The 57,671-nt window shown below is 55.4% G+C and carries 48 protein-coding genes and 1 pseudogene (1 of these 49 running past the window's edge); 23 read left to right on the top strand and 26 right to left on the bottom strand.

Features of this window, described 5'->3' with window-relative positions; translation table 11 throughout:
* From gsiB to H7A81_RS00695, 3 genes are all read right to left on the bottom strand, one after another.
* Positions 1 to 1,183 carry the 5' portion of a glutathione ABC transporter substrate-binding protein GsiB gene (gene gsiB / locus H7A81_RS00705; RefSeq protein ID WP_034820792.1) on the bottom strand. 353 nt of this gene lie to the left of the window's left edge, so only the first 1,183 of its 1,536 coding nucleotides appear in the window; the start codon lies at positions 1,181 to 1,183; the stop codon falls past the left edge of the window.
* Positions 1,184 to 1,247: 64 nt separating this feature from the next.
* Positions 1,248 to 3,098, bottom strand: coding sequence for a glutathione ABC transporter ATP-binding protein GsiA (gene gsiA / locus H7A81_RS00700; RefSeq protein WP_182056414.1), 1,851 nt, complete (start codon positions 3,096 to 3,098; stop codon positions 1,248 to 1,250).
* A 9-nt stretch (positions 3,099 to 3,107) separates the two neighbouring features.
* Complete coding sequence (locus H7A81_RS00695; RefSeq protein ID WP_058961959.1) at positions 3,108 to 4,073, bottom strand: isoaspartyl peptidase/L-asparaginase family protein; 966 nt, start codon at positions 4,071 to 4,073, stop codon at positions 3,108 to 3,110.
* Between the two features lie 228 nt (positions 4,074 to 4,301).
* Here H7A81_RS00695 and moeA point away from each other — a divergent pair, with 228 nt between their 5' ends.
* Both moeA and moeB read left to right on the top strand, forming a co-directional pair.
* Positions 4,302 to 5,537 (top strand): molybdopterin molybdotransferase MoeA, encoded by a 1,236-nt coding sequence (gene moeA / locus H7A81_RS00690; RefSeq protein ID WP_182056413.1) that lies wholly within the window; start codon positions 4,302 to 4,304, stop codon positions 5,535 to 5,537.
* Positions 5,537 to 6,292 carry a molybdopterin-synthase adenylyltransferase MoeB gene (moeB, locus tag H7A81_RS00685; RefSeq protein WP_182056411.1) on the top strand — a complete coding sequence of 252 codons (756 nt, stop codon included), beginning with the start codon at positions 5,537 to 5,539 and terminating at the stop codon, positions 6,290 to 6,292. The genes moeA and moeB overlap by 1 nt, the downstream gene beginning before the upstream one ends.
* Positions 6,293 to 6,324: 32 nt before the next feature.
* Here moeB and H7A81_RS00680 read toward each other — a convergent pair.
* Both H7A81_RS00680 and H7A81_RS00675 read right to left on the bottom strand, forming a co-directional pair.
* Positions 6,325 to 6,504, bottom strand: a pseudogene (locus tag H7A81_RS00680) (FAD-binding oxidoreductase); the annotation flags it as partial.
* Positions 6,505 to 6,536: 32 nt separating this feature from the next.
* Positions 6,537 to 7,454, bottom strand: coding sequence for a LysR substrate-binding domain-containing protein (locus tag H7A81_RS00675; RefSeq protein ID WP_034820825.1), 918 nt, complete (start codon positions 7,452 to 7,454; stop codon positions 6,537 to 6,539).
* Between the two features lie 221 nt (positions 7,455 to 7,675).
* Here H7A81_RS00675 and H7A81_RS00670 point away from each other — a divergent pair, with 221 nt between their 5' ends.
* The 4 genes from H7A81_RS00670 to H7A81_RS00655 are packed head-to-tail and all read left to right on the top strand — an operon-like array spanning position 7,676 to position 12,052.
* Entirely contained in the window at positions 7,676 to 9,040 is a 1,365-nt protein-coding gene (locus tag H7A81_RS00670) for an MFS transporter (protein ID WP_182056409.1), read from the top strand.
* Between the two features lie 12 nt (positions 9,041 to 9,052).
* Positions 9,053 to 9,553, top strand: a complete 501-nt coding sequence (gene fae, locus H7A81_RS00665) for a formaldehyde-activating enzyme (RefSeq protein ID WP_034820831.1) — start codon at positions 9,053 to 9,055, stop codon at positions 9,551 to 9,553.
* Positions 9,554 to 9,566: 13 nt separating this feature from the next.
* Positions 9,567 to 10,616: an aldo/keto reductase gene (locus tag H7A81_RS00660; RefSeq protein ID WP_182056407.1), complete on the top strand. Its 1,050-nt coding sequence runs from the start codon at positions 9,567 to 9,569 to the stop codon at positions 10,614 to 10,616.
* On the top strand, positions 10,613 to 12,052 hold the full coding sequence (locus H7A81_RS00655; RefSeq protein ID WP_182056406.1) for an NAD-dependent succinate-semialdehyde dehydrogenase: 1,440 nt from the start codon (positions 10,613 to 10,615) through the stop codon (positions 12,050 to 12,052). The genes H7A81_RS00660 and H7A81_RS00655 overlap by 4 nt, the downstream gene beginning before the upstream one ends.
* A 538-nt stretch (positions 12,053 to 12,590) precedes the next feature.
* Here H7A81_RS00655 and H7A81_RS00650 read toward each other — a convergent pair.
* The 8 genes from H7A81_RS00650 to mntR form a co-directional block, all read right to left on the bottom strand.
* Positions 12,591 to 14,183, bottom strand: coding sequence for an ABC-F family ATPase (locus tag H7A81_RS00650; protein ID WP_097119365.1), 1,593 nt, complete (start codon positions 14,181 to 14,183; stop codon positions 12,591 to 12,593).
* Positions 14,184 to 14,368: 185 nt separating this feature from the next.
* Positions 14,369 to 14,770, bottom strand: a complete 402-nt coding sequence (locus tag H7A81_RS00645) for an H-NS family nucleoid-associated regulatory protein (protein ID WP_034820857.1) — start codon at positions 14,768 to 14,770, stop codon at positions 14,369 to 14,371.
* 434 nt (positions 14,771 to 15,204) lie between these two features.
* The gene (locus H7A81_RS00640; protein WP_166933176.1) at positions 15,205 to 16,686 is read right to left on the bottom strand and encodes a sugar porter family MFS transporter; all 1,482 of its coding nucleotides are present in this window, start codon (positions 16,684 to 16,686) and stop codon (positions 15,205 to 15,207) included.
* A 268-nt stretch (positions 16,687 to 16,954) separates the two neighbouring features.
* Positions 16,955 to 18,472, bottom strand: a complete 1,518-nt coding sequence (locus H7A81_RS00635) for an efflux transporter outer membrane subunit (protein WP_182056404.1) — start codon at positions 18,470 to 18,472, stop codon at positions 16,955 to 16,957.
* Position 18,473: 1 nt separating this feature from the next.
* Entirely contained in the window at positions 18,474 to 20,042 is a 1,569-nt protein-coding gene (locus tag H7A81_RS00630) for a DHA2 family efflux MFS transporter permease subunit (protein ID WP_182056402.1), read from the bottom strand.
* On the bottom strand, positions 20,039 to 21,169 hold the full coding sequence (locus tag H7A81_RS00625) for an HlyD family secretion protein (RefSeq protein WP_058961954.1): 1,131 nt from the start codon (positions 21,167 to 21,169) through the stop codon (positions 20,039 to 20,041). The genes H7A81_RS00630 and H7A81_RS00625 overlap by 4 nt, the downstream gene beginning before the upstream one ends.
* Before the next feature lie 187 nt (positions 21,170 to 21,356).
* The gene (locus H7A81_RS00620) at positions 21,357 to 22,466 is read right to left on the bottom strand and encodes an SLC13 family permease (RefSeq protein ID WP_182056400.1); all 1,110 of its coding nucleotides are present in this window, start codon (positions 22,464 to 22,466) and stop codon (positions 21,357 to 21,359) included.
* A gap of 21 nt (positions 22,467 to 22,487) precedes the next feature.
* Positions 22,488 to 22,946, bottom strand: a complete 459-nt coding sequence (gene mntR, locus H7A81_RS00615; RefSeq protein ID WP_034820884.1) for a manganese-binding transcriptional regulator MntR — start codon at positions 22,944 to 22,946, stop codon at positions 22,488 to 22,490.
* Between the two features lie 265 nt (positions 22,947 to 23,211).
* Between mntR and H7A81_RS00610 the strand changes: the two genes are divergently transcribed.
* The 4 genes from H7A81_RS00610 to H7A81_RS00595 all read left to right on the top strand — a co-directional run bounded on the left by H7A81_RS00610 (position 23,212) and on the right by H7A81_RS00595 (position 27,498).
* Positions 23,212 to 23,406: a hypothetical protein gene (locus tag H7A81_RS00610; RefSeq protein WP_045814029.1), complete on the top strand. Its 195-nt coding sequence runs from the start codon at positions 23,212 to 23,214 to the stop codon at positions 23,404 to 23,406.
* A gap of 305 nt (positions 23,407 to 23,711) precedes the next feature.
* On the top strand, positions 23,712 to 24,440 hold the full coding sequence (locus H7A81_RS00605; RefSeq protein ID WP_182056398.1) for a gluconate 2-dehydrogenase subunit 3 family protein: 729 nt from the start codon (positions 23,712 to 23,714) through the stop codon (positions 24,438 to 24,440).
* Entirely contained in the window at positions 24,440 to 26,218 is a 1,779-nt protein-coding gene (locus H7A81_RS00600) for a GMC family oxidoreductase (RefSeq protein WP_097119369.1), read from the top strand. Before H7A81_RS00605 ends, H7A81_RS00600 begins: the two co-directional genes overlap by 1 nt.
* Positions 26,219 to 26,229: 11 nt before the next feature.
* On the top strand, positions 26,230 to 27,498 hold the full coding sequence (locus H7A81_RS00595; RefSeq protein ID WP_370529930.1) for a cytochrome c: 1,269 nt from the start codon (positions 26,230 to 26,232) through the stop codon (positions 27,496 to 27,498).
* Positions 27,499 to 27,558: 60 nt separating this feature from the next.
* Here the strand turns inward: H7A81_RS00595 and ompX are convergent, their stop codons facing one another.
* Complete coding sequence (ompX, locus tag H7A81_RS00590; protein WP_045834179.1) at positions 27,559 to 28,071, bottom strand: outer membrane protein OmpX; 513 nt, start codon at positions 28,069 to 28,071, stop codon at positions 27,559 to 27,561.
* 379 nt (positions 28,072 to 28,450) lie between these two features.
* On the opposite strand from ompX, the gene rhtA reads away from it, so the two are divergent.
* The 6 genes from rhtA (at position 28,451) to ybiO (ending at position 35,085) form a co-directional block, all read left to right on the top strand.
* Positions 28,451 to 29,359, top strand: a complete 909-nt coding sequence (gene rhtA, locus H7A81_RS00585; protein ID WP_182056394.1) for a threonine/homoserine exporter RhtA — start codon at positions 28,451 to 28,453, stop codon at positions 29,357 to 29,359.
* Between the two features lie 294 nt (positions 29,360 to 29,653).
* On the top strand, positions 29,654 to 30,157 hold the full coding sequence (gene dps / locus H7A81_RS00580) for a DNA starvation/stationary phase protection protein Dps (protein WP_034820903.1): 504 nt from the start codon (positions 29,654 to 29,656) through the stop codon (positions 30,155 to 30,157).
* 320 nt (positions 30,158 to 30,477) lie between these two features.
* Complete coding sequence (gene glnH / locus H7A81_RS00575) at positions 30,478 to 31,224, top strand: glutamine ABC transporter substrate-binding protein GlnH (protein WP_058961948.1); 747 nt, start codon at positions 30,478 to 30,480, stop codon at positions 31,222 to 31,224.
* Between the two features lie 85 nt (positions 31,225 to 31,309).
* Complete coding sequence (gene glnP / locus H7A81_RS00570) at positions 31,310 to 31,969, top strand: glutamine ABC transporter permease GlnP (RefSeq protein WP_038647949.1); 660 nt, start codon at positions 31,310 to 31,312, stop codon at positions 31,967 to 31,969.
* A complete protein-coding gene (gene glnQ, locus H7A81_RS00565; protein WP_182056392.1) occupies positions 31,966 to 32,688 on the top strand; it encodes a glutamine ABC transporter ATP-binding protein GlnQ in 723 nt (240 codons plus the stop codon). Before glnP ends, glnQ begins: the two co-directional genes overlap by 4 nt.
* Before the next feature lie 162 nt (positions 32,689 to 32,850).
* Positions 32,851 to 35,085 (top strand): mechanosensitive channel protein, encoded by a 2,235-nt coding sequence (ybiO, locus tag H7A81_RS00560; protein ID WP_255478856.1) that lies wholly within the window; start codon positions 32,851 to 32,853, stop codon positions 35,083 to 35,085.
* A gap of 277 nt (positions 35,086 to 35,362) precedes the next feature.
* Here the strand turns inward: ybiO and rlmF are convergent, their stop codons facing one another.
* Positions 35,363 to 36,289 (bottom strand): 23S rRNA (adenine(1618)-N(6))-methyltransferase RlmF, encoded by a 927-nt coding sequence (rlmF, locus tag H7A81_RS00555; protein WP_182056388.1) that lies wholly within the window; start codon positions 36,287 to 36,289, stop codon positions 35,363 to 35,365.
* A 234-nt stretch (positions 36,290 to 36,523) separates the two neighbouring features.
* On the opposite strand from rlmF, the gene H7A81_RS00550 reads away from it, so the two are divergent.
* Positions 36,524 to 37,153, top strand: coding sequence for a flavin reductase family protein (locus tag H7A81_RS00550; protein ID WP_034820918.1), 630 nt, complete (start codon positions 36,524 to 36,526; stop codon positions 37,151 to 37,153).
* An 805-nt stretch (positions 37,154 to 37,958) separates the two neighbouring features.
* Here the strand turns inward: H7A81_RS00550 and hutH (H7A81_RS00545) are convergent.
* The 7 genes from hutH (H7A81_RS00545) to hutI all read right to left on the bottom strand — a co-directional run bounded on the left by hutH (H7A81_RS00545) (position 37,959) and on the right by hutI (position 45,006).
* Positions 37,959 to 39,443 carry a histidine ammonia-lyase gene (gene hutH / locus H7A81_RS00545; protein ID WP_182056386.1) on the bottom strand — a complete coding sequence of 495 codons (1,485 nt, stop codon included), beginning with the start codon at positions 39,441 to 39,443 and terminating at the stop codon, positions 37,959 to 37,961.
* Entirely contained in the window at positions 39,440 to 40,240 is an 801-nt protein-coding gene (locus H7A81_RS00540; RefSeq protein ID WP_034820922.1) for an ABC transporter ATP-binding protein, read from the bottom strand. Before H7A81_RS00540 ends, hutH (H7A81_RS00545) begins: the two co-directional genes overlap by 4 nt.
* Before the next feature lies 1 nt (position 40,241).
* A complete protein-coding gene (locus tag H7A81_RS00535) occupies positions 40,242 to 40,970 on the bottom strand; it encodes an ABC transporter permease (protein WP_034820924.1) in 729 nt (242 codons plus the stop codon).
* A gap of 11 nt (positions 40,971 to 40,981) precedes the next feature.
* A complete protein-coding gene (locus H7A81_RS00530) occupies positions 40,982 to 41,701 on the bottom strand; it encodes an ABC transporter permease (RefSeq protein ID WP_182056384.1) in 720 nt (239 codons plus the stop codon).
* A 12-nt stretch (positions 41,702 to 41,713) separates the two neighbouring features.
* A complete protein-coding gene (locus H7A81_RS00525) occupies positions 41,714 to 42,565 on the bottom strand; it encodes a transporter substrate-binding domain-containing protein (RefSeq protein WP_058962211.1) in 852 nt (283 codons plus the stop codon).
* Between the two features lie 435 nt (positions 42,566 to 43,000).
* Positions 43,001 to 43,792: an N-formylglutamate deformylase gene (hutG, locus tag H7A81_RS00520; protein ID WP_182056383.1), complete on the bottom strand. Its 792-nt coding sequence runs from the start codon at positions 43,790 to 43,792 to the stop codon at positions 43,001 to 43,003.
* The gene (gene hutI, locus H7A81_RS00515) at positions 43,789 to 45,006 is read right to left on the bottom strand and encodes an imidazolonepropionase (RefSeq protein WP_182056381.1); all 1,218 of its coding nucleotides are present in this window, start codon (positions 45,004 to 45,006) and stop codon (positions 43,789 to 43,791) included. The genes hutG and hutI overlap by 4 nt, the downstream gene beginning before the upstream one ends.
* A gap of 85 nt (positions 45,007 to 45,091) precedes the next feature.
* Here hutI and H7A81_RS00510 point away from each other — a divergent pair, with 85 nt between their 5' ends.
* The gene (locus tag H7A81_RS00510) at positions 45,092 to 46,447 is read left to right on the top strand and encodes a formimidoylglutamate deiminase (protein WP_182056379.1); all 1,356 of its coding nucleotides are present in this window, start codon (positions 45,092 to 45,094) and stop codon (positions 46,445 to 46,447) included.
* Positions 46,444 to 46,983 carry a HutD family protein gene (locus H7A81_RS00505; RefSeq protein WP_166933151.1) on the top strand — a complete coding sequence of 180 codons (540 nt, stop codon included), beginning with the start codon at positions 46,444 to 46,446 and terminating at the stop codon, positions 46,981 to 46,983. Before H7A81_RS00510 ends, H7A81_RS00505 begins: the two co-directional genes overlap by 4 nt.
* Here H7A81_RS00505 and hutC read toward each other — a convergent pair.
* Positions 46,967 to 47,722: a histidine utilization repressor gene (gene hutC, locus H7A81_RS00500; protein ID WP_034820947.1), complete on the bottom strand. Its 756-nt coding sequence runs from the start codon at positions 47,720 to 47,722 to the stop codon at positions 46,967 to 46,969. The genes H7A81_RS00505 and hutC overlap by 17 nt on opposite strands.
* Before the next feature lie 319 nt (positions 47,723 to 48,041).
* Here hutC and hutH (H7A81_RS00495) point away from each other — a divergent pair, with 319 nt between their 5' ends.
* The 3 genes from hutH (H7A81_RS00495) (at position 48,042) to H7A81_RS00485 (ending at position 52,673) form a co-directional block, all read left to right on the top strand.
* The gene (gene hutH / locus H7A81_RS00495) at positions 48,042 to 49,595 is read left to right on the top strand and encodes a histidine ammonia-lyase (protein WP_166933149.1); all 1,554 of its coding nucleotides are present in this window, start codon (positions 48,042 to 48,044) and stop codon (positions 49,593 to 49,595) included.
* A gap of 10 nt (positions 49,596 to 49,605) precedes the next feature.
* Complete coding sequence (hutU, locus tag H7A81_RS00490; RefSeq protein WP_038647984.1) at positions 49,606 to 51,291, top strand: urocanate hydratase; 1,686 nt, start codon at positions 49,606 to 49,608, stop codon at positions 51,289 to 51,291.
* Positions 51,292 to 51,515: 224 nt separating this feature from the next.
* On the top strand, positions 51,516 to 52,673 hold the full coding sequence (locus H7A81_RS00485; RefSeq protein WP_182056377.1) for a M20 aminoacylase family protein: 1,158 nt from the start codon (positions 51,516 to 51,518) through the stop codon (positions 52,671 to 52,673).
* Between the two features lie 70 nt (positions 52,674 to 52,743).
* Here the strand turns inward: H7A81_RS00485 and ybiB are convergent, their stop codons facing one another.
* The 3 genes from ybiB to H7A81_RS00470 all read right to left on the bottom strand — a co-directional run bounded on the left by ybiB (position 52,744) and on the right by H7A81_RS00470 (position 56,913).
* Entirely contained in the window at positions 52,744 to 53,712 is a 969-nt protein-coding gene (gene ybiB, locus H7A81_RS00480) for a DNA-binding protein YbiB (RefSeq protein WP_182056376.1), read from the bottom strand.
* A gap of 72 nt (positions 53,713 to 53,784) precedes the next feature.
* Positions 53,785 to 55,962, bottom strand: coding sequence for an ATP-dependent DNA helicase DinG (dinG, locus tag H7A81_RS00475; RefSeq protein ID WP_182056374.1), 2,178 nt, complete (start codon positions 55,960 to 55,962; stop codon positions 53,785 to 53,787).
* 54 nt (positions 55,963 to 56,016) lie between these two features.
* On the bottom strand, positions 56,017 to 56,913 hold the full coding sequence (locus H7A81_RS00470; protein WP_160834675.1) for a LysR family transcriptional regulator: 897 nt from the start codon (positions 56,911 to 56,913) through the stop codon (positions 56,017 to 56,019).
* Positions 56,914 to 57,037: 124 nt separating this feature from the next.
* Here H7A81_RS00470 and H7A81_RS00465 point away from each other — a divergent pair.
* Positions 57,038 to 57,671, top strand: a 634-nt coding sequence (locus H7A81_RS00465; protein WP_182056372.1) for an arginase family protein, incomplete at its 3' end; no start/stop codon positions are given.

Below are 57,671 nucleotides of genomic sequence, written 5' to 3'. Positions count from 1 at the left end.
CTTTACTCTCGACTTCTGCGGCACGCTGACCCGCATCCATCGCCGTGACTTTCACCTTCACGCCGACCTGCGCCAGCTGCTGCTGAGTGAACTGCAACACTTTCTGCGCGGTGCTGTGGTTGTGAGATGACCACAAGGTGGTTTCGAAACCGTTCGGGAAGCCTGCTTCTTTCAACAGCTCACGCGCTTTGGCCGGGTCATATTTAATCGCCGGGTATTTCTGCGCGAAATCAATCGCCGGTGGCACGATGCCGGTGGCTGGCGTGGCATAACCAGCAAACGCCACTTTAACCAGCGCCTCACGGTTAATGGCGTATTCCAGCGCTTCACGCACTTTTGGATTATCAAACGGCTTCTGCGTCACGTTGAGGCTGATGTAACGCTGCATAATCGATGGCGTGGTGACCACATCGAGTTTGCTGTTGCCCTGCAGCAATTTAGCCTGCTCAAACGGTACCGGGAATGCAAAGGTCGCTTCGCCGGTCTGCAACATCGCCGCACGGGTGTTGTTGTCTACCACCGGGCGGAAAGTGATGCTGTCCAGCTTCGGATAGCCTTTCTTCCAGTAGCCATCCCACTTCTTCACTTTGACGAAGTCGGTCTGATTCCAGGTAACGAACTCATACGGACCGGTACCCACCGGATGGAAGCCAATGTCCTTACCGTATTTCTTCAGGGCGGTGGGCGAAATCATCACTGCCGCCGGGTGCGCCAGATTGTTGATGAAGGCCGAGAACGGCTGCTTCAGCGTAATCTTCACCGTGGTCGGATCCACCGCTTCGGTGCTGGCCACATACTTGAACAGGTTGTAACGCTTGAGATGATTATCCGGGTTGCTGGCACGGTCGATGTTGGCCTTGACCGCTTCCGCGTTGAAATCGGTGCCATCCTGGAACTTCACGCCCGAGCGCAGTTTGATAGTGTAAGTTAAGCCATCGCTGCTCGCCTGATAGCTTTCCGCCAGCACGTTTTGCAGCTTCATGTCCTTATCAAAGCCGAACAGTCCCTGATAGAACGCCTTAGCCACCGACTGCGACAATGTGTCATTGGCGTCGTACGGATCCATAGTGGTAAAGGTTGACGCCACAGCAATCACCGCGTCCTTCGCTGCCCACGCTGGCATTGCCAACGCTGAACTCAACAACCCGGCAGTGATAACCCCTTTTCGCATAATGTGGTGCATTGTTATCGTTCTCCTGTAATCCCTGTCATGCGCGACATCCGTGGATGACGCGGTTGCTTGCTGCTCAGGCACCGCTAATGGCGTGGCGGGCAACAAAATGCCCCGGTGCCACTTCCAGTAACGGTGCCACTTCTGGCTCATCACCCAATGGGCGGATCGGGCTGGGGATTTCATCCACCATTAACGCCCGCTCGCGATGACGGTGCGCCGGATCGGCGACCGGCACCGCGGCCATCAGTTTTTTCGTGTAAGGATGGCGCGGCTGCTCAAACACCGCCTGGCGCGGCCCCATTTCCACAATCTGTCCGAGATACATCACGGCCACGCGATGGCTGATGCGTTCTACCACCGCCATATCGTGAGAAATAAATAAGAAGGCGATGCCAAACTCGCGCTGCAAGTCGAGCATCAGATTGATAATTTGCGCCTGAATCGAGACATCCAGCGCCGAGACTGACTCATCAGCAATCACCACTTTAGGGTTCAGCGCCAATGCGCGAGCGATGCAGATGCGCTGGCGCTGGCCGCCTGAGAACTCGTGTGGATAGCGTTGCGCATGCTCCGGCAGCAAACCGACGCGCTCCAGCAGCCAGGCTACACGCTTCTCCGCCTGGCGCCGATCCATGGTTTTGTGCACCAGCAGCGGTTCCATAATCGAGAAACCCACCGTCAGGCGCGGATCGAGGGAGGCGTAAGGGTCCTGAAAAATGAACTGAATATCGCGGCGCAGCGAAGCCAGCGCGTTGCCCTGCAACGCATCAATACGCTGACCATTAAAAGTAATCGTGCCGCCCTGGCTGGCGACCAGGCGCAGCAGCGATCGACCGGTAGTGGATTTTCCGCAGCCGGATTCGCCGACCAGCGCCAGCGTCTCGCCAGCGTGCAGATCAAAGCTGACCTTCTCCACCGCATGCACACGACGTTTGACGCGATTCAATAACCCACCACGAATATCAAAGCGCGTCACCAGGTCGCGTACCTGCAAAATGGGTGGCTCATCGCTGCGCACCGTATCCTGCGGTATAGCAATCTCTTCACGGCCATTGGTGTGCAGTAAGGGGAATTTAGCGGGCAGCGGCTGGCCGCTCATCGCACCCAACTTCGGCACTGCCGCCAGCAAGGCGCGGGTGTAAGGCTGTTGCGGCGCATCAAACAGCTGCTGCACCGGCGCACGCTCAACCACATCGCCGCGATACATCACCTGTACGCGATCGGCCATCTCCGCCACCACGCCCATATCGTGAGTGATAAAAATCACCCCCATCTGCATCTCTTTTTGCAGCACGCGGATCAGCTGCAGAATTTGCGCCTGGATAGTCACGTCCAGCGCGGTGGTGGGCTCATCGGCAATCAGCAGTGCCGGTTTGCACGACAGCGCCATGGCAATCATCACGCGTTGACGCATGCCGCCGGAGAGTTGATGCGGAAAACGCGATAACACGTTGTGGGCTTCAGGTATGCGCACCAGATCCAGCATGCGCCGTGCTTCGGCCTGCGCCTGTTGATGGCTTTTGCTCTGATGTAAACGGATGGATTCGGCGATCTGCTCACCCACGGTAAACACCGGATTGAGTGAGGTCATCGGCTCCTGGAAAATCATCGCCATATCGGCGCCGCGCACTTTGCGCATTTGACTGGCGGAGGCACGCATCACATCCAGCACCTCGCCGTTACGTCGACGCAGTTGGATCTCGCCGCTGACATCGCCGCCCGCCTGCTGAATCAAACGCATCAGTGCCAGCGAGGTGACCGATTTGCCCGAACCGGATTCGCCCACCAGCGCCAGCGTTTCCCCACGATGCAAATCCAGTGACAGGTTACGCACCGCTTCGGTGATTCGCCCTTCATGCTCAAAACGTACGTTGAGGTCACGCACCGCCAGAACCTGCTCGGGTGCAAACTGCTGCTGCGTCATGCCTGCTCCTTAGCTATCGCGGTAAATCGCTACCTCGACTTCGCCACCCACATAAGCGAATCCCCGATACATCCCTTCACTGTTAAAGGGCAGCACCACATTGCCGTGCCTGTCGACGGCAATCAGCCCACCGCTGCCTTCCAGCTCCTGGACTTTGTCATGAATCACGTTGGCGGTGGCTTGCTGCAGGCTACGGCCGCCGTACTCCATCTGTGCAGAAACGTCATACGCTGCCAGAGTACGAATAAACACTTCACCGGTGCCGGTGCAGGAAACCGCCACGGTCTCATTATTAGCGTAGCAGCCCGCGCCGACGAGCGGGGAGTCGCCCACGCGGCCGACCTGCTTATTGGTCATGCCGCCGGTTGAAGTGGCGGCCGCCAGATTACCCTGAAGATCGAGCGCCACCGCACCCACGGTGCCGAATTTGCGATCGGGATCGAGCGGATCGTCGCTGTGGCTTTGCGCAGCGCCGTCATGATCGAGCACCATCTGCTGGCTGCTCAACGCACGCTGTAACTGCTCCCAGCGTTCAGGCGTGGAGAAGAAATCCGGCGCAACCTGTTCCAGCCCCTGTTCTGCGGCAAAGGCTTCTGCTCCCGCACCGATAAACAGCACGTGCGGGCTGTTTTCCATCACTTTACGCGCCGCCAGAATCGGGTTACGAATGTGATTCACGCCCGCCACCGCACCGACATCCAGAGTGCGGCCATCCATAATGCTGGCATCCAGTTCGTGAGTGCCTTGATGGGTAAACACCGCGCCTTTGCCTGCGTTAAACAGTGGGCACTCTTCCAGCAGCCGCACCGCCTCGGTCACCGCATCCAGCGCGCTGCCGCCCGTGGCCAGAATCTGCTGCCCTGCGGTAACGATTGCGTGCAATTGCTGACGATAGTGCTGCTCTTTTTCGGCGCTCATAGCGGCACGCGTGATTGCGCCCGCACCGCCGTGAATTGCGATAACTGCTTTAGCCATAACCGGTACCCTGTCAGGAAATCAGAACCAAAAACACTGATTTAGAATGGTTTTCATCTTTTTTAGGCAATTTTCGACTATAGAAAGGCACTCCCGGCTTGTAAAGCAGAAAGTGTATCTCCGGTCATAACCTTTTATTGTGGATTATGCTTTTTTAGTCACATGTGACTCGGCAGACAAATGTCACCATAATAGGCAGCAACTGAAATTCATCACGCAGAGACTGACATGGAACCTTTCACCGCAGGATTAATCTCCCTCGAAGACGCGCAGCAAAAAATGCTGCAACAGCTCACGCCCATTAGCGATTGCCTCAGCGTCTCGCTGTATGAGGCTGCAGGTCGCATCACCGCCAAACCGGTGACGTCTCCACTGGATGTGCCGCCGTTTGATAACTCCGCGATGGATGGTTATGCCGTGCGTCTCAGCGATATCGTGCCGGACCGCGAATTCCCGGTCGCAGGCAAAGCTTTTGCCGGCGCGCCGTTCAACGGCGATTGGCCCGCTGGCAGCGTGATTCGTATTATGACCGGTGCGCCGATTCCGGCAGGCTGCGATGCCGTGGTGATGCAGGAGCAAACCGAACAGCGTGCGGGCGGTATCGTCATCACTGCCGCCGTGACTCCCGGGCAAAATATCCGCCGTATTGGTGAAGACATTGAAGCTGGCAAACAGGTGCTGGAGGCGGGTGTTCGCCTCGGAGCCGCCGAGTTGCCGCTGCTGGCTTCACTGGGGATTGCCGAAGTCAGCGTGCTGCGCAAACTGCGCGTGGCGATTTTCTCTACCGGCGATGAATTGCAGGCGGTGGGCCAGCCCTTGGCTGACGGGCAAATCTACGACACGAACCGCTTCACCGTATCGCTGATGCTTAACAAACTGGGCTGCGAAGTGATCGATTTGGGCGTGATTGCGGACGATCCCGAGGCGCTGCGCAAGGCATTCAGTGAAGCCGATCGTCAGGCGGATGTCGTGATCAGCACCGGTGGCGTCTCCGTCGGCGAAGCGGATTTCACTAAAGCGATGCTGGAAGAGTTAGGCGTGATTACCTTCTGGAAGCTGGCGATGAAGCCGGGCAAACCGTTCGCCTTTGGCCGCTTAGCCAACAGCTGGTTCTGCGGCCTGCCCGGCAATCCGGTGTCTGCCGCCGTGACCTTCTATCAGTTGGTGCAGCCGTTACTGGCGACCCTTACGGGCCAGACCACGCGCATTATGCCGCTACGCCAACGCGCTCGTGCCACTCAGCGTTTGAAGAAATCGCCTGGACGCCTCGACTTCCAGCGCGGCATTCTCAATCGTGGTGAAGACGGCGTGCTGGAAGTGCGCAGCACCGGTGCCCAGGGTTCGCACGTGTTTAGCTCTTTCGCCCTTGCCGACTGTTTTATTGTGCTGGATCGCGATCGTGCGGATGTGGAAGCTGGCGAATGGGTTGAGGTTGAAGTTTTCAATAGCCTGCTGGAGGGCTAATGAGCGTCGAACTGAGCGATGAGGAGATGCTGCGTTACAACCGTCAGATCGTGCTGCGGGATTTTGATTTTGACGGTCAGGAGAAGCTCAAAGCGTCGCGGGTATTGATTGTGGGTCTCGGCGGGCTTGGCTGTGCCGCTGCGCCCTATCTGGCTTCGGCCGGTGTGGGCCATCTTACCTTGCTGGATTTCGACAGCGTCAGCTTAAGCAATCTGCAGCGCCAGATTCTTCACAGCGATGCCACCCTCGGCCAGCCCAAGGTGGAATCTGCGCGTCAACGGCTGGCGGCGATTAACCCGCATTGCCAGCTCGAACCGATTGATGCACAGCTGGATGATGCTCAACTCAGTGCCCTGATCGCGCGCCAAGATGCGGTGCTGGACTGTACGGATAATGTCAGTGCACGTGAGCAGATCAATCGTTTGTGTTACCAGCACAAGGTGCCGCTGATTTCCGGGGCGGCCATTCGTATGGAAGGCCAGCTCAGCGTGTTTACCTGGCAGCCGGGGGAACCCTGTTATCGCTGCATTAGCCGCTTGTTTGGCGATCAGACATTAAGCTGCGTGGAAGCCGGCGTGCTGGCGCCGTTGGTCGGTGTCATTGGTGCGATGCAATCATTAGAGGCCATAAAAGTGCTGACCGCGTTGGGGCAACCTGCCCGTGCACGCTTGATGATCTACGATGCGATGAGTGCGGAGTTCCGCAACATGAAAGTGATGCAGGATAGACATTGCGAGGTGTGCGGCGAGAAATAAGTAAGGTGCGCATGGCTGCGCACCTTGTGGTTTTACTCCTGCGGGAAGATGGTGCCTTTATTCATGATCCCATTCGGGTCAAAAGCGGTTTTCAGCGCCTGCAAAATCGGCCATGCGCTGCCGTGTTCTTGCTTCGCCCACTGCACGCGATGTTTACCGATGTCGTGATGGTGCACCATGGAACCTCCGAGCTTCAGCGTCTCTTTCAAAATTCAACTAAATCCACTGCACACCCACCTTTTCACTAAAGGATAACGCTGGCTGCGGGCGTGGCAGCGTTGAAACGTTGCATCTCCGCCAGCAGCCAATCCCGAAATACCGCCACACGCGGCAACATCTGTTTGCCGTAAGGCACCTCCAGCCAGTAGCCGTTAGCGCTGGAAAGCAACTGCGGCGAAATCTGAACCAACACACCGTTGCTGAGTTCATTACGCACCATGGCACGATCCAGCACGGCAAAACCTGCACCGGTGACACAGGCGTTGATCACCTGATCCTGCGTGCTAAACGCCAGTCCGTTATCTTCCGGCGGCGCAGTTTCGCCGCAGGCCTGATACCAGCGCGACCAGTTATCCAGCCGACTGTCGCCATTCAGCACGTGCAACTGTGGCATCAGGCTGATATCTGGCCAGATGCCATCCAGCATCAGCAGTGGACTGCCCACCAGCACCAAAGTTTCATGGCACAGCCATTCCCCTTCCGCGCCCGCCTCTTGCGCATCCTGCTGCGAGCCAAAACGAATGGCGCAGTCGAAGTCGCTGTATTTCTGCCGCGCTTCACTGATCAGCATGATTTGCAGCTGACGATGCTGTTGACGCAATGACACCAGACGCGGCGCTAACCAGCGCGTGGCAAAGGTAGGAGCGACCTGTAAACGCAGGTGCTGGCGGGGGTTGTGCTGCTGCACGCTGCGTACGCCCTCTTCCAGCAGATCCAGTGACTGACGTACCACGGGTAGCAGCTGGATGGCTTCCGGCGTCAGCATCAATCCGCTGTGGCTACGCACGAACAGGTCTTTGCCAAGGAAGGTTTCCAGCTGGCGCATCTGACGGCTGGCGGCGCTTTGCGTCATGAACAAGGCATCGGCGGCTTTACTGAAGCTCAGCGTACGGCAGGTCTCTTCGAACAGCCGTAACATACTGAGTGAAGGCAACTTTCTCATTCTGACTCCAGCAGCCAGGCGGTAAAACATCGCGCCAATCTAATCACAACCCAGACGGTAACGGAGAACGTAAACCTAAATTTTTGAGTGCAATCACAGGAAATTGCGGAATAGGGGTATGACTTTTTCGCACTGGCCTGCACCCGGCTCCAATGTCACAGTAATTTCTCATCCAGATAACAATAAAATAACAACTATCTCTCCCCGAAGGAGGAAGGAACATGACGCAAACGACTCTGATGGATGATGTACCCTTAAATCGCTTTCACCTCAAAATCACCGGGCTCACCTTCGGTGCGCACCTCACCGATGGCTACATTCTCGGTTCCGTTGGCTTCGCGCTGACACAGATGACGCCGCAAATGTCACTCTCGCCGTTCTGGCAAGGCATGATTGGCAGCTCGGCGTTGATCGGGTTATTTCTCGGTAGCCTGATTCTCGGCTGGATCGCCGACAGTGTCGGCCGCCAAAAGATTTTCTGCTTCAGCTTTATCCTGATCACTCTGGCATCTGGCATGCAGTTTTTTGCCCAGTCAGCAGAGCAACTGTTCCTGTTGCGTGTGCTAATTGGTTTCGGCTTAGGCGGTGACTTCTCGGTCGGCCATACCATTCTGGCGGAGTTCGCCCCGCGCAAACATCGCGGCGTACTGTTGGGGGCCTTCAGCGTGCTCTGGACGGTCGGCTATGTCGCCGCCAGCTTTGCCGGACATCTGGCACTGCAGGCACACGTTGATGGCTGGCGCTGGCTACTCGCATCCTCTGCTCTACCAGCTTTAGCGATCTTGCTGTTGCGCATTGGTACGCCGGAATCCCCACGCTGGTTACTGCGTCGCGGTCGACGCGAGGAAGCCATGGCTATCGTTCATCGTTTATTTGGCTCGCACGTCACCTTGCAGGAAGAGAAACAGCAGGAGCAGGATGGCAGCCTGAGCGCACTGTTCCGCCCGCGCTATCGTCGTCGCACCGCCTTTAACTGTCTGTTCTTTGTCTGCCTGGTGATCCCCTATTTCGCCATCTATACCTTCCTGCCCGCCATCCTGCGCGAGATGGGATTGGATCAAGGCTTTGCCACTGACCTGCTGCTAAGCGGTCTGCTGCTGGTGGGAGCGGTGCTGGGCATCGTGCTAACGGCGATGTGCTCGCGTCGAGGCTTCCTGATCGGTTCCTTTATTTTCCTTGCGACCTGTTTGCTGCTGCTGAGCCTGCTGCACACCAGCCCCGGCATCTGGCTGATTCTGCTGTTTGCCGCCTTTACGCTGATTATGTCGGCCGTGAGCAACCTGGTGGGCGTGTTCCCGGCAGAGAGCTTCCCAACCGATGTGCGCTCTCGCGGCGTGGGTTTCGCCACCTCAATGAGCCGACTGGGCTCGGCGGTCGGCACGCTGCTGCTGCCCCTCGCCATCGTCAATTACGGCATCGCCGGCACCATGGGTTTGCTGGCGGCGATTCTGGTGCTCGGCGCGCTGGTGTCCATCGCCTGGGCACCCGAGACCAAAGGTCTGACGCTCACTGACGCCTCTCAGGAGACCCCGGCAGTGGATAAAGCGCTCAGCCCTAACGCTTCAACTTCAACACAACATCTGTAACTGGAGGCAATGATGGAAATGTATATCGGTGAAGGCTTTGCAGGCGACGGCGTTAACGCTTCGCATATCAATATCATGATTGGACCGCGCAACGGCGTGGTGGGTCAGGCGTTCTCCACCAGCCTGGCGACGCCTTCACAAGGCCACTGTCCGTTTATGGTGGTGATTAAACCCAATGTGCCAGCCAAGCCGATGACGCTGTATGTCAACAAAGCCGCTATCAGTAGCGATCTGCACGGCAATGCCACCTGGGGCGCATCACAGGCTGCGATTGCTAAAGCTGTAACCGAGGCGCAGTTGCAAGGCACGTTGCCGCCGGAAGCCGAAGATGAGTGGTGCATTGTCACCGCTAACTGGGTGAATCCTGGCTGTACCGATCTCGATGAAGTGTTCGCTAATAACTATCGCGCCTGCAAAGTGGCGATAGAAGCGGCCATGGAGAAGTTGCCGGGCCGCCAGCAGTTAATCAATGCTCTGCCCGAGTTGGGCAATCCCTTTTATTCCCCGAAGTAGCAGGAGTTGCAGCATGGAATACATCAAACTGGGCCACAGCGGTTTGCAGGTGTCGCGTCTTTGCCTCGGCACCATGAATATGGGCAGCAAGAGCTGGAAACCATGGATTTTTGACGAGGCGCAAAGCGAGCCGATTATTCGTCACGCGCTGGAAAGCGGTATCAACTTTATCGATCTGGCTGACTTCTACTCCAGCGGTGCCGGTGAAGAGGTAGTAGGCCGTGTGCTCAAACGCATCGCCCAGCGTGATGAGTTGGTGCTGACCACCAAAGTGGGTTATCCACTTGGCGGGGGCCAGAACAATCAGGGCCATTCGCGTAAACACATTCTCGACAGTATCGATGGCAGCCTGCGCCGCCTCGGCACCGACTATGTTGATGTCTACATGCTGCACTATTTCGACGTGAACACACCGATCGAAGAGACATGGGAAGCGATGAACAGCATCGTGCGCAGCGGCAAAGCACGCTATGTCGGGGTTTCCACCATGTATTGCTGGCAGCTGGCGAAGATTTTGTGGTGCTGCGAGCGCAACGGGTTTGTGAAACCGATCAATATGCAGCTGCAGCTGAACTGCGCCTACCGCGAGGAGGAACGCGAAATGATGCCGTTCTGTCGCGATCAGGGCCTGGGTGTTTCCGTGTTTAGCCCATTGGCGCGCGGGCTGTTAAGCGGCGATGCGCAATCTATCCGCAATCAAACTGATTTCTTCACCCGTGAAATGTATGCCGATGAAGCTTCGATTCAGATTGCCGAATCCGTTGGCCGTGTCGCCGCTGCACGTGGATTAACCAGTGCGCAGATTGCTCAGGCCTGGGTGCTGTCCCATCCAGGCGTGGATTCGATGCTGGTAGGTGCAGACAGCGTCGCCCAACTCGATAGCGCTATCGCCGCGCTGCATACCCCGCTGGATAGCGAAGAGCGCTTCGAGCTGGAACGCAACTACACGCCGTGCGATGTGATCAACGATTACACCGCGGGAAAACGTATCGCCCGTCATAGCCGTGCTGCGCGCACGGTGTTTACGGATAACGCACTTCAATCTGCAAGGAATATCGCATGACATCTTCACTGCTGCGTACCGGCTGGTATTGCAATGGACAATGGCTGGAGAGCGATCGCACTTATGATGTGACCAACCCAGCCGACAACAGCGTGGTGGCGCAGGTCGCTAACGTTGGCGCGGCGGAAACCCACCGCGCGATTGATGCCGCCGCCGCCGCCCTGCCCGCCTGGCGTGCCTTAACCGCCAAAGCGCGCGCTGCGATCCTGCAGCGCTGGTATCAATTGATTATTGAGAATCAGGAACCGCTGGCGCAGTTGGTGGTGCAGGAACAAGGAAAAGTGCTGGCTGAAGCGCGTGGCGAAGTGCTTTACGCCGCCAGTTTTATTGAGTGGTTTGCCGAGGAAGGCAAGCGTGCTAACGGCAAAACGATCCCTTCAACTAAGGCCGGAAATCTGATCCTGACGCTGAAACAGCCGGTGGGCGTGGTCGCCGCGATAACGCCATGGAATTTCCCACTGGCGATGTTGACGCGCAAGCTGGGCCCGGCGCTGGCCGCCGGTTGTACCGCGATTGTGAAGCCGGCGAACGAGACACCGTTGTCAGCCTTTGCCCTGCTGGTGCTGGCTGAACAGGCTGGCGTTCCGGCTGGCGTACTGAATGCGGTGAGCGGGGAAACGGTGGAGATTGGCCACACGCTGACGCACCACGATACGGTGCGGAAAATTTCCTTCACCGGCTCTACGGGTGTTGGCCAGTTGCTGATGCGCGATGCCGCGAGTTCAGTGAAGAAGTTGTCGCTGGAGTTGGGCGGTAATGCACCATTTATCGTGTTCGATGATGCCGATATTGATGCCGCAATCGAAAGCGCTATGGCAGCCAAATTCCGCAACAGCGGACAGACCTGCATCTGCGTGAACCGCTTTTACGTGCAGGATGGCGTGTATGATCAATTCGTCACCAAACTGGCTGCAGCGGCTAACGCGTTGAAAGTCGCACCGGGCCTGACACCGGGCGCACAGCAGGGGCCACTGATTCATCAGCGAGCCATGGAGAAGGTCGAAGCACATGTGCAGGATGCCTTGCAGCACGGTGCGCGTTTGATTTGCGGCGGTGAGCGTCATGCGTTGGGTGGCAGCTTTTACCAGCCAACGGTGCTGGCCGATGCCAATGAGCAGATGCGTCTGGCACACGAAGAGACATTTGGACCGGTTGCGGCCTGCTTCCGTTTCCGTACGGAACAGGAAGTGATCAAGCGCGCCAACAACACACCGTATGGGCTGGCCGCTTATCTGTTTACGCGTGATCTGGCGCGGGCACTGCGCGTGACTCCGCAACTGGAGAGCGGCATGGTTGGCGTTAATGAAGGGATTATCTCGACAGAGGTGGCGCCGTTTGGCGGTGTAAAAGCGTCAGGATTAGGACGCGAAGGCGCGGATGTTGGGCTGGAGGAGTATCTGGAAACCCAGTATGTGAATATTGGGCAGATTGGGTAGTTTGGTGGGTGCGCTGAAGGTCGGGCGCAGGGTCCGATAAGGTCCGCCCGATCGCAAAGGAAACCGGCATCCATGCCGATCGGCTGGGCCATCCGTGGCCCAGACGCTTTGCTCTTCGGGCGAACCTTATCTTCCCTTTAACCTATGGTGTTGCTGTATAGACCGCATCGGCCGTGCAGACTGAATTAACCAACAGAGAGCACAAATATTGATAAAGGCAAGAATCGTGGGTCCGGAGTAAAGCGTTCGCCGCAGGGATGCGGCGACCGAGGCTACAGGGATGTATTCACGCCGTCTTTACGGAGCGCCCCGCCATTTATGCCTGAAGGTGCAGAACTCTCAGGCGAAATGGCAAACCAGAACAATGCGCCCGCCGCAGGAATACGGCAGTCGAGGCTACAGGGATGTATTCACGCCGTCTTTACGGAGCGGCCCACCATTCATGCCTGACGGTGCAGAACTCTCAGGCGAAATGGCAAACCAGAACAAAGCGCCCACCGCAGGAATGCGGCGGGCGAAGCTATGGGTATGTAACGATTTAAACAATACCCTGACTACGCAGATAATCTTCGTAGTTGCCGGTAAAGTCGATAATGCGATCACCCTTCATCTCCATCACGCGGGTTGCCAGTGAACTGACAAACTCACGGTCATGCGAAACGAAAATCAGCGTGCCTTCGTAACCTTCAAGTGCCAGGTTAAGCGATTCAATCGATTCCATATCAAGGTGGTTGGTCGGTTCATCCATGATCAAGATGTTCGGCTTCTGCATCATCAGCTTGCCAAACAGCATGCGGCCTTTCTCACCACCAGACAGCACTTTAGCAGGCTTCTTGATTTCATCATGACCAAACAGCAGACGGCCCAGAATACTGCGCACCGCTTGCTCGTCGTCACCTTCCTGCTTCCACTGACTCATCCAGTCGAAAACACTCAGGTCATCGGCGAAATCTTCTGCGTGATCCTGCGCATAATAACCAATCAGCGCATTCTCGGACCATTTCACAGTGCCGCTGTCAGGCGTTAATTCGCCGACCAATGTTTTCAGCAACGTGGTTTTACCGATACCGTTGGCACCGAGAATGGCCACTTTCTCGCCAACTTCAACCATCAGATTAAGCTTGCTGAACAGCGGTCCGTTATCGAATCCTTTCGTCAGTGCCTCAACTTCCAGCGCATTACGGAACAGCTTCTTATCCTGATCAAAACGGATATAAGGGTTCTGACGACTGGAGGCTTTCACTTCATCCAGCTTAATTTTATCAATCTGCTTGGCACGCGAAGTCGCCTGACGCGATTTAGAGGCGTTGGCACTAAAACGGCTAACGAATGATTGCAGGTCTGCAATTTGCGCTTTCTTCTTCGCGTTATCAGAAATTAAACGTTCACGCGCTTGCGTCGCCGCGGTCATATATTCGTCATAATTTCCTGGATACACGCGCAGTTCGCCGTAATCCAGATCCGCCATGTGCGTACACACCATATTCAGGAAGTGACGGTCATGCGAAATGATAATCATGGTACTGTTACGTTCGTTTAGCACCTGCTCCAGCCAACGAATGGTATCAATATCCAGGTTGTTCGTCGGTTCATCGAGCAGCAAAATATCTGGGTTTGAGAATAATGCCTGCGCCAACAGCACACGCAGTTTCCAACCTGGTGCGATTTCGCTCATCGGACCGTAATGCTGTTCCACCGGAATACCCACGCCCAGCAATAATTCCCCGGCACGAGATTCTGCGCTGTAACCATCCATTTCGCCGTATTCAACTTCCAGGTCGGCAACTTTATAGCCTTCCTCTTCGCTCATTTCTGGCAAAGCATAAATACGGTCGCGCTCTTCCTTCACCGCCCATAATTCGGCGTGACCCATAATCACCGTATCCAGCACGCTGAATTGCTCAAAGGCAAACTGGTCCTGACGTAACTTACCGATACGCTCGTTAGGGTCGAGTGAAACATTACCGTTGGTCGGTACCAGGTCGCCGCCCAGTATTTTCATGAAGGTCGATTTACCGCTGCCGTTCGCACCGATTAAACCGTAACGATTACCGCCGCCAAACTTAACGGAGATATTCTCAAACAGCGGCTTACTGCCGAACTGCATAGTAATATTGCTGGAAACTAACACGGCATTGACCTTTGTTACGCAGTGGAGGAAAAAACAGCGGGCATTATGCCAGAAAGCAGCACCGGGACGCCACCTCTGCGCCTGCGGGCAGCGAGCGAAGGCGTTAAACGCGTTGTTGCAAATAGAGAAATAAAAAAGCCGAAGACAACGTGGTCTTCGGCTCCCGCTTACAAGGATTGTGTCGATTATTTGATCAGGAAGCTGTCCAGGCTTTTACCAGAGTCCAGCGCTTTCTTAATCGCTGCTGGGGTACGGCCCTGGCCGGTCCATGATTTCTCTTCACCGTTCTCATCGGTGTAAGAATATTTAGCCGGACGCGGTGCACGCTTCGCGCGTTTTTTACCGGTTTCCAACGCACCCAGCAATTCGTTCGGGTCAATACCGTCAGCCAGCAGCATTTCGCGGTATTTAGACAGCTTTTCTTCTTTCTCGCGATTCTGCGCTTCTTCTGCATGAACTTCGTCGCGGCGCTCAGTCACCACCACGGTTAATTTCTCCAGAATCTCTTCCAGATCGGTCAATGGCAGTTCACGAGCCTGCGCACGTAATGTGCGAATGTTGTTCAGAACTTTAAATGCGTCACTCATCACAAGGTCCTTGCTTAAGGGGGGTTTAAATAAACTGTAGTGGCAAGATTACCCAATTCAAATAAAAAAATAAATTAATTTATGCGGACGGATAATTCCTAACTGATTAACGTATTCACAATTTGAGCGATATCCCCAGCGGGAAGCTTTAATTAACGGTGAATTAACAACAGCATTTTAGTACCACCGACTGGAACTGGTACCGATTTCAGAGGTTATTCCCGGCTGATAAACAAGCATTTAGCGGCTAATGCCTTGCCTGGCTGATGTGTGTTAGCAGATTAATGAAGATTAATGTTATGGCCGAAAATCTATTTTCACAGGTGATTATTCTATTTTCACAGTTGAGACCACAATCGCATTTTTATCCCCACTTATCGATAAAAAGCCAGTGCATGCACCGGCTTTTACCCTCATAAAAACGTCACCTCAGGTTACGAGCTTTTCTTCACAGCGTGCGTCAACTGCGGTTGCGGTTCTTCATTTGACAGCCAGTCGTGCAAATAATGCTCGATCTGTTCCAGTGAACGATTTCGTGTTTCCGGTACAAAGCGAACCACAAAAATGGCTCCCCCTATTCCGATTAGCGCAAAAATAAAGAACGCTCCCGATAAACCCACCGATGCCAACAGGATTGGGAACATCAGCGAGATAAGGAAATTAGCGATCCACATAGCAAACACGGCGCCGCCCATAAATATCCCACGCAGACGTGTAGGGAAAATTTCAGACAATAGCAACCAGGTCACGGGCGAGAGTGCACCTTGCTGGAAGCTCAAAAACATCAGCATTCCCAGCAACACCATATAACTGCGCAGAACATCAGGTTGACCATTTACCGTCTCCGGCATGAAATAACTGACGGCACCAATAAATACCAGACAGGCGGTACAGCCAAACTGTCCTAACATCGTCATAGTACGGCGCCCTATGCGCCCCAGCAGCCAGATACCGACGAAAGTCATTAATACTGAAATAACGCCATTGGCGATGGTGGCAATTAATGCTGCGTTATCGCTCATGCCCACGGCTTTTAACATGGTCGGAGCGTAATACATGATGGTATTCACCCCGGTTAACTGCTGTATGACCGCAATACCCACGCCAATCAAAAATAATTTAAACAGCCAGGGTTGGCGAAGTTCACGCAGGCGTGGGCGCGTTTCATGTTGCTCTTCAGCTAAGGTTTCTTCTATTTCCGTGAGTTCCCACTCAACATCTTGTTTAGCTCGCGTGCGTTCCAGCACCTGACGCGCTTCTGCTAACCGCCCTTTCATCGCATACCAACGCGGTGAGTCGGGCATAAACAGCATGCCAAACCACAGCAGCACGGCAGGCACCGTCGCTACCGCCAGCATCCAACGCCAGGTGGTATCACCGCCCCATACCGCGTTAAAACCGGCGTTGGAGATGTAAGCCAACATCTGCCCGGAGACGATCATCAGTTCTTGCATGGTCACTAACTGGCCACGTTTGTTGGCGGGCGCCATCTCCGCGATGTACACCGGAACCGTCGCTGACGCGCCCCCCACCGCCACACCCAATACCAGGCGGAAGAAAATCATCCATTCAACGTCAGGTGCTAACGCGGTGCCGATTGCGCCAATGGCGAAAATCACCGCCAGCACCAGAATGATTTTTCTCCGCCCGGCCGCGGCGGCAAAGTGGCCTGATGCCAGGGCACCAAAAGCCGCGCCAAACAGCAGGCTGCTGGTGACCAACCCCGTGGTAAAGGGTGTCAGATGGAGATCGTTGCCCATAAATAACAGTGCGCCAGAAATCACACCGGTGTCATAGCCGAACAGCAACCCCCCTAAGGTGGCAATCATTGCTATCACCTTCACAAAGGGTTCAGTGCGCGTGCTGCTGTTCGGCCCTGATGCTTTGTTAGGGGTAAGGTAGTTTTCCCGCGGCATAATCCACTCCTTAACAGTAAGAGAAGATTTAAAAATAGTTTATTTCAACCAACAGGAATAATTATGAAATTTAAATTTTGCGCTACAGATCATAAACCCCGCATTTACATGCGGAGCAGATCACAAAAAGGGGCTTTACTGCGTGTAAATCGGTGAAGAGTGATCAGAGGGGAATTTGCATTTAGTCCAAAATGAAAACTTTCGTTTCAAAATGGGCGAATTGTGATGCCTGATGCTGGGGCAACCCGCAGACTGCCCCCTTTTACGACTAAGGCACCGTGGTGGCAGGGCCAAACACAGCATATTCAGGCAGATTAACGTTCTGATAAGGTTCCCAGCCGCCGCCCAGCGCTTTGTACAACGCGACTAAATCCAGTGCACTCTGCATTCGTGCCTGTGTCGATTGTGCTTCTGCCTGCGCTAACTGACGCTGTGCGTCCAACACATCCAGGAAGCTGGAAATCCCCTGCTTGTAGCTATCACTGGCGAGATCAAATGCTCTCTGCAACGCGCCAGTGGTTTCATCCAGAGCGGTCACCTGCTGCTGATCGGCGCGATAACTGACCAGGGCATTCTCGACATCCTGCAAGGCAGTCAGCACCGCCTGACGATATTCCAGCGCCGCATTGGCCTGCTGCGCGCGTGCCAGTTTCACGCTGGAGACCAAACGCCCGCCCTGAAAAATCGGAATGGAGAGCGAGGGCCCGATACTGTAGAAATGGCTGCTCCAGTCATCCAGATAGCTGGCATCGGTGTTGCGAACCCCGAGTTGACCCGTCAGTGACAGGCTGGGGAACAGATCCGCCACCGAGACGCCAATGTTGGCAGTCTGCGCATGCAGATTGGCTTCCGCCTGTCGAATATCCGGACGTCGTCGCGCCAGCGTGGATGGAATCCCCACCGCCACCATTTTCGGCAACGCCGGTAACGCTTTACTGCTCATCAGCTCGTTATCCAGTGCGCCCGGCGTTTTGCCCAGCAATACCGCTAAACCATTCATGGCCTGACGTTCCTGCGACTGATAGCCCGGCAATTGCGCGTTCAGCGAGGCAAGTTGTGCGCGCGCATTTTCCACATCGGTGAGCGGCGCCATGCCGTTACGCTGCTGGCTTTGCGTCAGTTCCCAGGTTTGCTGCGCCACATCGATTTGCTGCTGCAGCGTATTGAGTACCGCTTGCGCGCCGCGCAATTGCAGATAGGTACGTGCCACTTCTGCTTCGAGTGACACCAGTGCATCATTGCGCTGTTCGATAGCAGCCTGCTGCTGCGCATCTGCGGCTTCCATCTGACGGCGCACTTTGCCCCACAGATCCAGCTCCCAGCTGGCGTCAAAGCTGCCTTGATAAAGGGTGACAGAATGATCGAGGCCGTTCAGTTGATTGGCGACGTCACTGTCCACCTGATCGTAAACCCCGTTGGATTTCAGTATGCCTTTTAGGCCCAACTGCTGACGTGTGACTTTAGCCGAGCCATTGAGTGACGGAAAAAGCCCGCCGCGCGCCTGCGCCAGTTGCTCACGCGCGCCAGCAATGCGCAACACCGACTGCTGCAGGGATAAGTTACCGGCAATGGCGCGTTCAATCAGGCTATCCAGTTGTGGATCATTAAAGCTTTTCCACCACAGCGGGTTGGTGGCCGCCGATTGCGGTTTTGAGGCTTCCTGCGACGGCAAATCGCGATAGCTGCCCGGCGTCTGCGCATGGGGTGGCTGATAATCAGGGCCCACAGCGCAACCCGCCAGAAGCAGAGACAGCGCCAGCAAACTCAAGCGCGGAGAGGTGATCATCTTAGTGTGCTCCTGCACTGCCTTCGCTCTTGATCGGCGAAAGCAACCAACAAAATGGAATCAACAGCAAGGCCACAATACTCAGGCCCATAAATACGTCGATGTACGCCAGGATTCGCGCCTGTGCAATCATCTCTTTGTACAGCTGACCGGTCGCCAGCGTCAGGGGATCGCCCACCGCAGACGTAAAGTCGCGAATCGACTGCGCCCAATGCTGCAAAGTGAGATTGAACGGCTCGTTGAGCGGCGTCATGTTATGCACCATACTCGCCGACCGCGCCTGCATACGCTCAGTGATCCCCGCCGTTGCCAGTGAAATACCGATCGATCCCGCCACATTACGGAACATGGTAAACAATGCCGATGCATCCGCATTGAGCCGTTGTGGCACCGTAATAAAAGCAATGGTCGTCAGAGGCACAAACAGGAAACCCAGCCCTATCGATTGCGCACTGCGCATCAATACCAGGGTGGTAAAATCAACGTTCGGCGTCAAGGTCGTGGAATAGAAGAAGGCGCTGGCGAGACAGGTAAAACCGAAAGCAATGATGTAGCGTGTTTGCACAATCGGCATCAGCTTCAGCACCAGCGGAATGGTCAGGACGATCAATATCGCACCAGGCGAGAGCACCAGCCCCGACCAGGTCGCGGTATAGCCCATATCCTGCTGCGCCAGTTGTGGAAGTACCACCGAACTGCCGTACAGAATCATCGCCATGCCTGCCATCAGCAAACCGGACACCCAGAAGTTACGATCTTTCATGACCGTGATATCTACCACGGGTTTACGCGCATACAGCAGCCAGTAGACGGCGCCGACAATGCCGATCACCGCCAGCATGCAAAACAGGCGAATAAAGTGCGAGGCGAACCAGTCTTCATCTTCACCACGGTCAAGGAACACCTGCAAACAGCCGAGTCCAAGAGTGATCAAGCTGATACCGATGTAATCGATCTTCAGCTTGCCCTTCGCCCATTTACGCTCCCACGGTGGATCTTCCAGCAGTTGATAGATCGCCAGCACCGTTAAAATTCCGACCGGGATGTTAATGAAGAACACCCAGCGCCAGCTGTAGTTATCGGTGATCCAGCCGCCGAGTGTTGGGCCGATCACTGGCGCAACGATAATCGCAATCGAGGAGAGACCAAAAGCTTTGCCACGATCTTCCGCTTTAAAGTAATCGAGGAGCACCGATTGCTGCACCGGCTGCAAACCACCGCCGAAAAAACCCTGCAACACGCGGAACAGAATGATTTGCCATAGCTCAGTGGCGATACCGCACAGGAACGAGCAGATGGTGAACATGACAATACAGATCAGGAAGAACTGTTTACGCCCAAACAAGCGGCTAAAGAAGGCGGAAATGGGCAACACAATGCCGTTAGCCACCAGATAGGAAGTCAGCACCCAGGTGGATTCGTCGTAACTGGAAGAGAGTGAGCCGGCAATGTGCGGTAGCGCCACGTTAACGATGGTGGTGTCGAGGATCTCCATAAACACCGCCAGCGTCACCGTGATGGCGACCAGCCAGGGATTGCTGGCCGGACGCCAGCTTTCGCTCGCACTCATTCGACGGTGACCTTCGGCTCAACCGACAGGCCCAGTGGCAATGGATGATTCGGATCCAATCCTTTATCGATGACGATTTTCACCGGCACGCGCTGCACAATTTTCACGTAGTTACCGGTGGCGTTTTCAGCCGGGAAGGTGGAGAAGCGCGAGCCGGACCCCATCTGCACGCTATCAACGTGCCCTTCCAGCTTCATATCTGGCCAGGCGTCGATACTGATATCCACTTTGTCGCCGGGATTCATCCGCGCCAGTTGGGACTCTTTGAAGTTGGCATTGATCCAGATATCCGGCGACACCAGTGAAAACAGTGCCGTGCCAGCCTGTACCAGCGTGCCGACCTGCACGTTGCGCTTGGTGACAAAGCCATCGTAGGGAGCACGCACTTGGGTATAAGAGAGATTCAGTTCGGCGGTATTGAGCTGAGCCTGCGCCTGCTCAACCTGCTGCTGGCGCGCTTCTACGTTGGTTTCCTGCTGGCGAATCTGCAATTGCACCTGCGAAGCCACTTCCACCTGCGCTTTGGCGCTTTGCAGTTGTGCTTCAGCGGATCGCAGCTGCGCGGCTGCGGTATCGATGTTGCGTTGTGACGTCGCGCGCGGATCCACGCCGCGCTGACGACGATAGTCCGCCTGCGCATTCAAAAGATTGGCCTGCGCTTTGGCTTGATCGGCTAACGCCTGATCGCGCTGCGCAGGATACTGCACGCGTGACAGCGCTAACTGTGCCTGCGCCTGATGCAGTTGCGCCTGAGCCAGGCCAAGCTGGGCTTTAGCCTGATCGCGTTGGGCACTGGTATCGCGTGGGTCGATCTCCACCAGCAAATCGCCCTGCTTCACCCGCTGGTTATCTTTCACCAGCAGTTTCACCACATAACCGGCCGCTTTCGGTGCGATGGTCACGGCATCACCTTCGGTAAAGGCATCATCCGTGGATTCAATGTTGCGCGTGGTAAACCAGAACCACAGGCCCACCAACAGCATGATCACGACCACGATGGCGAGAATGACCAGTGGCTTTTTGCCGGGGCGTTTACGTTGTGGTTCGTTGTTGTCTTGACTGGAGTCTGAAGCGTGCTGCGCATCCTGCTGCTCGCGTGCGGGCGGCTGATTGTGGTTATCACTCATAGGTTATCATCGCTGGCTGTGATCCCGATCCACGGGCAAAAACGGTCAACTTAACCTTAGATCGAAAATTGACAAATGCCAGTACAACTTTACACAAGCCAACAATCAACGCATTTTCTGCCACTGCGTGCGATAACGCGCTGAATAATCAGCGCGTCAGCTCATCGGGCAGAACAAAATGGCAGGCTTAGTGTAGCCAGCGCAACAGCAACCAGCCACACAGCATCGACCACGCCAGCATGGGTAAAGAAAACAGGTGAAAGCGCCACCAGACTTTGCTGTCTTGCGCCATACGAAGCGCAATCAGGTTAGCCAATGAACCCGGCAGCAAGCCAAATCCACCAATGTTGACGGCCCAGGCGAGCGCCTCTGTAGGCGGCACTTTTTGCAGCAAAAGAATGGTTGCCGGCACATTGCTGATGACCTGTGAAAGACCGATCGCCAGCAAATATACCCCCCCTTCGCTTAAATGACCTATCGCGGCGAAATAGGGTTGCAGCAGGGGAAGATGCATCAGTAAAAACACATCGATGAACATCGCGACAAATACCAGCAACAAGCTCCAGTCAATACTGATCAATACGCTGCGCGCCATGATCAGGAAGCAGCCTGCCACCAATAACAGTGCCCATCCGGTCATTTTCAGTTCTAAAGCCACAATAAACACCAGATAGAGCAGCACACTAATGATAAACAACGGTTTTTTCCATTGATGCGCTTCGCTTTGTGCATGTTTCTGGATGGTTCGTTTGGGAAAACTCCACCAGGTGAGCGCCATCAGGCTGATCATTAATACTGCAGCCAGCGGCGCCATCTGCAGGATAAATCCCGGTACGCTGAGCGTACCGTGGCTCCATAACAGAATATTTTGCGGATTGCCCACCGGGGTCAACAGCGATCCGGCATTCACCGCCAGCGCTTCAAAAATGATCAGTCGGGAAATCGGCAGACGTGAAAATTTGCGCAGCGTCAGCGTCAGCGGCACCAGAATAAAAAGTGCCACATCGTTGGTGAGAAAAGTGGAAAGCAGCGCCGCAGCACAGACCATAAACAGCGCCAGCGTGCGCTCATGTTGAAAGCGCTGTACCAGACGTGCGCCGAGCACATCAAAATAGCCGCTGTTTTCCAGCCCTTTGGTCAACATCAATAAACCCGTTAGCGTCATGATGGTGTGCCAGTCAACGGCGGCAGGCAATTGCGACCAACGATACTCCGCCAGCGGCAATAAAATCACACCCAACAGCAACAGCAAATGCAAAATACGATCACGCATTAAGGAACGCAGCACGATGGGCATGATGGCGGAAGGCCTTGTAGGTTAGCGGCTCTCGTAAAACTTCTGGAAGACGGCGAGGGTTTCATCACTGACGTGATGTTCCAGGCCTTCAGAATCCCGGCGGGCAGTTTCCGGGCTGACACCTAACGCCAGCAGGAAAGTTTCAACAATATGGTGGCGTACGCGGCTCGCTTCAGCCAGCTTTTCACCTTCAGGCGTCAGAAACACACCGCGATAAGGAACCTGTTCCACCAGACCGGTGGTGCCTAAACGCTTCAACATTTTTGCCACGGTGGGCTGTGAAACGCCGAGGCGCGCGGCCATATCGACCTGGCGGGCTTCACCAAATTCACGAATCAAATCAGAGATTAACTCTACGTAGTCATCAATAAGTTCACGTCGATGCGCTTCGCGCACCTGGCGAAATCCTTCGACATGCTCCTCTATATCTTTAAGCGGCCCCTGGGGCGTATTGGTGGCGCTCTTTGCACGACGACTCATTCAGCTTCCTCTTTATTATCTGCCGCACTTTACCTGCGGTGCGGGCCTGGCTGCGCTCATTGTAAACCAGGCACAAATAAGCACAAATTTTTCCTAAATAGTGTTGGCTAAAGAGTATAGCCAGTGCTATCTTTGTTCGTAATGTAAGCGAATAGCTTATTTAGGAGGCAACGATGAACGCACCCTATCTGCTGCTACTCCTTTTCCTGCTGTTTATCGCAGGTTTGTGCTTACTGTTACGTCGTTATTCATTCGGGAGGTGAACATGACCACCATGAAAAACTGCCTCGACTGTGGCAAATGCTTCCAGGTTGAGCAAAGCAAACCGGCTTTTGAGCTGAAATCGCTGCTGTGCCTGTTTAAACGCTCGCCTTTTGCCCTGCGTCTGATGCTGATTGAAAAGCTGACCGGCAAACAGCTGACCGAGCGCCCTTGCCCAAATCTGATCTGGCGCGGCTGATTCATCCATAAATTCCTTCTCAGGATCCGTTTTCTCAACGGATCCTTTGCACGATCTCACATTTTGTTACCTTTTTAGTCCCACTCTTCCTATTGTTATTGAACAAATTCTAAACCCTTGCGTTCTCTGTGGCTGAATCGCTTCAGGCGCTGACATAACTTTACCTTCAACAACGCTTAAACGATTAGGCTGCTAACTTTTAGCTTGCAACCTATTGTGACGTCTGATTAATCTCCTCATAACAAAAAATTACATACTTATAACAAAATCAACCCAGGGTGGGTTTTTCGTAAGGAAGATTAGCAATGTCACTTAAAAAGCCTGAAGAGCAACCATCGGGCAGGAGACGATTTTTACAAAAATCGCTCTCGCTCATTCCCCTCGCCGCCGCAGCCAGTACCGGTGTGGTGTCACTCTCCTCCCCCGCTGCCGACAAGCCGCAAGGCGTGTTATCCGACTATGTTCCCGCTTACTTCAACGATAAAGAGTGGAAATTTCTGCTCGCCGCGCTGGATCGCCTGATCCCTGCCGATGCCAACGGTCCTGGCGCCGTCAATGAAGGTGTACAGGTGTTTATCGATAAGCAGATGGAATTGCCCTACGGCTATGGTCGCTTGTGGTACATGCAAGGCCCGTTCGCCGATTCGATTCCGGAAATGGGTTACCAATCCCATCTGGTGCCACGCGATACCTATCGGTTAGGCATCGCCTTAGCTGACCAGCATTGTCAGCAGCAGTACCAAAAAGATTTTTACCAACTGGAGACGGCGCAACAGGAAGAGGTTTTGCGTGCGCTGGAAGCCGACAAACTGCGTAACGATGCCATTCACGGCAAGCAGTTTTTCGAGCAACTGCTGGAGAACACCAAAGAGGGTTATCTCGCCGATCCGATTCACGGCGGCAACCAAACGCTGGCCTCGTGGAAAATGATCGGTTTCCCCGGTGCACGTGCGGATTTCGTCGATACCGTAAAGCAGCCTAATAAACCCTACCCTCTTGGCCCAGTCAGCATTTCCAGTAAAAGGAGCGTGTAATGGCGGCAGTAAAAAAAGCGCCCGTCGATGTGGTCATCGTCGGGTTCGGCTGGACCGGTTCGCTCATGGCGATGGAACTGGCCAGTTCTGGTTTGAATATTGTGGCACTGGAGCGCGGCGAAAATCGCGATACCTACCCCGACTTCTCCTATCCGCGTATTGCCGATGAACTGACTTACGGCATTCGTTTAAAACTGTTCCAGAACGCCTCGAAAGAGACCGTGACGGTTCGTCACACTACGCAGGAAACCGCGCTGCCTTATCGCCGCTTCGGTTCCTTCCTGCCCGGTGATGGTGTGGGCGGCGCCGGTACCCACTGGAACGGTCAGCTGTGGCGTCCGCTGGAAGCGGACTTAAAAATGCGCAGCACAGTCATCGAAAAATACGGTGCTGACTTCATCCCTAAAGACATGACGGTGCAGGACTACCCCTTCTCTTATGCCGAGATGGAGCCCTATTTCGATAAGTTTGAGAAAATTTGCGGCGCGGCCGGTCAGGTCGGTAACCTCAACGGTGAAACCGTCGAAGGCGGTAACCCGTTCGAATCTCCGCGTAAAAATGGCTATCCCACCAAACCGTTAAAAACGCTGTATGCCGGCGAATTATTCTCTAAAGCCGCAAAGCAACTGGGCTATCACCCCTTTGAGTGCCCTGCAGCCAACACCACCGAACCCTGGACCAACCCTTACAACGTGCAACTTGGCGTGTGTAACTACTGCGGTTATTGCGAACGCTTCGGCTGTTTCAACTACTCCAAAGGTTCACCGCAAAGCTGTGTTATCCCTGCTCTGAAGCCGTTTAGTAACTTTGAGTTGCGCACGCAGGCGCACGTGATTCGTGTCAATACCGACAGCAGCGGTAAAAAAGCCACTGGCGTGACCTATATCGATGCGCAAGGTAACGAAGTCGAGCAACCGGCTGACCTGGTGATCCTTAGTGCCTTCCAGTTGCACAATGTGCGCTTACTGCTGTTGTCAAAAATCGGTAAGCCATACGATCCACAAACCGGTGACGGCGTGGTGGGCAGAAACTATGCCTACCAGATGACCGGCGGTATCAAGCTGTTCTATGACAACGACAATTGGTTCAATCCATTTGCCGCCACGGGTGCCACCTCCACCGTTATCGATGATTTCAATGCGGAAAACTTCGATCACAGCAAAGTCGGCTTTGTTGGCGGTGCCACCATTTCTGCGGCCTTCTCCGGTGGACGTCCTATCCAGCAGATGGGCATCCCTAAAGATGCGCCGCGTTGGGGTTCCGGCTGGAAACAGGCCATCAAAGATAATTATCTGCACAACATGAACGTCGGCTCGTCAGGTTCAGTGATGCCGTATAAGCAGTGCTATCTCGACCTTGATCCTACGTACCGTGATATCTACGGCCAACCGTTGCTGCGTATGACCTTTGACTGGCAGCAGAATGAACTGAAGATGACCAACTTCATCAAAGATAAGGCCGAGGAGATCGTCAAGGTGATGAATCCTAAGCACTATGAAGTAGGCTTCAAAACCCTCAACAGCCATTACGATGTCCGCCCTTACCAATCAACGCACACCACCGGTGGTGCAGTGATGGGCGACGATCCGCGTACCAGCGTGGTGAACAAGTTCCTGCAAAGCTGGGATGTACCGAACGTATTCGTTACGGGCGCATGCTGCTTCCCGCAAAACCTGGCATACAACCCAACCGGGATTGTCTGTGCCACCGCATTATTCGCGGCGGATGCGATTCGCAACCGCTATCTGGCTAACCCTGGTCCGCTGGTTCAGGCCTGATAAGGAGCGTTATAGTGAAATTTTCCGCACTCTTTTTCGCTCTCGGCGGCGCACTGATCAGCCACGCCGCATCGGCCGCGACCGATGCCTCGGTTAAGCAAGGCGAGTATCTGGCCAAAGCGGGCGATTGTGCCGCATGCCATACCGCAGCAGGCGGGCAACCTTTCGCCGGTGGGCTCAAAATGAGCACGCCGATTGGTGCCATATACTCCACCAACATCACGCCAGATAAAACGCACGGCATTGGCGACTACAGCTACGACGACTTCGTCAAAGCGGTACGTGGCGGTGTGGCGAAAGATGGCAGCTCGCTCTACCCCGCCATGCCGTTCCCGTCGTATGCCAAAATCAGCGACAGCGATATGCACGCGTTGTATGACTACTTTATGCAGGGTGTGAAACCGGTGAGTCAGGAGAATCGCAAAAGTGATATCCCCTGGCCGCTCAGCATGCGTTGGCCGCTGGCGTTTTGGCGCTGGACCTTTGCCGATGACAGCACTTACGCTCCTGTAGCCGGTCAATCGGCACAGTGGCAACGCGGTGCTTATCTGGTGCAGGGGCTTGGCCACTGTGGCTCATGCCATACGCCTCGTGGCATCGGCTTCCAGGAGAAAGCCATGGATCAGAACAGCAAAGGCTATCTGACCGGCGGCACGCTGGAAGGCTGGCATGCGCCAGATCTGACCGCCAGCCCGGCAGCGGGTTTGGGCAGTTGGTCTGAGCAAGATATCGCCACCTTCCTGAAAACCGGCGCGAATAAGCAAGGCGCTGCCTTTGGTTCGATGACGGATGTGATCGCGCACAGTACCCAGTATCTCAGTGATGAAGATCTGAATGCGATTGCCGTTTATCTGAAGTCTTTACCGGCTGCGGATAACACCGCTGCACCACAGGCCAGCGATGCGACGTCGCAAGCGCTGTTCAAAGGGGATGTCAGCCAGTCAGGCGCGCAGGTGTACGTGGATAACTGCGCTGCCTGCCATCGTACGGACGGTAAAGGCTATGCCAGTACCTTCCCGGCGCTGGCACACAATCCGGCCTTGTTGAGTGAAGACCCGTCATCAGTGATCAGTGTGATTCTGAAAGGCGGCCAGCGTGCGATTACGCAACAGGCGCCGACCGGTTTCACCATGCCAGATTTCGCCTGGCGCCTGGATGATCAGCAGGTCGCTGATGTCGCTAACTTTATTCGCAATGGATGGGGTAACAAAGCGGCACCGGTAACGGCCGATCAGGTGAAGAAGATCCGCGCCACGCTTCCTCCCGCCCCGCAAAAGTAAGCATAAAAAAACGGCCCGTAAAGGGCCGTTTCTTGTGCAACTCTGGTCTAAGCAAAAAACTTAGAAGCTGTAGCCTACGCCAGCAATCCAGGTGCCTACGTCTACGCTACGGATACGGCTCTGCTCGTAACCCACGTCAACAGCAACGTTCTGGATTGGGTTGAACTGCATGCCTGCGCCGTAAGAGAAGCCAACGTCGCTTGAATCAGTTTTGTACTGTGCAGCAGCGTCAGTTGCCTGGTATTTACCGTAACCGATACCGACCACGCCGTAGATGCTTGCCCAGTCGTTCAGACGGTAAGCAGGACCACCGGTGATGCCGTAGTACTGGCCTTTGTTATAAACGCCAGCGTCAGTACGGTCTTTCTCGGTGTAGGTGAAAGAACCGATCCAACCCAGTGGGTTAGTACCATCTTCGTAACGGTATTTCAGGTTGAAGCCGTTTGCTTTGTTAGCAACGCCCTGATAATCGCTCTGCGCGTAACCAGCAGAAACGGTGCTCTGCGCCATGGCTGAACCTGCTGAAACTGCCAGTACACAAGCCAGTGCTGAAAGACATGCAATTTTTTTCATAAACCACCTCAAATGTGAATATACTTCTCTCCTGACAACGCTGAAAATATAACAAAAATTAGCAAGAAACTCTGCCCGCTATTTGTTGTCTAACAGATTGTTTGGTGTAACAGAAAGTTAATGAAGTTTCCTATGTCATTCATTTTACTTATAAAAAGCGTCATCTTCCTGCAATAATATTTCGGGCTGCAAATAATGCCTTTAAGGATATTCCTAAACTAACCTGACATTTCTTTACTTAAATGGCCCGAAAAACGGTTATTTCCCAGGCGGTCACCGCATTTATTTTCCCTCTTACACTCCTCCTTATTTCCTGAAGATTCCTTTACACTGGCGTTTTGTTGCTGTGTTGTTAATCACTACAGGATTGAATTACAGGATGTCTACGCCTCAGACGAACACCAAAATGGCCCCGGTTTTGTTCCCGATTGCCGTGCTACTGATTGCCATGCTCTCGCTTCAGGGCGGTGCTTCCCTGGCAAAATCACTGTTTCCTACCGTAGGGGCTCCTGGCATCACCGCATTGCGTCTCGGACTGGGCACCCTGATTCTGTGCATCATCTTTAAGCCGTGGCGCCTTCGTTTCACTCCTGCACAGCGCAAACCGCTCTTGATGTACGGTCTGGCGCTCGGTTGTATGAACTATCTCTTCTATTTATCCATTCGCACCGTGCCGCTGGGCGTTGCCGTTGGCCTGGAGTTTCTTGGCCCCTTAGCCCTGGCATTGGCCGGTGCGCGACGTCCGCTCGATTTCCTCTGGGTGCTTCTGGCGGTCACCGGTTTGTGGTTTCTGCTGCCGATTGGTGATGGCATCAGCCATATTGATCCACTGGGTGCGCTGCTAGCGGTGGGAGCCGGTGCCTGTTGGGCGGTCTATATCCTGGCGGGGCAACGTGCCGGTGCGGAGCATGGTCCAGCAACCGTTGCCATGGGATCGTTGATTGCTTCGGTGATCTTTGTTCCGCTTGGATTAACCTTTGCGGCACCCGGCATCTGGCACTGGGAAATTCTGCCCCTGGCGCTGATTATCGCCCTGCTCTCCAGTGCGATTCCTTATTCACTGGAGATGATGGCCCTGACCCGTCTGCCCGCTCGCATTTTTGGCACGCTGATGAGCCTGGAACCCGCGATGGCAGCGCTTTCTGGGATGTTGTTCCTCGGGGAATTACTGACGCTGAAGCAGTGGGTTGCGCTGCTGGCCATTATTGCCGCTTCGGCGGGTTCGACCCTCACCATGAAACAGAAGAGTGCCAAAATAAGCGAAGTGGATATTAATAATCCGCAATAAATAATGCCAAATTCAGCCTGTTAAGCTGCAGGCTGAATATATAAGCATTCTCATTCCCTTTTTTTCATCGCAGACTCCCTCTTTGTTATTATTTTGCAACATCATTGAAGAATAATTAACACACAGCATAACCACTTGTTATAAAAGACAAATAAATTAAACGCTCAAATCCCAAACAACATTAAGGTTTATCTATTCCTGTCATCGGTTTAAACAATCCGGCACAGCAGAAAACTGCTGCTATACTTATTTCCGTGCTTGATTAGGACAACCATCAATTAGAGGACATTAATGATGAGTACCGCAAAACTGGTTAAAACTAAATCGTCTGATCTCATTTACACCCGTAATGATGTTGCTGATAGCGATAAGAAAGCGACCATCGAGGTGCTCAACCGTCTGGTAGTGGAATACATTGACCTGTCACTGATCACCAAACAGGCGCACTGGAACATGCGTGGCGCCAACTTTATTGCAGTACACGAAATGCTGGATGGCTTCCGTACTGCCATTACCGATCATCAGGACACTATTGCAGAGCGTGTTGTACAGCTCGGCGGCGTGGCGCTGGGTACCACCCAAATCGTTAACGATAAAACGCCTTTGAAGAGCTATCCGCTCAACATTCATACCGTTCAGGATCACCTGAAGGCGCTGGCCGATCGTTACGCGATTGTCGCGAACGACACGCGTAAGGCCATCAGTGAAGTCAGTGATGAAGATACCGCTGATATTTTCACGGCGGCATCGCGTGATTTGGATAAATTCCTGTGGTTTATCGAATCCAACATTGAATAATGCACGTTACAGCGAAGGCGGGTTATCCCGCCTTTTTTTATATCTGTAACATTTTGGTGCTTTTTTTGACGTCGTTAACAAAATCTTAATCCTGCCTTTCCCTTGCTCAGCCCTTGGTGCACACTGTGCCTGCACCACAACAGCACGATGCACTATTTTGGTGATCCATATTAGTGCAGACCTTTCGACTACAGCAAAATCGCTTCAGCCAGGCCCTGCATCCTGCTGATTTCGACCAAAATGAAAAGTTGGCATAATTTTTTCATATGAATAGCCGTACATCAGGCCATCAGGTCTGAAGGGTAATAAGGAAAATAATGATGAAGTCTTTGATTAAAGTCTCCGTGGCCGCGCTGGCGCTGGCCTTCTCGCTTTCTTCCACTGCAGCAGATAAGAAACTGGTCGTTGCGACCGACACCGCATTCGTTCCTTTTGAATTCAAACAGGGTAACGATTACGTTGGTTTCGATATCGACCTGTGGGCCGCTATCGCCAAAGAACTGAAGCTGGATTACACCCTGAAGCCAATGGATTTCAGCGGCATCATCCCAGCACTGCAAACCAAAAACGTTGACGTGGCTCTGGCCGGCATCACCATTACCGACGAGCGCAAAAAAGCCATCGACTTCTCTGACGGCTATTACAAAAGTGGTCTGTTGGTGATGGTGCGTGAAAACGAAAACAACATCAAAGGCATCGACGATCTGAACGGCAAAGTGGTTGCGGTGAAGAGCGGTACCGGTTCTGTTGATTACGCAAAAGCGCACATCAAGTCTAAGGATCTGCGCCAGTTCCCGAACATCGACAACGCATACATGGAGTTGGGCACCAATCGTGCTGACGCCGTGCTGCACGACACGCCAAACATCCTGTACTTCATCCACACCGCCGGTAAAGGTCGCTTCAAAGCGGTTGGCGAGTCTATCGAAGCTCAGCAGTATGGTATCGCCCTGCCAAAAGGCAGCGATGACCTGCGTAACCAGATTAATGGCGCGCTGAAAACCCTGCGCGACAACGGCACGTACAACACAATTTATAAAAAATGGTTCGGCAGCGAGCCAAAATAATTCCGGCCTAAGCCGATTTTTCCAGCAGGGAGCTTAGTCTCCCTGCTTTTTACATTTCCATTGCAACAGATTTTGGAGTTACACCATGGAGTTTGACTGGAGCGTCATTTGGCCAGCCCTGCCGATTTTGATCGAAGGCGCCAAAATGACCCTGATAATTTCCGTACTCGGCTTAATTGGCGGGTTAATCATTGGTTTAGTCGCCGGTTTCGCGCGCGCGTACGGCGGATGGATCGCCAATAATATCGCGCTGGTGTTTATCGAGCTGATCCGCGGTACGCCAATCGTGGTGCAGGTGATGTTTATTTACTTCGCCTTGCCGATGGCCTTCCCGGACCTGCGTATCGATCCGTTTACCGCCGCCGTGGTCACCATCATGATTAACTCCGGTGCCTATATCGCGGAAATCACGCGTGGTGCCGTGCTGTCGATCAACAAAGGCTTCCGTGAAGCAGGCCTGGCGCTGGGTCTTTCCCGCCGTGAAACCCTGCGTTACGTCATCATGCCGTTGGCACTGCGTCGTATGCTGCCACCGCTCGGTAACCAGTGGATCGTGAGTATCAAAGATACCTCGCTGTTTATCGTGATTGGCGTGGCGGAACTGACCCGTCAGGGCCAGGAAATCATCGCCGGAAACTTCCGCGCGCTGGAGATCTGGAGTGCCGTTGCCATTATCTATTTGGTTATTACGTTGGTGTTGAGCTTTGTACTGCGCCGTATTGAGAAGAAGGTGAAAATCCTGTGATTGAATTTAAAAACGTCTCTAAAAACTTCGGCCAGACCAAAGTCCTGCATGACATCAACCTGAAGATCAATCAGGGCGAAGTGGTGGTGATTATTGGGCCATCTGGCTCAGGTAAATCGACCCTGCTGCGCTGCATCAACAAGCTGGAAGAGATCACTACCGGTGACCTGATCGTTGATGGCATGAAAGTTAACGATCCTAAAGTCGACGAACGCCAGATTCGTCAGGAAGCGGGCATGGTGTTCCAGCAGTTCCATCTGTTCCCGCAGATGAGTGCGCTGGATAACGTGGCTTTCGGCCCGATTCGCGTGCGCGGTGCGAAGAAGGACGACGCACAGAAACTGGCACGTGAACTGTTGGGTAAAGTCGGCCTCGCCGAGCGTGCGCACCACTTCCCTGCCGAACTGTCCGGTGGTCAGCAGCAGCGTGTTGCCATCGCCCGTGCGCTGGCGGTGAAACCGAAGATGATGTTGTTTGATGAGCCAACCTCTGCACTCGATCCAGAACTGCGCCATGAAGTGCTCAAGGTGATGCAGGATCTGGCCGAAGAAGGCATGACGATGGTCATCGTAACGCACGAAGTGGGCTTTGCTCAGAAAGTGGCTTCGCGCCTGATCTTCATTGATAAAGGCACCATCGCGGAAGATGGCAACCCGGATGAGTTGATCACCAACCCACCGAGCGATCGTCTGCGCGAGTTCCTGCAGCACGTGTCATAAATGACGAGGCGGCTGTAAAGCCGCCTCTTCTTCCGTAAAGAAATTTCCTTTCAGAATCTTCACCTTCCATCACTGACTATACTTTTTCTCTTGTGCCGTTGTGCGTTGCTCAAGGAGAAGGTCATGTCGTTTGCCCGCCCATCATGGTGCCTTACCATATGGATGCTGATCTGTCTGTTCCTCGTTCCCACCGCAAACGCGGTCAATCTACCGCAGGCCGCCGTCGCCGCTCAACAAACATCAACGCCTGCTGCCAGCACCACCACTGAGGGTGAGCCGACGCTGGAAGATAAAAAAGCCGCTTATGCCGCGCTGGCCAATATTCTGGAGAATAACGACTCGCGTCAGGAATTGATCGATCAGTTGCGTCAGGCCGCCACCAGCAAAGCCAATAATGAACAGCCGGTATTGGCTCCACCGCAGGCCGATCAGGAAGATCCCACGGTACTGGAGAGCGTCACCAACGTTACACGCGAATACGGAGGCGCCGTTGCCTCGCAGTTTGTCCGTTTGCACGACAACATCGTTAACGCGCCGCACAAATCCTTTAATCAGCAAACCTTCTTCAATGCACTGAAGTATTTCGCCGGGCTCGCCGCTGCCGTTTTTGCTTTCTACTGGTTCACGCGGCTGTTGATGTATCCCGTGTGGCAGCGCATGGGCCGCTGGGGGCGCAATCATAATCTGGATCGCACCAAGTGGCTGCATCTTCCTGCCACCATTATCGTCGCCTTTCTTCTCGACTTAGTGCTTCTGGCGCTGACGCTGTTTGTTGGTCAGATTATCAGTGACAACTACCACAACAACAACCGCACCATTGCCTATCAGCAGGGGCTATTCCTCAATGCCTTCGCGTTGATTGAGTTTTTCAAAGCGGTGTTGCGATTGATATTCTGCCCACGCTTCCCCACCCTGCGCTTCTTTCATCTTTCCGATGTGCGTGCCGCTTACTGGAATACGCGTCTTAGCTGGCTCAGCGGCATCATCGGTTATGGTTTGCTGGTGGTGGTGCCGATTGTCGGCAATCAGGTCAATTTGCAAATCGCTGCGTTGGTGAATGTGTTGATCATGTGCATCATGACTGGCTGGGCGCTGTGGCTGATTTTCCGCAACCGACGCAATATCCACGACGAGTTATCGCGTTTGGCCGATCGCAGTATGAGCTTCTTTGCCTTGTTTATCCGCGCCTTCGGTATGGTGTGGCATTGGCTGGCGAGTGCCTACTTTATCGCGCTATTCCTGTTCTCGATCTTCAATCCGGGTGACAGTCTGAAGTTTATGATGTCGGCCACGGTGCGCAGCATGGCGATTATTGTTATCGCTGCGCTGATTTCCGGCATGCTAACGCGCTGGATTGGCAAAACGCTGACGCTGTCGCCGGATCTGCGCCGTAACTATCCGGAACTGCAAAAACGCGTCAATGATTGGGTCAAAGCGCTGCTAAAACTGGCGCGTGTGATCACCGTGTTCGCCACGCTATTGCTGCTGCTCAACGCCTGGAATCTGTTTGATCTCTGGCACTGGCTCACGCTGGGAGCCGGGCAGAAAATGGTGGATGTGCTGATTCGTATCGTGATGATTTTGCTGCTCTCCGCCATCGGCTGGACGCTGCTGGCCAGCCTGATCGAAAGCCGTCTGGCTTCGGATTCACACGGAAGGCCGATGCCCAGCGCACGTACGCGCACCTTACTGACGCTATTCCGTAATGCGCTGGCGGTGGTGATCAGCACCATCACCATTATGATTCTGCTGTCAGAAGTGGGTGTTAACATCGCGCCGCTGCTGGCGGGTGCCGGGGCGCTCGGTCTGGCGGTGTCTTTCGGTTCGCAAACACTGGTGAAGGATATTATCACCGGTATCTTTATTCAGTTTGAGAACGGCATGAACACCGGCGATTTGGTGACCATTGGCCCGATCACTGGCACGGTGGAGCGCATGTCAATTCGCTCCGTCGGCGTGCGTCAGGATACCGGCGCATATCACATCATTCCGTGGTCTTCGATCACCACTTTCGCCAACTTTGTGCGCGGTATTGGCTCGTTTGTCGCCAACTATGATGTAGACCGCAGTGAAGACACCGAGCGTGTGAATGCGACCTTGCAGGCAGCGGTGAAGGAGTTGCTGGAGAATCCGGATATTCGCGGCATGGTGATTGGCGAACCGAGTTTTTCCGGACTGGTGGGCCTGACCAACCAGTCCTTTACCGTGCGTGTGTCGTTCACCACCCAACCGCTGAAGCAGTGGACAGTGCGTTTTGCGCTGGATGACAAGGTGAAGAAGCATTTTGATGCCGCAGGGATTAAAGCGCCGCATCAGACGGTGGAAGTGATGCAGACCGGCAACGATGTGGGTTCCGCGGCCACGCTGGCAGCGCTGCCGCCGCCCAATCCATCATAAAAACACGTTGGTTGAAACCTTAGGACACCGGATTAAACGCTTACATTCGCGGGCTAAGACTCGCCCCTGCATCCGAACACATGCAGGCTGCAGCCTTTAACCGTCAGTCTCAACGCGAGAACTCAAGTGGGATATTTCCAGTGCTCGCCTCAATGTTCAACCGATGTGGACTACGGTCTTGAGTCCGTACGATTCAGCACAAATATTTAAATGAGCGGATCCCGAGTTCGCACCCACTAACGACACAATGTGGAATGTGGCCTCAGGATTCGCTGGTTCAGCGCGCGAAGCGTTTAGTGCGCGCGGCTGGCGGCAGGAATGTCCAGGCGATAAAGCGGCTCTGTTTCTGCCCCTGTGCCATCTCGATGATGCGCACTTCCTCAACCTCGAGATCGCGCAACTGATCGCGCAACGCAGGCAGGTTCTCTTTGCGCGAAACCAGTGAGGTAAACCAGACAATACGATCGGCATAGGCCACGCTTTCATCGATCATCTTACCCACGAACTGACGCTCGCCGCCCTCGCACCACAGTTCCTTGTGTTGACCGCCAAAGTTGAGCGGTGCATTTCTACCTAAGCCCAGATTGCGTGTTTTACGCTGACCGACCATCGCTGCTTCCTGCGCCGAACCATGGAATGGCGGATTGCAGAGCACCGCATGATAGCGTTCATTTTTGTGCACCACACCGGCGAAAATGGCGGACTCGTCTTTCTGACGACGCAGACGCACGCCGCGCTGCAAGCCGGGATTGCTCGCGACAATCTGGTTTGCCGCCGTGATGGCTTCCGCCGTGATATCGGTACCGGTAAAGCGCCAGCCGTACTCCGCATGCCCGATCAATGGATAAATGAGGTTGGCCCCGCAACCGATATCCATCACATCGACATCGCGTGGCACTTTGCCGCCGTTGTCACTGGCCAGCAAATCTGCGAGCGCATGCACATAGTCAGCACGGCCTGGTACGGGTGGCGTCAGGTAGCCTTCCGGTAGCTGCCAGTTCAGGTTATAAAACAGCTTAATCAGCGCCTGATTGAGTAGCATTACCGCTTCAGGATCGGCAAAATCCACCGACAACTCGCCGTAGCCATTAGGACGGACTTTCACCGCCAGCGGCGGATGAGCCGCGGTCAGAGCAGCAAAATCATAACGGCCCTGATGGCGATTACGGGGATGGAATGGCGAGGTGGCGGTTGGCTTGTTCATAGATTCTCCGGATAGTAGCGCGGGCGTAAGATACGCTGGATGGCGGCATCGCACAATCCGCTTACACGATTATCTGTATTGCATTTAAACCTGATATCCCAAAATTGAGTCCAAAATAATTCGTGCTGCAGCAAGCTGTCGTTATGGTCATCCGCTAGCGTTTCCTGATGATAGCGACAGGAATGCCATGACACCGTTGCGGTGCGAAGTTTAACAGACGAGCCAGGAGCGCTAATGCGACAACGTTATACTTATCAGCCAAGGAGCGGGCATGGTTTGCCACACGATCCGCTGAACGCCATTGTTGGTCCTCGCCCGATCGGCTGGGTAAGTTCGCTGAGCGCCAGTGGCCAGCGCAACCTGGCTCCGTACAGTTTCTTTAACTGCTTTAACTATCATCCGCCGATTATTGGGTTTGCCAGTAGCGGCTGGAAAGACAGTGTACGCAATATCAGTGAAAGCAAAGAATTCGTCTGGAATCTGGCTACTCGCCCGCTCGCCGAAGCGATGAATGAAAGCTCGGCTTCTGTGCCGCCTGAACAAGATGAGTTCGCACTCGCGGGATTGACACCCATCGCTGCCTCGCACGTAAACGTCAGTATGGTGGCAGAGAGCCCGGTGAACTTTGAGTGCCGCCTGACCCAGCTAATTCGCCTGCAGGATGTGCAAGGCACTGAACTGGAGAGCTGGCTGGTGTTGGGTGAAGTGGTGGCAATACATATTGATGAAGCGCTGCTGGAAGATGGCATTTATCAGACCGCCAAGGCACAGCCTATTCTGCGAGCCGGCGGCCCATCGGCGTATTACGGCATCAGTGAGGATTTGCGGTTTGATTTGGTACGCCCGGATGCGCGGCGCGGTTAAATTGTGAGGGTTGGCGGTTGCGGTTGGACTGCGGGTTTGAATGCAGTTTGAATGCAGTTTGAAACACGAGTTTGGATTGCTGACTGAAATACGGGTTGGCTTAAAATCGAGTTAACGCTGGCTGGGGGCGCAGCGGGCTGGCGTCCTCGCGCCGCTGACGCGGTACCCTCACTTCGTTCTTCTGCCTCACGGAACGGCGGGGATGGCACATCCCTGTGCCGCCCCGCCTTTCGCCCGCGTCCTGCGGGCTATCCTGGCAGACTCACTCTGCTCGGCGCTGCGGATTGCCTGCCCCCCTGCGCCCCCAGCCTGCTCATAAACTTTCGTGCGTTTTGTTAAAGGCACTTTCATTCCCATAAGCTTCAGTGTGTTTGTCACCAAGCTTATTTCTGTCCATAAGATTGAATTTGTGATGCTAATGAGAGCATCAGCCGACTCATAAACTTCAACCAATAAGAACTCACATCGGCTCACAAACTTGAATGCGAGTTGATAAATACCGCACAAGTGTTAGTGGCCGTAGCACCTCTGATGCTGCAAGGGCTATCCGCAGCGCTGAGGCTTTTACGTTGGGCCAGGAGATCCACGCAGGGATGCGTGGATCAGTTCGGGGCCGACCAGGGAGGGTCGATCCCCGAGCGGTCAGTCGGCACGACGTGTAAGCCGAAGGAACCGCGTCAGCGGCGCGAGGACTGCCCGGCAGCAGCAGAGGTGCTACGGCCCGCACCTACGCGCACCCAGCAGTTCAGCAGTTCAGCAGTTCAGCAGTTCAGCAGTTCAGCAGTTCAGCATCGCTTAAGAGCACTCAGCAAACACCGTTCTTCATCACCTCAACTGCCCGGGCAATTTCCGGTGCCAGCCAGCGATCTTCCTGCCAGTTCGCCACCTCTGCCCGCAAACGGCGCAACGCCTGTTTCGTGCCTTCCGCCAACTCCGCCTCGCCATGGAAATCCAGCGCCTGCGCCGCCAGCAAATACTCAATCGCCAAAATCTGCCACACATTCCCCACCAGCTTCAGCAGTTTCAACGCGGCTCCCGTACCCAAGCTAAGATGATCCTCCTGCAAACCCGAAGTCACGTAATTATCCAACACCGCCGGTTGCGCCAGCTGACGGTTCTCCGCACACAACGACGCCGCCACGTACTGCGCAATCATCATGCCGGAGTTCACACCCGGCTGCGCCACCAGAAACGCCGGTAAACCACTGACCAGTGGATTCACTAAACGATCCAGGCGACGCTCGGCAATGCTGCCGATCTCCGCCATGGCAATGGCCAACACATCAGCCGCCATCGCCATCGATTCACCGTGCGGATTGGCCTGCGACACCACACGCCAGTCATCCACGGTGCCGAGTACCAACGGATTATCGGTACAGGCATTCAACTCGGTATTCACCTGTCGCGCCGCGTGATCAAACTGATCGCGGCTGGCACCGTGCACCTGTGGCATCGAACGCAAACTCAGTGCATCCTGGGTGCGCACACCCACGCTTTTCGCCAGCAGCGGGCTGTCGCTCAGCAACTGACGCAAACGCAGGCCACTCACTTGCATGCCAGGACTGGCTTTCAGCGCAATCACTTCGGCATCAAACGCCACTAACTGCCCGCGCAGCGCCTCAAAGCTCATTGCGCCAGTCACGTCGGCCCAATCCAGCAAGCGCATCGCATCATCCAGCGCCAGACACGACAATCCGGTCATGCACGGCGTGCCGTTCACCAGGCTCAAGCCCTCTTTCGCGCCAGGTCGATAAGGCGTTAATCCAGCCTGCGCCAGCGCTTGCTCTGCAGACACGATCTGTTGCTGATACTCAACATCGCCCACGCCAATTAGCGCGAGACCGATATGCGCCATATGGCTGAGATAGCCCACTGAACCTTGCGACGGCACCTGCGGCGTGATCTGATGATTTAGCAGCGCCAGCAAATGCTGCACCAGTGCCACGGAGACGCCCGATTTGCCATGGCTATAGTTCGCAATCGCCGCACACAGAATGGCACGCACCTGTTCACGCGCCAGTAATGGGCCCACGCCACAAGCGTGACTCAATAGCGTATTACGTGACAACTGGCTGAGCTGCTCTTCCGGCAAAGTAATATTGCACAGCGCCCCCAGCCCGGTATTGATGCCATAAGCGATATGACCGCTGGCCACAATCTGCTCGACGATCTCACGCCCCTGCGCAATACGCTGCCAGGCGCTGGCGCTTAACGTCAGTTCGGCATTGTGCCGTGCCACCTGCACCACATCCTGCCAGGAAAGCGTTTCATCGCCCCACACTAATGTCATGCTGGTTGCTCCGTGTGATGGCTCTGATGGCTGGAGATAAACTGCTTAAAGCGCTGCGAGCCTTGTGCGCCAAACATCTCTTCCGGCGTCCCCTGACAATCAATTGTCCCCTGATGCATAAACACCACACGATTAGAGACATTGCGCGCAAAGCCCATTTCGTGGGTCACCACCAGCATGGTACGCCCCTCTTCCGCCAGGCTGCGCATCACTTTCAATACTTCGCCCACCAACTCGGGATCAAGTGCTGAGGTTGGCTCATCAAACAGCATCACTTCCGGGTCCATCGCCAGCGCGCGGGCAATCGCCACACGCTGCTGCTGGCCGCCGGAAAGCTGTGCCGGATAAAAATCTTTACGATTCAACAGGCCAACGCGATCCAGCAACTGCTCCGCCTGAGCGATGCAGCTTTTCTTATCGCGCTTCAACACATAGTGCGGCCCTTCAATCACGTTTTGCAGCACCGTCATATGCGACCACAGGTTAAAACTCTGGAACACCATGCCCAGACGCGAACGCAGGCGCTCAATCTGTTTGGGATTGGCCGCCAGCTGATGACCACGCGCATGGCGCTTCATCTCAATGGTTTCACCACCGACGCTCACCACGCCAGCATCCGGCGTTTCCAGCAGGTTGATACAGCGCAATAAGGTACTTTTACCCGAGCCGCTGGCGCCGAGAATTGAGATGACATCGCCTTGATGCGCCTGCAGCGAAATGCCTTTCAGTACTTCCATTGCGCCAAAGGATTTATGGATATCGGTGGCGCTTAAGGTTACGGGGGATGTGGATTGCATATCACTCTCCGGCAAGCGGTTTAACGGCGGGTAACGGCTTTTTTTCAACGCGATGCACCGGGGTTAAACGGCGTTCTAACAACGCGTAAAGCTGGACGATAATAAAGTTGAGGATCAGATAAATGGCGGCGGCGCAGATAAACACTTCCATGGTGCGATAGGTACGCTGAATGATCTGCTGCGCCACACCAGTGACATCCCACACGGTGACCAGACTGGCCAGCGCCGTGGACTTCACCAGCAGGATCGCTTCGGTGGAATACGCGGGCAATGCATAACGCAGCATGATGGGCGCGATGATGCGACGCAGCAGCAGCCAGCGCGACATGCCGCAGGCCAACCCGGCTTCGACTTGCCCCGGCGGCACCGCCAGCAAGGCACCGCGCAGGATTTCAGCGGTATAAGCCGCCGTACACAGCGACAGTGCCAGCACGGCGCAGGTAAAGGGCTCGCGCAGGAACGGCCAGACAAAACTATGGCGGATCACGCCAAACTGCCCCAATCCGTAATAGATCAGGAACAGCTGGATCAGCAGCGGTGAGCCGCGAAACACCAGAATGTAGCCGCGCGCAAAGCCGCTCAGCACCCGCCAGCGGCTCATGCGCAGTGACAGAATGCCGATAGCGAGAATGCCACCGCAGAGAAAGGCACTGATAAACAGGCCGAGCGTCACCGGCAGCGCGGCGCTCAGCTTGAGAAAGGTATCGGTCAGAAAGGCGAAGTCAATCATACTGCTGCTCCTTAATACTGTGCCGCAGTGCGACTTTGCCACGCGCGTCCAAGGCGAGACTCTGCCCGGCGGAACGCATGATTAGACAGCAGCGTTAGCACCAGATAGCAGCCACCGCCAATCAGATAGAAAGTGAAGTAATCGCGCGTGGATCCCGCCGCCACCTGGCTGGCACGCATCAGCTCGACGATGCCGGTCACCGACACCAGCGCCGAATCTTTCAGGCTCATCTGCCAGACATTTGACATGCCTGGCAGCGCATAGCGCACAATCTGCGGCAGCAAAATGCGCTGGGCAATACGCCAGCGCGGCATGCCGATCGCGACTGCCGCTTCCACTTCACCTTTGGCCAGCGCCAGACGCGCCGCACGATACACCTCACCTTGATAGGATCCAGAGATGAGCCCGATAGCCAGTGCACCAATCAGGAACGGCGGCGCTTCGATAAAACCATCCGCGCCAAACATCTGTCCCACCAGGGTAATCAGGCCCGATCCGCCAAAATAGAACAGGTAGATCACCAGCAGTTCCGGGATGCCGCGAAACACCGTGGAATAGGCTTCACCCAACCAGCGAACCCAGCGCTGCGGCGACAGTTTCGCTGCCGCCACGCCGGAACCGACCACCGCGCCAATCATCAACGCCGCCAGCGACAGCAGCAGCGTGGTGAAGGCAGCCCCCAAAATCAGGCGGCCCCAGCCATCAGCACCAAAACTCAGCAGGCTCATCATCTTTCACCTCACTTACGGGGTTACGTCAGTTTTAAACCACTTCTCACTCAGCTTTTTCACGGTGCCATCGGCCAGTGCGCCTTTAATGGCCTCGTCGAGTTTGGCTTTCAGATCATTGTCAGCCATGCGCACGCCCATCGCCTCGCCCTCACCCCAAATCGGGCCACCCAACTGCGGGCCACTGAAGGTCAGGTTACTGTTCTCTTTGCGCGCCAGCATCGATTGGGCGAAGGTCACATCGTCGAACACCGCATCAATACGCCCCGCCTGAAGATCGAGAATCGCATCTGCTGAGGAAGTGTATTCGCGCACGTCGGCGACATCTTTGAAGTACTTATCAATAAAGGGCGTGTAAACCGTGCCGGACGCGATACCAATGGTTTTGCCTTTTAACGCCGCTTTCAGAGGCGCAATCGCGGTGTTGATCTCTTTCTCATCGTCATGCAGCTTGATGATGTTGTGATCGGCCGGCATCAGCGGACTGTCTTTGGTGGTGATAAAGGTGGCGGGAGTCGACGCGTAAGGCACGGTGAAATTGACCACTTTTTTGCGGTCCGGCGTGATGACGATGGCATCCATGATCACGTCATATTTGCCAGCATTGAGTCCGGCGATCATGCCGTCCCAGTTTTGCACCACCAGCTTGCACTGGATGCCCATGCGCTTACACAGGTCTTCCATCAGTTCAGGTTCAAAGCCGCCTAACTTGCCGCCCGGCAGCGTCAGGTTCCAGGGTTCATAGCTGCCTTCGGTAGCGATGGTGATCGATTTCCACTCTTTGGCCTGAACAGCAACACCGCTGATCATCAGGCTGGCAAACAGGGTCGTGAGGCAAAAACGGCGAATCGGGGCACGGTGCGTCATGCGGCTTCTCCTGGTCATTAATCGAATAGGCTGTCTCTGTTGGCTGATACAGCGCAGATGACATTTCATGTATATACAAGTTAGCTTGCGGCAGATCATTGTCGGCATAAGCTTTTTGTGAGCCAGCCAGAATAAAAAGTGATAATTACCACGTGGTCTTTACTTGTACATACAACCTAGCAAGCGGTGTGCCAAATCGGCAGAGGCGGTGGAATCAGGGAATGGTCACGGCACGGACGTATTGATGCACATTTTTGGGGCGCGATTGCACTGTTATGGGGATGCCAGTGTTTAAATTGGAGGCGAGATGGGGATGGCGCGTGGCATGAGTTTGCACTTCAACACCCATAAAAAACTGCCACCTTTAAAGGTGGCAGTCTGATGCAAATGAGCCCTGGCAAGCACGACGTCTGTCTTGCCATACGACTCAGGCAATTAACGCGGCTTTCCGGCCTGTAAAAATGCCTGCATCATCGGTTTCAACACTTTCTGCAACTGCGCGGCGCGATCCTGCTGCCAGGCAAACGGCGGGGTTTCATCCATATAATTCAGCTGCGCCAGTTCGAGCTGTACGGCCTGTACGCCCTGCTGCGGCTGACCGTAGGCACGCGTGATATAGCCGCCTTTGAAACGACCATTAACTACCCAGCTGTAATCGCTTTGTGCGGCACAAACCTCTTTGATCGCTTCGATCACCGCCTCCGAGCAACTCTCACCGCTGTTGGTGCCAATGTTGATATCCGGCAACTGGCCGTCGAACAAGCGCGGAATCACCGAAGCAATAGAGTGGGCGTCAAACAGCAGTGCATAACCGTGTTCAGCTTTCAATCGCGCCAGCTCTTGCTGGATCTGCTGGTGATACGGCTGCCAGATATTATCGAGATAACCCTGACGCGCGGCGGCGCTGGGGGTTTTCCCCTCGACGAAGGTTGGCGTGCCGTCAAACAGCGTCTCAGGATAGAGGCCGGTGGTGGCGGTGGTGTACAGCGGCTGGTTATCCGGCGGACGATTCAGGTCGATGACAAAACGTGAGTAGTGGCCAATCAGCACGCTGGCCCCTAAATCACGCACAAAATCGTACAGCAGCGGAATGTGCCAGTCGGTATCCGGCAAGCCGCGTGCCGCGTCGCTTAATCCGGCATCCACTTCAGACGTTAACTGGGTGCCCGCATGCGGGATGCTGACCAGCAGCGGCAGCTTACCGGCGGTGAAATGAAAAGGTGTCATTGCGCTTCTCCACGATAAATAACCTGGCACGGCAACTCGCCGCCCAACCAGTAAACCAGTTCTGCCGGACGTGCCAGCGGCCAGTGTACAAAGTTCGCTACCTTCCCGACCTCCAGCGAACCGTGCGAATGCTGTAATCCCAGCGCTTTCGCGCCCCATAAGGTCACACCCGCCAGCGCTTCTTCCGGGGTCATGCCAAATAGCGTGCAGCCCATATTGAGCATCAGACGCAGCGACAGCGCCGGAGAAGTACCGGGATTGGCATCGCTGGCCAGCGCCATTGGCACGCCGTGTTTGCGGAACAGATCCACCGGCGGGCGTTGGGTCTCGCGCAGTAGATAGAACGCGCCCGGCAGCAACACCGCAACGGTGCCGTGCTGTGCCATCGCCTGCGCATCGGCTTCGGTGGCGTATTCAAGATGATCGGCTGACAAGGCGCCGTATTCAGCCGCCAGCGTGGCGCCGCCGAGCGCGGACAACTGTTCAGCGTGCAGTTTAACCGGCATCCCCAGCGCTTTGGCTTGATCAAACACCGCGCTAACCTGCTCAGGAGAGAAGGCCAGATGTTCGCAGAAGGCATCGACGGCATCCGCCAGCCCCTCCGCCTTCACCTGTGGTAACAGGCGATCGCAGATGATATCGATCCAGCCTTGTGGGTTTTCTTTAAACTCGGGCGGGAAGCCGTGTGCGGCCAGACAGGTGGAGAGCACATCGGCGGGCACCGTTTCCGCCAGTTCGCGGATAGCGCGCAGCATGGTCAGCTCGCTGGTTTCATCGAGGCCATAACCCGATTTAATCTCCACTGTAGTGACGCCTTCTGCCAGCAATCGATCCAGACGCCAGCGCGCGCTTGCCACCAACTCCTGCTGTGATGCCGCGCGGGTAGCACGCACCGTGGAGAGAATACCGCCGCCCTGCGCTGCGATCTCGGCATAGCTGACGCCGTTCAGACGCTGTTCGAACTCCTGGCTGCGATCGCCGCCAAACACCAGATGCGTATGGCAATCGACTAAACCTGGCGTGATGATGCCACCGTCAAATTGCTGCTGCGTACGCGGGGCAAAATCCGGCAGTTCACTACGCGGTCCTACCCAAATCAGCTCGCCGTTATCCACCGCCAGTGCGCCGTCGGCAATCAGGTTATAGTGCCCGTCTCGCATGGTGACGATATCGGCCCCCAGCCACAGGCTGTCGATCTGCTTCGCTTCTGCCATCCCACTCCCCTTCACGTCTGACGATTTACAGTGCGTCTCAAAGTATGTATATGTATATACAACTTTCCGCCCTAAAGGATCAACCATGGCCGTTTTTTTTGCCCCACGCGCGCTGCTGGCCGACGGCTGGCATGAAGACGTATTGATTACCACTGACGCATCCGGACAGATTGCTGAACTTACCCCTAACAGCACGCCAGGCAGCGCCACTCGCCTTGCTGGCCCGGTGATCCCTGCTATCGCTAACCTGCATTCACACGCCTTCCAGCGCGCCATGGCCGGGCTGGCTGAAGTGGCGGGCGATCCGCAGGACAGCTTCTGGACCTGGCGCGATCTGATGTACCGCATGGTGCAGCGCCTGTCGCCTGAGCAGGTCGGCGATATCGCCACCCATCTCTACATCGATATGCTGAAAGGCGGCTATAGCCAGGTGGCGGAATTCCACTACTTGCATCACGATGCGCAGGGCAAACCCTATGCCGATGACGCGATGCTGCTCAACCTGATTGCCGCCGCCGAGACGGCCGGGATCGGTCAGACGTTGCTGCCGGTGCTTTACAGCTTCAGCGGATTTGGATCGCAACCCGCCAGCGATGGCCAGCGCCGTTTCATCCAGCAGACCGATGCTTATCTGCAACAACAGCAACGCGTAGCGCAATGGAGCGCCAATAAGCCGCTGCTTAATCATGGCATCTGTTTCCACTCGCTGCGCGCGGTGAATGAAACCCAGATGCGTGAAGTGCTGGCCGCTGGCGCTGCTGATGTGCCGGTGCATATTCATGTGGCGGAGCAGGAAAAAGAGGTGAATGACAGTCTGGCGTGGAGCGGTGAACGTCCGGTGGACTGGCTCTACAATCGCTTCGAAGTAGATCAGCGCTGGTGCCTGATTCATGCCACCCATCTGGACGACAGCGAAATCCAACGCATGGCGGCCAGCGGTGCGATTGCCGGACTCTGTCCGACCACCGAAGCCAATCTTGGCGACGGCATCTTCCCGGCGGTGGAATACATTGCCCAGGGTGGACGCTGGGGCATTGGCTCGGACAGCCATGTATCGCTCAGCGCGCAGGAGGAGCTCCGCTGGCTGGAGTACGGTCAGCGCCTGCGCGATCGTCGTCGCAACCGAATCACCCTGCCCCATCAGCCTTCTGTGGGCGATCTGCTGTGGCAGCAGGCGGCACAAGGCGGTGCGCAGGCGTGCGCCATCAACACCGGTGAACTGGCGGTGGGCAAACGCGCCGACTGGCTGGTGCTGGAAAACGATGCCTTCCTGGGCAGCGTGAGTTCATCATCACTTCTTAACCGCTGGCTGTTTGGCGGTAGCCAGAGCCAGATCCGCGATGTGTTTGTTGCCGGTAATCAGGTCATCAGCGAGGGCCATCATCCCGCTGAAGAAGCCGCAGCCGCGCGCTTCGCCCAGGCCATGAGTGCACTGCAATGAGAACGTATTTCGACTACGGCCAGCTGCCCGTGAGCCGCTGGCGCAACGGCGGCGGCGAAACGCGTGAAATCGTCAGCTTTCCGCCCGGTGAGGCAGAGTTTGGCTGGCGCGCCAGTATTGCCACCATCGATGCTGACGGACCTTTTTCGCCGTTCCCCGGTATCGATCGTGTGATCACGCTGCTGAATGGCGATAGCGTGATACTGCGCAGCGAGAGTGTCGAACACAGGTTGTTGCCGCATCAGCCGTGGGCGTTTCCTGGCGAATGGTCGATCGACGCCCAGATTAACGGCAGCTGTCAGGATTTCAATATCATGACGCGCCGCGACAGTTGGCAGGCGCAGGTGGAGGTCGTGCAACACGCCGCTACCAGCCAACACGGTGTCGCGTGGGTATTATCCGGCGAATGGCAGAGTACGGACGGCAAACGCATCACGGTTAATCAGGGAATGTGGTGGCTGGATGAAGAGACGCAGCTGGCACCGCGAACCTCGGATGCCAGCCTGCTGTTTGTGGCGCTTAGCCGTGTCCTCTGAAACGACCGAGTAACTTATAGCGCGAGCCTGGATAGAGCAGGCGCGCGTAAGTCACAATCTTGTTGTCGCTCCAGGTCTGACGACGGATTAACAAGCAGGGTTCGTGCTCATCCAGCGCCAGATGTTTACGCTGGCGCAAATCGGGCAGGACCGCTTCCACAATATGCTCACCGGCGGTCAACGGCGCCACGCGCATCAAATAGGTGTAGGGCGTCAGTTGATGATAATCCTGACTGAGGTAATCCGGCGCCACCAGCGGGTTGACCAGACGATCTTCCAGTTGCACCGGCATATCGTTTTCGTAATGCACAATCAACGAATGATACAGCGTCTGCCCGGTGGATAAGCCCAACACAGCGGCCTGCTCCGGATCGGCCTTCATCTGCCCAATCGACAAAATTTTGCAGCTGTGGCGATGACCGCGCTGAGCAATCTCATCGGCGATGTTATGCACTTCCAGCATCGCGGTGTAACCCTTCATCTCCGCGACAAAGGTGCCGACGCCTTGCATGCGTACCAAAAAACCTTCGCTGGTGAGTTCACGCAGCGCGCGGTTAATGGTCATGCGGCTCACGCCCAGCTCGTTAACCAGCTCACTTTCGGACGGTACGCGCTGATTCGCTTTCCAGTGACCTTCACGGATCTGGCTGACGATCGCCTGTTTCACGCGCTGATAAATCGGTGCTGGCTCATCGCCCATCGCTGCGGCCAGCTGCGCTATTGCCGTTTGCTCCGCCATATCCTGTTCCTTTTCCGAATAATGCCCAAAGTTTACTGTCTCAGCACATAAATGTATATACATCCAATTGTGCAGACAGCCCGTTAACAGTGCAGCGTTCTCCCTGTTTCGGTGCAATGCGGCTGCGGCTGGATGACACATCCCGCATTGCGGCGCATTTCACAGAATCCAATCAATCTGGCACAGCCCTTGCTACTTGTATAGACAAGATTAGACACTTATGCTTCACTCAGCTCATTCAATGGTGCTACCCCATGCCACATCGCAAACCCAGGGCTTGCAGGTAGTACCCGATCACTTGTATAGACAGGAGTAGACTATGTCAGGTTCGGTTCAGGAAATTCGCCTCGTTCCCGGTGAAGTGGACCTCGCGACCTTGCGGGCGATTTATCAAAGCAAGGTGACGCTCACGTTAGCGGATGACGCTCGTGCGGCCATCGATCGCGCGAATGAAACCGTCGATGCCATCGTGGCATCAGGCAAAGTGGTGTACGGCATCAATACCGGCTTCGGCAAACTGGCCCAGACACAGATTCCTGCTGAGCGTCTGGCAGAGTTGCAGCGTAATCTGGTGCTGTCGCACAGCGTGGGATTGGGCAATTTACTGCCCGATAACGTCACGCGCTTAGTGGTCGCCACCAAAATCATCAGCCTGGCACGCGGTCACTCCGGCGTACGTATCCAGTTAATCGAAGCCCTGCTGGCGTTGTTTAATGCTGGTGTGATGCCGTGTATCCCGGAAAAAGGTTCGGTTGGCGCATCCGGCGATTTAGCACCGCTGGCCCATCTGTCACTGATGTTGCTGGGCGAAGGCCAGGTACGCGTTGATGGAGGACTGATTCCTGCCACCGAAGGGCTGGCACGCGTCGGCCTGCAGCCGATTGTGCTGGGACCGAAAGAAGGTTTGGCACTGCTGAATGGCACCCAGGTTTCCAACGCCCTGGCACTGCGTGGCCTGTTTGAAGCTGAGAACCTGTTCGCCGCAGGTCTGATGGCCGGCGCGCTGTCACTGGAAGCGATCAAAGGCTCGGTAAAACCTTTCGATGCACGTATTCATCAGGCGCGCGGTCAGCACGGGCAAATCGCGGTGGCCGCTGCCGTTTCTTCCTTACTGGAAGGCAGTGAAATCCTCAGCTCACATACCAATTGTGGTCGCGTGCAGGATCCCTACTCGATTCGCTGCGTTCCGCAGGTGATGGGCGCGTGTTTAGACAACCTCAGCCATGCGGCGCGTGTATTGCAAATCGAAGCCAACGCGGCCTCTGATAACCCGCTGGTGTTCAGTGAAAGCGGTGATGTGATTTCGGGCGGTAACTTCCACGCCGAACCTGTGGCGTTTGCCGCCGATATCATCGCATTGGCGATTGCCGAAATTGGCGCGATTTCCGAGCGCCGTATGGCCCTGTTGCTGGATACCGGTCTCTCAGGCCTGCCGCCATTCCTGGTGCGCGATGGTGGTGTGAACTCTGGCTTTATGATTGCTCAGGTCACCGCTGCCGCACTGGCTTCTGAAAACAAATCGCTGGCGCATCCGGGTAGCGTGGATAGCCTGCCGACCTCTGCGAACCAGGAAGATCACGTGTCGATGGCCACCTACGCCGCGCGTCGCCTCGGTGATATGTGCTTTAACACCGCTGCCGTGGTCGGCATTGAAGCCATGGCTGCGGCGCAAGGCATCGACTTCCATCGTCCACTGCAAAGCTCGACTGCGCTGGAACAAGAGATGAGTCGCATCCGCGAGAACGTTGCCTTCCTTGATCAAGACCGTTTAATGGCGCCGGATATCGAATCCATGCGTCTGTGGGCCAGCAGTCACGCCTGGCCTGAATCTTTGACTGCGCTGCTGCCAAGCCAGCGTTCACCTTCCCTTTAAGGAATTGATGATGAGCGAAACTTTATCTCAGGCTGTTGCCCGTGAAATCCGTGCGCCGCGCGGTAACGAACTGCATTGTGCGAACTGGTTGATTGAAGCGGCTTACCGCATGATCCAGAACAACCTCGATCCTGATGTGGCCGAGCGCCCGGAAGATCTGGTGGTATACGGCGGTATCGGTAAAGCCGCGCGTAACTGGGAGTGCTTTGAGCAGATTCTGCGTTCACTGCGTGCGTTGCAGCCTGAAGAAACCTTGCTGATCCAGTCGGGTAAGCCAGTGGGCGTGTTCCGTACTCATGCCGATGCACCTCGCGTGCTGCTGGCTAACTCTAACCTGGTGCCACACTGGGCTAACTGGGATCATTTCCACGAGCTGGATAAAGCCGGCCTGATGATGTACGGCCAGATGACCGCCGGTTCCTGGATCTACATCGGTGCACAGGGCATCGTGCAGGGCACCTTTGAGACCTTCGCCGAAGCCGGTCGCCAGCATTATGACAGCGATCTGAGCGGTCGCTGGATCCTGACAGCAGGCCTGGGCGGCATGGGCGGCGCACAACCGCTGGCGGGCGTACTGGCCGGTGCCAGCGTGCTGGCGATTGAATGCCAGGAATCCCGCATCGATTTCCGTCTGCGCACCCGTTACGTTGACCATAAAGCTTATACCTTAGACGAAGCGCTGGATCTGATTGAGAAAGCCACCAAAGCGAAGCAGGCAATTTCCGTTGGCCTGCTGGGCAACGCCGCGGAAATCGTGCCGGAGCTGGTGAAGCGCGCCAAAGCGGGTGGCATGAAGCCGGATATCGTCACCGATCAGACTTCTGCACACGATCCAATCAATGGCTATCTGCCAGTGGGTTGGGATCTGGATCGCTGGCAGGCCGAGCGCGTCAGCAATCCTAAAGCGGTCGAAAAAGCCGCTCGCGCGTCAATGGCGGTGCATGTGCAGGCCATGCTCGACTTCCATCATATGGGCGTGCCGACCGTGGATTACGGTAACAACATCCGTCAGGTAGCGTTGGATGAAGGCGTGAAAAACGCCTTTGATTTCCCAGGCTTCGTACCCGCCTATATTCGCCCGCTGTTCTGCGAAGGCAAAGGTCCGTTCCGCTGGGTGGCGCTGTCAGGCGATCCAGAGGATATCTACAAAACCGATGCCAAGCTGAAGGAGCTGTTCCCGGAGCACAAGAACCTGCACCGCTGGCTCGACATGGCGCAGGAACGTATTGCCTTCCAGGGACTGCCAGCGCGCATCTGCTGGTTGGGACTGGGCGAGCGCCATAAAGCCGCACTGGCATTCAACGAAATGGTGCGCAACGGTGAACTGAAAGCGCCTATCGTCATCGGCCGCGATCATCTCGACTGTGGTTCCGTCGCCTCACCAAACCGTGAAACTGAAGCGATGAAAGACGGTTCGGATGCCGTCTCCGACTGGCCGTTGCTGAATGCCCTGCTGAACACCGCAGGCGGCGCGACCTGGGTTAGCCTGCATCACGGCGGCGGCGTCGGCATGGGCTTCTCGCAGCACTCCGGCGTGGTGATTGTCTGCGACGGCACTGCCGAAGCCGACGCGCGCCTTGGCCGTGTGCTGTGGAATGACCCGGCAACCGGCGTGATGCGTCACGCAGATGCAGGCTATGAACTGGCGCAGAGCTGCGCGAAAGAACATGGCTTGAACCTGCCGATGCAGAAGTAAATTTCCCGGTGCGCATGACTGCGCACCTTTCTCCACATGTGTAAGGTCGGCATGCAGGTATGCCGACCGAGCGCCCCCGCTGCTATATTCCATTTCGCTATACCCTATAGCCAAATTATTCCTTTCCACGATAGACGCCGCCCTGCGCTTACCACTACAGTGGAGACATCACGTTACGTGTCAGAGAAATCGCAGCAACTGCTGCTGATGGAGAGCCTTACCTTATGAGCCTGCCTGCCGTCCTGCTGGAAAACGCCCTGAACTGGCGTCGTCAGTTACACCAACATCCTGAACTCGGTTATCAGGAGCAACAAACCAGTGAACTGGTTGCGAATGTGCTCTCTGAAGCAGGATTACAAGTGTTCCGTGGCCTGGCAGGCACTGGCGTGATTGGCACACTGGAAAACGGCCCAGGCCCGGTGATTGGTTTACGCGCTGATATGGACGCGTTGCCGATTACCGAAAAAGGCGCGCCGGAGTGGAAATCTGCCCGTCCCGGCGTGATGCACGCCTGCGGTCACGACGGACACACGGCCATTCTGCTCGCGGCGGCCTGCCAACTGGCCGCGACGCGCAACTTCAAAGGCACGGTGCACTTCCTGTTTCAGCCCGCGGAAGAGAATCTTGGCGGTGCGCGGAAAATGGTGGAAGAAGGTTTATTTACTCGTTTCCCAATGGATGCGGTGTACGCCATGCACAACTGGCCAGGTTTGCCGGTGGGTTCACTGGCGGTAAATCCAGGTGCGATGATGGCCTCGCTGGATTCCTTTGAGATCACCCTGAACGGCAAAAGCTGTCATGCGGCGATGCCGGAGAGCGGTGCCGACCCGATGGTGGTGGCAGCAGAGCTGATCATGGCGCTGCAAACCATTCCGTCACGCCGTTTGTCACCGCTGGCGTCAGCGGTGGTGAGCGTGACGCAGATCCACGGTGGTGAGGCGATCAATGTGATTCCCGAGCAGATTGTGCTGCGTGGTACGGTGCGATGTTTGCAGACTGACGTACGTGACCGCGTGCGCAGTCTGATTGAAGATTTTGTCACTACCCTGCCGCGCCCGTTTGGCGTCAGCGGCGAGATTCACTGGTATCCGGGTTATCCCGTCACCGCCAACCATGCCGGTCCAGCGGAACAGGTGCGCGAGGTTGCCCAGCGCGTGTTAGGTGAATTGCAGGTGCACTGGCAGGTGAATCCTTCTATGGCCTCGGAAGATTTCGCTTGTATGCTGGAATCCTGCCCTGGTGCTTACTTCTGGCTCGGTGCCGATGGCGCATCCCCCTCCGCCCCATTGCACAACGCGCATTATGATTTCAATGATGATCTGATACCGATTGGTATCCGCTTCTGGCAGCAACTGGTGGAGAGCGTGCTGGTCAAAGCCTAACTGCCGGATTTCCCAGATCTCGGCTGTGTGTTTGACCCGCAACCCAAGGCTGCGGGTATTGATTTACCCGTCAGATCCCAGCTTGCTGCAATCGCGTTTCCGCCTCATCCAGCGTCGCTGACTCTCCGGTGGCCACTAAGCAGCACGCCAGCTGTAAACGCAGCGCCTGCGGCACGGCACGTTCGCCGGCCAGCACCTGTTTGATCCAGTCTGCAGTGTCTTGCGCATTTTTACTTTCTGGCAGTTCCACGCTGATTTCTGGCTGGCGCTCAACCCACACTTCCGCCTCTGCGCCCGCACCGCCAATGTAGTTAATCGCCGGACAGCGTTGTGGGTTGGCATACACTTCACCTTCGGTGCCATTCAGCAGGATGGCGGGTGCATCAATATCCTGGAAGAACTTGCCGACGCGCGGCACATATTCCGGATGGGAAACACTCGCCAGACGCAACGCGGCACGTTCGGTAAACGGTGTCGCCAGCTTCGCCAGCGTATGTGCGCTGTTACGCACGCCCATACGCCAGCGCAGCGACAGCTGTTTTGCCATCGGTGCACACAGGTGATCGATGGTGATAAACGCCAGCTCACCGCTCTCCAGTTTCGCTTGTGCCTGCTGCGCGGTGGTGGCCGGCGTAATATCCAGCGCTGCCAGTACCGCTTCGGTGGTGATGCGGGTTGGATCGTCACTCACACCGTGCAGCAACACCGGAAACCCGAGTTTGCTTAACAGTAAAGCTAACAGCGGCGTGAGATTGCCCTGACGACGTGCGCCGTTGTAGCTGGGGATCACAATCGGCATCGGGCGATTGGCGGGCGGCTGCAACTTCATCATCTGCTGCTGCATGGCGTGGTAAAAACCGCGCATCTCCTCTTCGCCTTCGCCCTTGATACGCAGGGCGATCAGCACACCACCAAGTTCCAGTTCGGGTACTTCATCCGCCAGCATCGCGCTGTACAGCGCAACGGCGGTGTCGAAATCGATATCGCGCGCGTGGTTCTTACCGCGCCCAATCTCTTTGATTATTTTATTCAGTTCCATCAGGGCATTCCCGCTTCCAGGGCGCGCCGATATCCGGCTGCCAAAAGGTCATTGAGGTGCGCCTGGGCACACCTAAGATTTCTTACTTTTACGCTTCGCTGATTTTACTGGGGCTTTAACCACTGCTTTGACCGCTGGTTTGATGCTGGCTTCCGGCACCATCGGTTGCTCAATCGGAAACACCGGTAAGGCGGCCAGCAGCCGACTGCCATAAGCTTTGTTAAGCAGACGCCGATCGTATATCACGATCTCCCCGAAGCAGTGATGGCTACGAATCAGACGGCCGACCTGCTGAATCAACGTAAACGAAGCGCTCGGTAGACTCTGCACTTCGAAAGGGTAGCGTTTAAGGCTCTTCAACCACTCCCCTTCGGTCAAAATTACCGGACTGTCTACCGGGGGAAAAGCGATTTTATGGATGTGCACCTGCGTCAGCAGATCGCCCTTTAAATCCAGGCCTTCAGCAAAAGACTGCAGTCCAACCAGAATACTGGTTTGCCCCGCTTCGACTCGCTGGCGATGCAGTTCCACTAAGCGCGAACGAGGTTGATCGCCCTGCACCAACATCGATAAGCGTAATGCGCTGACATGGCTGACAAACTGCTGCATCGCGCGCCCGCTGGCAAACAGCACCAGCACGCCTTTGTGCTTCTCTTCTGCCATTTGTTGCAGGAAAAAGCCTGCCATCTCGGCAATGTGCTCCGCTTCATTAGCCATCAGCGGTTCATAGCGCATTTGCGGGATCACCAGCTTGCCCTGATCGACATGATTAAATGGCGAATCCAGCGCCACAAAGCGATCGCCCGCTTTCTCGTTTAGCCCTGACATCTCTTGCAGCCGATTGAAGCTGTTCAGTGAACGCAAGGTCGCCGAGGTCACCACCACATGCGGAATCTTGCGCCACAGCAGTTTCTCCAGCTGATCGCTGACGCGAATCCCGGCGCAGTGGAATAGCAGATGCGCTTGGCCGTCCCGAATTTCACGGGTAATCCATTTCGATACCGGCGCATTAGAGGCTTTCTCCATCGCCGCCAGTCGCCACAGTTTGCTGATCGATTCGAACCAACCAAACTGGCGGTTAAGCTGAATGATTGCCCGATGCAGACGCATGATGTCGGCTTTGCCGGTTTGCTCACCCAACTCATTGAGTAACCCTTCGCTCAACCCGCGCAATGCATCGCTCAGTTTGAACAGCCGTGCGCACATCGTCATCAGTTCTTCCGACAACTCACCCAGCACAAAACGAAACTCGCCCGGCTGATTGTGCGCGGGTAACAGCGGATTGAGCGCGTCGCACAGGATTTGCAGCAGTTCACGCATCTCATCGCAATGGCCTTTTAACCGCTCAGGGTTGGTCAGCGGTGGCGGCGATTTCGGGCGGAACTGTGCCATGATGGTTTCCACCAGCCGCACAAACAGATCGAGCTGCAAGCTGCTCCAGCCGGGGGTAATTTCCGCGCTCATCTCCAGTGCATCACGCGCCACTTCAGGCAGATGATGGCCCTCGTCCAGCACCAGCATCAGATGTTTAGGCGGCGGTAATACGGATTCATTCTCCATCGCCGCCATCACCAGCGCATGGTTCGCCACCACCACATCGGCCTGCTCAATTTCACGACGCGCGACAAAGAACGGGCATTCACGATACCAGCGGCAGTGATGCCCCAGGCAGTTGGCTTTATCGGTGGAAAGGCGCTGCCACAGGCTGTCATCAATTGAGACATCGGAGTGATCGCGCAGGCCGTCCCATTTGTAGCTGCTGAGTTGCTTTTCCAGTTTGGCACAGAACTTCTGCTCTTCTTTCGACCCGGTTACCGCTTCTTCATCGAGATACAGCAGCAAATCGCCTTGCTGATCTTCCGTCGCAGCCAGTGCCGCGAGATTGCGCGGACAGACATAGCGGCCACGACCGAATGCGGCAGTGAAGGTGAGATCGGGGATGATTTTTTTCAGCAGCGGCAGGTCTTTGCTGAAGATTTGATCCTGCAGCGCGACGTTGGCGGTGCTGATCACTAACCGTTTCTCCTCGGCGCGGCTTACCGCGATGCCGGGGATCAAATAAGACAAGGTTTTGCCCACGCCGGTGGGGGCCTCAATCGCCAGATGGCGGCCTTCATCACCGGCCAGGCTTTTCGCCACTTCAGCGATCATCTGACGCTGTGGCGCACGGGGGATAAAGTCAGGAACCTGCTGCTGCAGCGCCTTATACCATTGCGCAATCTGGCTTTTTATCGCTGCTGTCAGGGCCATGTTGATTACTGTTTGCTGAATTGGCCTGTATTTTTACACAGTATCGGCGCAGCGTCAGCTTTCACTGCTATTTTTTCGCGCTGGATTCAGAATTTCACGCATCGCGCGGATCAACGTTTCGCGCGCGCGTCCACGGCGGAAGGCAAACGAAAACGGTGCGCGGAAGTGAAAATGCTGTGGCAACAAGCGGCACAACGTGCCCTGCTGTTCCCCGCTTTGTGCGTAATGCTCCGGCAAATAGCCGATATATCTCCCGGAGAGGATCAGCGTCAACTGCGCCTCTATACTCTCCACTGAGGCGTTAGTCTGGCGGAAGCCGCGCTTGTTTAACTCCTGCTGATTCCAGTAACGCCGCGTCACCATGCCGGTTTGCTGCACGGTGCGCATATCCGGATCGCCCTGCGCCAGTGGATGGTGCGGACTGCAATACAACCAGTGTTGCTCCTCATAAAGCGGAATGGTGACCAGATTGCTGGCACGCAGTGGAAAGTGCCCGATTGCCAGATCAAGGCGGTCTTCCAGTAACTGCTGCTGCAGTTCATTGGGATCGCGCACGCTGAGATTGAAAAACACCGCTGGAAAGCGCTGGTTAAAGCGCGCAATTGCTGCCGGCAGGTCCAGCGTACTGTCAGTGACTGTGGCATCCACTACGCCCAGTGAAAAGGTGCCACCTTGCGCGCTTTTCAGCGTCTCGACCTGCTCCTGCCAACCCGCCAGCGTGGCCAGCATTTCCTGGCTGTAGCGATGAAACTGCTCGCCTTTGCTGGTGAGGGTAAAGCCGCCACGTCCGCGCTGGCACAGAATAAACCCCAGCTGCGTTTCCAGCTCACTCATGTAAGCGCTGATGGCGGGGGTGGTCATATTCAGCGCCTGCTGTGCACGCGAGTAGCCCTGATTTTCCACCACGCTGGCAAACACCTGCAGCAGTTTGAGATTAGGTAATGTTTGCACCGCATTTCCTTCAGTGATTACTGACTAAAGTTAACCAATCTATGAAGTGATTATTTACTGTCAAGGATTTTTCCCGCGCCTCCCTCAGGCCATGATAAGACTCACTTAGCCGAAGGAGTTCGTCATGACCGATTTTCCTCAGCCGCAGGGTGGCAACGAGATGCCCCGTTTCGCTGGCCGTGGCACCATGATGCGTTTGCCCGCTGCCGAATCCCCTGCCGATCTTGATGTGGCGTTTGTAGGCATTCCGCTGGATATCGGAACATCGCAACGCAGCGGTACGCGCTATGGGCCACGCGCCATTCGCGCCGATTCAGTGATGATTCGCCCGTATAACATGGCAACCGGCGCAGCCCCTTTTGATTCGTTGCGCGTTGGCGATCTCGGCGATGTGCCGATCAATACCTACAGTCTGCTGAAGTCGGTCGACATCATTGAAAACTATTATACCGAGCTGAATAATTGGCCGATTATCCCCTTAACCCTCGGCGGCGATCACACGCTGACGCTGCCTATTTTGCGCGCGCTGGCGAAGAAGCACGGGCCGATGGGCCTGATCCACATTGACGCGCACACCGATACCAACGATGAGATGTTCGGCGAAAAGATCGCCCACGGCACCACATTCCGCCGTGCGGTAGAAGAAGGCCTGCTCGACTGCCAGCGCGTGGTGCAAATTGGTCAGCGCGCTCAAGGCTACGCTGCCGATGATTTTCAGTGGGGTATCGATCAGGGCTTCCATCTGGTGCCTGCGAACC

Source organism: Pantoea sp. ME81 (genome assembly GCF_903970985.1).
Taxonomy (GTDB): Bacteria; Pseudomonadota; Gammaproteobacteria; order Enterobacterales; family Enterobacteriaceae; genus Pantoea; species Pantoea communis.
The sequence above is the reverse complement of the archived record's forward strand: the minus strand, read 5'-3'. Positions and strand labels throughout refer to the sequence as shown.

Coding starts and splice junctions, on each gene's coding strand:
- gsiA (WP_182056414.1), bottom strand. CDS start 3,098: ATGACGCAGCAGCAGTTTGCACCCGAGCAGGTTCTGGCGGTGCGTGAC.
- H7A81_RS00695 (WP_058961959.1), bottom strand. CDS start 4,073: ATGGCTAAAGCAGTTATCGCAATTCACGGCGGTGCGGGCGCAATCACG.
- moeA (WP_182056413.1), top strand. CDS start 4,302: ATGGAACCTTTCACCGCAGGATTAATCTCCCTCGAAGACGCGCAGCAA.
- moeB (WP_182056411.1), top strand. CDS start 5,537: ATGAGCGTCGAACTGAGCGATGAGGAGATGCTGCGTTACAACCGTCAG.
- H7A81_RS00675 (WP_034820825.1), bottom strand. CDS start 7,454: ATGAGAAAGTTGCCTTCACTCAGTATGTTACGGCTGTTCGAAGAGACC.
- H7A81_RS00670 (WP_182056409.1), top strand. CDS start 7,676: ATGACGCAAACGACTCTGATGGATGATGTACCCTTAAATCGCTTTCAC.
- fae (WP_034820831.1), top strand. CDS start 9,053: ATGGAAATGTATATCGGTGAAGGCTTTGCAGGCGACGGCGTTAACGCT.
- H7A81_RS00660 (WP_182056407.1), top strand. CDS start 9,567: ATGGAATACATCAAACTGGGCCACAGCGGTTTGCAGGTGTCGCGTCTT.
- H7A81_RS00655 (WP_182056406.1), top strand. CDS start 10,613: ATGACATCTTCACTGCTGCGTACCGGCTGGTATTGCAATGGACAATGG.
- H7A81_RS00645 (WP_034820857.1), bottom strand. CDS start 14,770: ATGAGTGACGCATTTAAAGTTCTGAACAACATTCGCACATTACGTGCG.
- H7A81_RS00640 (WP_166933176.1), bottom strand. CDS start 16,686: ATGCCGCGGGAAAACTACCTTACCCCTAACAAAGCATCAGGGCCGAAC.
- H7A81_RS00635 (WP_182056404.1), bottom strand. CDS start 18,472: ATGATCACCTCTCCGCGCTTGAGTTTGCTGGCGCTGTCTCTGCTTCTG.
- H7A81_RS00630 (WP_182056402.1), bottom strand. CDS start 20,042: ATGAGTGCGAGCGAAAGCTGGCGTCCGGCCAGCAATCCCTGGCTGGTC.
- H7A81_RS00625 (WP_058961954.1), bottom strand. CDS start 21,169: ATGAGTGATAACCACAATCAGCCGCCCGCACGCGAGCAGCAGGATGCG.
- H7A81_RS00620 (WP_182056400.1), bottom strand. CDS start 22,466: ATGCCCATCGTGCTGCGTTCCTTAATGCGTGATCGTATTTTGCATTTG.
- mntR (WP_034820884.1), bottom strand. CDS start 22,946: ATGAGTCGTCGTGCAAAGAGCGCCACCAATACGCCCCAGGGGCCGCTT.
- H7A81_RS00610 (WP_045814029.1), top strand. CDS start 23,212: ATGACCACCATGAAAAACTGCCTCGACTGTGGCAAATGCTTCCAGGTT.
- H7A81_RS00605 (WP_182056398.1), top strand. CDS start 23,712: ATGTCACTTAAAAAGCCTGAAGAGCAACCATCGGGCAGGAGACGATTT.
- H7A81_RS00600 (WP_097119369.1), top strand. CDS start 24,440: ATGGCGGCAGTAAAAAAAGCGCCCGTCGATGTGGTCATCGTCGGGTTC.
- ompX (WP_045834179.1), bottom strand. CDS start 28,071: ATGAAAAAAATTGCATGTCTTTCAGCACTGGCTTGTGTACTGGCAGTT.
- rhtA (WP_182056394.1), top strand. CDS start 28,451: ATGTCTACGCCTCAGACGAACACCAAAATGGCCCCGGTTTTGTTCCCG.
- dps (WP_034820903.1), top strand. CDS start 29,654: ATGAGTACCGCAAAACTGGTTAAAACTAAATCGTCTGATCTCATTTAC.
- glnH (WP_058961948.1), top strand. CDS start 30,478: ATGAAGTCTTTGATTAAAGTCTCCGTGGCCGCGCTGGCGCTGGCCTTC.
- glnP (WP_038647949.1), top strand. CDS start 31,310: ATGGAGTTTGACTGGAGCGTCATTTGGCCAGCCCTGCCGATTTTGATC.
- ybiO (WP_255478856.1), top strand. CDS start 32,851: ATGCTGATCTGTCTGTTCCTCGTTCCCACCGCAAACGCGGTCAATCTA.
- rlmF (WP_182056388.1), bottom strand. CDS start 36,289: ATGAACAAGCCAACCGCCACCTCGCCATTCCATCCCCGTAATCGCCAT.
- H7A81_RS00550 (WP_034820918.1), top strand. CDS start 36,524: ATGCGACAACGTTATACTTATCAGCCAAGGAGCGGGCATGGTTTGCCA.
- hutH (WP_182056386.1), bottom strand. CDS start 39,443: ATGACATTAGTGTGGGGCGATGAAACGCTTTCCTGGCAGGATGTGGTG.
- H7A81_RS00540 (WP_034820922.1), bottom strand. CDS start 40,240: ATGCAATCCACATCCCCCGTAACCTTAAGCGCCACCGATATCCATAAA.
- H7A81_RS00535 (WP_034820924.1), bottom strand. CDS start 40,970: ATGATTGACTTCGCCTTTCTGACCGATACCTTTCTCAAGCTGAGCGCC.
- H7A81_RS00530 (WP_182056384.1), bottom strand. CDS start 41,701: ATGATGAGCCTGCTGAGTTTTGGTGCTGATGGCTGGGGCCGCCTGATT.
- H7A81_RS00525 (WP_058962211.1), bottom strand. CDS start 42,565: ATGACGCACCGTGCCCCGATTCGCCGTTTTTGCCTCACGACCCTGTTT.
- hutG (WP_182056383.1), bottom strand. CDS start 43,792: ATGACACCTTTTCATTTCACCGCCGGTAAGCTGCCGCTGCTGGTCAGC.
- hutI (WP_182056381.1), bottom strand. CDS start 45,006: ATGGCAGAAGCGAAGCAGATCGACAGCCTGTGGCTGGGGGCCGATATC.
- H7A81_RS00510 (WP_182056379.1), top strand. CDS start 45,092: ATGGCCGTTTTTTTTGCCCCACGCGCGCTGCTGGCCGACGGCTGGCAT.
- H7A81_RS00505 (WP_166933151.1), top strand. CDS start 46,444: ATGAGAACGTATTTCGACTACGGCCAGCTGCCCGTGAGCCGCTGGCGC.
- hutC (WP_034820947.1), bottom strand. CDS start 47,722: ATGGCGGAGCAAACGGCAATAGCGCAGCTGGCCGCAGCGATGGGCGAT.
- hutH (WP_166933149.1), top strand. CDS start 48,042: ATGTCAGGTTCGGTTCAGGAAATTCGCCTCGTTCCCGGTGAAGTGGAC.
- hutU (WP_038647984.1), top strand. CDS start 49,606: ATGAGCGAAACTTTATCTCAGGCTGTTGCCCGTGAAATCCGTGCGCCG.
- H7A81_RS00485 (WP_182056377.1), top strand. CDS start 51,516: ATGAGCCTGCCTGCCGTCCTGCTGGAAAACGCCCTGAACTGGCGTCGT.
- ybiB (WP_182056376.1), bottom strand. CDS start 53,712: ATGGAACTGAATAAAATAATCAAAGAGATTGGGCGCGGTAAGAACCAC.
- dinG (WP_182056374.1), bottom strand. CDS start 55,962: ATGGCCCTGACAGCAGCGATAAAAAGCCAGATTGCGCAATGGTATAAG.